This window comes from Chryseobacterium sp. SC28, from assembly GCF_003932955.1.
Lineage (GTDB): Bacteria > Bacteroidota > Bacteroidia > Flavobacteriales > Weeksellaceae > Epilithonimonas.
In genome coordinates, this window is sequence record NZ_QOVY01000002.1 from 173,015 (window position 1) to 230,685 (window position 57,671).

Annotated in this window: 56 protein-coding genes (2 of these 56 running past the window's edge); 35 read left to right on the forward strand and 21 right to left on the reverse strand. The window is 40.3% G+C overall.

Annotation, left to right across the window (positions count from 1 at the left end; translation table 11 throughout):
* The 6 genes from glmM to DTW91_RS02350 all read right to left on the reverse strand — a co-directional run.
* Positions 1–279: the beginning of a phosphoglucosamine mutase gene (gene glmM, locus DTW91_RS02325; protein ID WP_125201802.1), read on the reverse strand. The gene continues 1,104 nt to the left of window position 1, outside the view; the window shows 279 of its 1,383 coding nt (coding positions 1–279); its start codon is at positions 277–279; its stop codon lies beyond the left edge, outside the window.
* Between the two features lie 81 nt (positions 280–360).
* Entirely contained in the window at positions 361–504 is a 144-nt protein-coding gene (locus DTW91_RS02330) for a FeoB-associated Cys-rich membrane protein (protein ID WP_125201803.1), read from the reverse strand.
* A 294-nt stretch (positions 505–798) separates the two neighbouring features.
* The gene (feoB, locus tag DTW91_RS02335; protein WP_125201804.1) at positions 799–2,835 is read right to left on the reverse strand and encodes a ferrous iron transport protein B; all 2,037 of its coding nucleotides are present in this window, start codon (positions 2,833–2,835) and stop codon (positions 799–801) included.
* The gene (locus DTW91_RS02340) at positions 2,835–3,089 is read right to left on the reverse strand and encodes a ferrous iron transport protein A (RefSeq protein WP_228412619.1); all 255 of its coding nucleotides are present in this window, start codon (positions 3,087–3,089) and stop codon (positions 2,835–2,837) included. Before DTW91_RS02340 ends, feoB begins: the two co-directional genes overlap by 1 nt.
* Positions 3,090–3,186: 97 nt before the next feature.
* Positions 3,187–4,083, reverse strand: a complete 897-nt coding sequence (locus DTW91_RS02345) for a GLPGLI family protein (protein ID WP_125201805.1) — start codon at positions 4,081–4,083, stop codon at positions 3,187–3,189.
* Positions 4,084–4,144: 61 nt separating this feature from the next.
* Positions 4,145–4,894 (reverse strand): Rossmann-like and DUF2520 domain-containing protein, encoded by a 750-nt coding sequence (locus tag DTW91_RS02350; RefSeq protein ID WP_125201806.1) that lies wholly within the window; start codon positions 4,892–4,894, stop codon positions 4,145–4,147.
* Between the two features lie 130 nt (positions 4,895–5,024).
* Between DTW91_RS02350 and DTW91_RS02355 the strand changes: the two genes are divergently transcribed.
* The 8 genes from DTW91_RS02355 (at position 5,025) to DTW91_RS02390 (ending at position 12,919) form a co-directional block, all read left to right on the forward strand.
* Complete coding sequence (locus DTW91_RS02355) at positions 5,025–5,582, forward strand: RNA polymerase sigma factor (RefSeq protein WP_125201807.1); 558 nt, start codon at positions 5,025–5,027, stop codon at positions 5,580–5,582.
* A gap of 11 nt (positions 5,583–5,593) precedes the next feature.
* Positions 5,594–6,172: a hypothetical protein gene (locus DTW91_RS02360; protein WP_125201808.1), complete on the forward strand. Its 579-nt coding sequence runs from the start codon at positions 5,594–5,596 to the stop codon at positions 6,170–6,172.
* 15 nt (positions 6,173–6,187) lie between these two features.
* The gene (locus tag DTW91_RS02365) at positions 6,188–6,787 is read left to right on the forward strand and encodes a hypothetical protein (RefSeq protein ID WP_125201809.1); all 600 of its coding nucleotides are present in this window, start codon (positions 6,188–6,190) and stop codon (positions 6,785–6,787) included.
* Between the two features lie 128 nt (positions 6,788–6,915).
* Positions 6,916–9,060, forward strand: a complete 2,145-nt coding sequence (locus DTW91_RS02370; RefSeq protein WP_125201810.1) for a peptidylprolyl isomerase — start codon at positions 6,916–6,918, stop codon at positions 9,058–9,060.
* Between the two features lie 117 nt (positions 9,061–9,177).
* A complete protein-coding gene (locus DTW91_RS02375; protein ID WP_125201811.1) occupies positions 9,178–10,128 on the forward strand; it encodes an MlaD family protein in 951 nt (316 codons plus the stop codon).
* A gap of 5 nt (positions 10,129–10,133) precedes the next feature.
* Positions 10,134–11,450: a (Fe-S)-binding protein gene (locus tag DTW91_RS02380; RefSeq protein WP_125201812.1), complete on the forward strand. Its 1,317-nt coding sequence runs from the start codon at positions 10,134–10,136 to the stop codon at positions 11,448–11,450.
* A gap of 83 nt (positions 11,451–11,533) precedes the next feature.
* The gene (locus tag DTW91_RS02385) at positions 11,534–12,319 is read left to right on the forward strand and encodes a (Fe-S)-binding protein (protein WP_125201813.1); all 786 of its coding nucleotides are present in this window, start codon (positions 11,534–11,536) and stop codon (positions 12,317–12,319) included.
* Positions 12,320–12,430: 111 nt separating this feature from the next.
* A complete protein-coding gene (locus DTW91_RS02390) occupies positions 12,431–12,919 on the forward strand; it encodes a hypothetical protein (protein WP_125201814.1) in 489 nt (162 codons plus the stop codon).
* Between the two features lie 4 nt (positions 12,920–12,923).
* Here DTW91_RS02390 and DTW91_RS02395 read toward each other — a convergent pair whose 3' ends face one another.
* Together DTW91_RS02395 and DTW91_RS02400 are read right to left on the reverse strand one after the other, a co-directional pair.
* On the reverse strand, positions 12,924–14,339 hold the full coding sequence (locus tag DTW91_RS02395) for a hypothetical protein (RefSeq protein ID WP_148096877.1): 1,416 nt from the start codon (positions 14,337–14,339) through the stop codon (positions 12,924–12,926).
* 304 nt (positions 14,340–14,643) lie between these two features.
* Entirely contained in the window at positions 14,644–14,862 is a 219-nt protein-coding gene (locus DTW91_RS02400; protein WP_410493718.1) for a hypothetical protein, read from the reverse strand.
* Between the two features lie 209 nt (positions 14,863–15,071).
* On the opposite strand from DTW91_RS02400, the gene DTW91_RS02405 reads away from it, so the two are divergent.
* The 5 genes from DTW91_RS02405 (at position 15,072) to serS (ending at position 20,969) form a co-directional block, all read left to right on the forward strand.
* Positions 15,072–16,196 (forward strand): glycosyltransferase family 4 protein, encoded by a 1,125-nt coding sequence (locus DTW91_RS02405; RefSeq protein ID WP_125201817.1) that lies wholly within the window; start codon positions 15,072–15,074, stop codon positions 16,194–16,196.
* Positions 16,193–17,836 carry a hypothetical protein gene (locus DTW91_RS02410; protein ID WP_125201818.1) on the forward strand — a complete coding sequence of 548 codons (1,644 nt, stop codon included), beginning with the start codon at positions 16,193–16,195 and terminating at the stop codon, positions 17,834–17,836. Before DTW91_RS02405 ends, DTW91_RS02410 begins: the two co-directional genes overlap by 4 nt.
* Positions 17,836–19,083, forward strand: coding sequence for an oligosaccharide flippase family protein (locus DTW91_RS02415; protein ID WP_185144719.1), 1,248 nt, complete (start codon positions 17,836–17,838; stop codon positions 19,081–19,083). Before DTW91_RS02410 ends, DTW91_RS02415 begins: the two co-directional genes overlap by 1 nt.
* Before the next feature lie 20 nt (positions 19,084–19,103).
* On the forward strand, positions 19,104–19,613 hold the full coding sequence (locus DTW91_RS02420; protein ID WP_125201820.1) for a hypothetical protein: 510 nt from the start codon (positions 19,104–19,106) through the stop codon (positions 19,611–19,613).
* 87 nt (positions 19,614–19,700) lie between these two features.
* Positions 19,701–20,969: a serine--tRNA ligase gene (gene serS / locus DTW91_RS02425; RefSeq protein ID WP_125201821.1), complete on the forward strand. Its 1,269-nt coding sequence runs from the start codon at positions 19,701–19,703 to the stop codon at positions 20,967–20,969.
* Between the two features lie 95 nt (positions 20,970–21,064).
* On the opposite strand, the gene DTW91_RS02430 is transcribed toward serS, so the two are convergent.
* From DTW91_RS02430 to DTW91_RS02450, 5 genes are all read right to left on the reverse strand, one after another.
* On the reverse strand, positions 21,065–23,188 hold the full coding sequence (locus tag DTW91_RS02430) for a helix-turn-helix domain-containing protein (RefSeq protein ID WP_125201822.1): 2,124 nt from the start codon (positions 23,186–23,188) through the stop codon (positions 21,065–21,067).
* A gap of 135 nt (positions 23,189–23,323) precedes the next feature.
* On the reverse strand, positions 23,324–23,878 hold the full coding sequence (gene ruvC / locus DTW91_RS02435; RefSeq protein WP_125201823.1) for a crossover junction endodeoxyribonuclease RuvC: 555 nt from the start codon (positions 23,876–23,878) through the stop codon (positions 23,324–23,326).
* 150 nt (positions 23,879–24,028) lie between these two features.
* On the reverse strand, positions 24,029–24,784 hold the full coding sequence (locus DTW91_RS02440; protein WP_125201824.1) for a dienelactone hydrolase family protein: 756 nt from the start codon (positions 24,782–24,784) through the stop codon (positions 24,029–24,031).
* Between the two features lie 129 nt (positions 24,785–24,913).
* The gene (gene hemH, locus DTW91_RS02445) at positions 24,914–25,963 is read right to left on the reverse strand and encodes a ferrochelatase (RefSeq protein ID WP_125201825.1); all 1,050 of its coding nucleotides are present in this window, start codon (positions 25,961–25,963) and stop codon (positions 24,914–24,916) included.
* Positions 25,964–26,031: 68 nt separating this feature from the next.
* Positions 26,032–26,910: a NifU family protein gene (locus DTW91_RS02450; protein ID WP_125201826.1), complete on the reverse strand. Its 879-nt coding sequence runs from the start codon at positions 26,908–26,910 to the stop codon at positions 26,032–26,034.
* Positions 26,911–27,123: 213 nt separating this feature from the next.
* Here DTW91_RS02450 and DTW91_RS02455 point away from each other — a divergent pair, with 213 nt between their 5' ends.
* The 3 genes from DTW91_RS02455 (at position 27,124) to DTW91_RS02465 (ending at position 29,889) form a co-directional block, all read left to right on the forward strand.
* A complete protein-coding gene (locus DTW91_RS02455; protein ID WP_125201827.1) occupies positions 27,124–27,636 on the forward strand; it encodes a gamma carbonic anhydrase family protein in 513 nt (170 codons plus the stop codon).
* 43 nt (positions 27,637–27,679) lie between these two features.
* Positions 27,680–28,624 (forward strand): YihY/virulence factor BrkB family protein, encoded by a 945-nt coding sequence (locus DTW91_RS02460; RefSeq protein WP_125201828.1) that lies wholly within the window; start codon positions 27,680–27,682, stop codon positions 28,622–28,624.
* Between the two features lie 179 nt (positions 28,625–28,803).
* On the forward strand, positions 28,804–29,889 hold the full coding sequence (locus DTW91_RS02465) for a DUF4407 domain-containing protein (protein WP_125201829.1): 1,086 nt from the start codon (positions 28,804–28,806) through the stop codon (positions 29,887–29,889).
* Between the two features lie 30 nt (positions 29,890–29,919).
* On the opposite strand, the gene DTW91_RS02470 is transcribed toward DTW91_RS02465, so the two are convergent.
* Positions 29,920–30,267 carry a hypothetical protein gene (locus tag DTW91_RS02470; protein ID WP_125201830.1) on the reverse strand — a complete coding sequence of 116 codons (348 nt, stop codon included), beginning with the start codon at positions 30,265–30,267 and terminating at the stop codon, positions 29,920–29,922.
* A gap of 214 nt (positions 30,268–30,481) precedes the next feature.
* Between DTW91_RS02470 and DTW91_RS02475 the strand changes: the two genes are divergently transcribed.
* The 4 genes from DTW91_RS02475 to DTW91_RS02490 are packed head-to-tail and all read left to right on the forward strand — an operon-like array spanning position 30,482 to position 32,975.
* A complete protein-coding gene (locus DTW91_RS02475) occupies positions 30,482–31,075 on the forward strand; it encodes a phage tail protein (protein ID WP_228412620.1) in 594 nt (197 codons plus the stop codon).
* 13 nt (positions 31,076–31,088) lie between these two features.
* Positions 31,089–31,661: a phage tail protein gene (locus DTW91_RS02480; protein WP_125201831.1), complete on the forward strand. Its 573-nt coding sequence runs from the start codon at positions 31,089–31,091 to the stop codon at positions 31,659–31,661.
* Positions 31,662–31,689: 28 nt separating this feature from the next.
* The gene (locus DTW91_RS02485; protein WP_125201832.1) at positions 31,690–32,271 is read left to right on the forward strand and encodes a phage tail protein; all 582 of its coding nucleotides are present in this window, start codon (positions 31,690–31,692) and stop codon (positions 32,269–32,271) included.
* Between the two features lie 11 nt (positions 32,272–32,282).
* The gene (locus DTW91_RS02490; RefSeq protein WP_125201833.1) at positions 32,283–32,975 is read left to right on the forward strand and encodes a T9SS type A sorting domain-containing protein; all 693 of its coding nucleotides are present in this window, start codon (positions 32,283–32,285) and stop codon (positions 32,973–32,975) included.
* 57 nt (positions 32,976–33,032) lie between these two features.
* On the opposite strand, the gene guaB is transcribed toward DTW91_RS02490, so the two are convergent.
* The 7 genes from guaB to DTW91_RS02525 form a co-directional block, all read right to left on the reverse strand.
* Positions 33,033–34,493 (reverse strand): IMP dehydrogenase, encoded by a 1,461-nt coding sequence (gene guaB / locus DTW91_RS02495; RefSeq protein ID WP_125201834.1) that lies wholly within the window; start codon positions 34,491–34,493, stop codon positions 33,033–33,035.
* A gap of 277 nt (positions 34,494–34,770) precedes the next feature.
* Positions 34,771–36,378 (reverse strand): hypothetical protein, encoded by a 1,608-nt coding sequence (locus DTW91_RS02500; protein ID WP_317126004.1) that lies wholly within the window; start codon positions 36,376–36,378, stop codon positions 34,771–34,773.
* A 19-nt stretch (positions 36,379–36,397) separates the two neighbouring features.
* Positions 36,398–36,754 carry a GIY-YIG nuclease family protein gene (locus tag DTW91_RS02505; RefSeq protein WP_125201836.1) on the reverse strand — a complete coding sequence of 119 codons (357 nt, stop codon included), beginning with the start codon at positions 36,752–36,754 and terminating at the stop codon, positions 36,398–36,400.
* A gap of 126 nt (positions 36,755–36,880) precedes the next feature.
* The gene (locus DTW91_RS02510) at positions 36,881–37,675 is read right to left on the reverse strand and encodes an SDR family oxidoreductase (protein WP_125201837.1); all 795 of its coding nucleotides are present in this window, start codon (positions 37,673–37,675) and stop codon (positions 36,881–36,883) included.
* Positions 37,676–37,678: 3 nt separating this feature from the next.
* The gene (locus DTW91_RS02515) at positions 37,679–38,902 is read right to left on the reverse strand and encodes a 3-phosphoshikimate 1-carboxyvinyltransferase (RefSeq protein ID WP_125201838.1); all 1,224 of its coding nucleotides are present in this window, start codon (positions 38,900–38,902) and stop codon (positions 37,679–37,681) included.
* Positions 38,903–38,956: 54 nt separating this feature from the next.
* The gene (locus DTW91_RS02520; RefSeq protein WP_125201839.1) at positions 38,957–39,283 is read right to left on the reverse strand and encodes a nucleotide pyrophosphohydrolase; all 327 of its coding nucleotides are present in this window, start codon (positions 39,281–39,283) and stop codon (positions 38,957–38,959) included.
* Positions 39,283–40,668 (reverse strand): hypothetical protein, encoded by a 1,386-nt coding sequence (locus DTW91_RS02525; protein ID WP_125201840.1) that lies wholly within the window; start codon positions 40,666–40,668, stop codon positions 39,283–39,285. The genes DTW91_RS02520 and DTW91_RS02525 overlap by 1 nt, the downstream gene beginning before the upstream one ends.
* A 441-nt stretch (positions 40,669–41,109) precedes the next feature.
* On the opposite strand from DTW91_RS02525, the gene DTW91_RS02530 reads away from it, so the two are divergent.
* The 15 genes from DTW91_RS02530 to DTW91_RS02600 all read left to right on the forward strand — a co-directional run.
* Positions 41,110–43,116, forward strand: coding sequence for a thiamine pyrophosphate-dependent enzyme (locus DTW91_RS02530; protein ID WP_228412621.1), 2,007 nt, complete (start codon positions 41,110–41,112; stop codon positions 43,114–43,116).
* 143 nt (positions 43,117–43,259) lie between these two features.
* Positions 43,260–43,868, forward strand: a complete 609-nt coding sequence (locus tag DTW91_RS02535) for a TetR/AcrR family transcriptional regulator (RefSeq protein WP_125201842.1) — start codon at positions 43,260–43,262, stop codon at positions 43,866–43,868.
* A gap of 120 nt (positions 43,869–43,988) precedes the next feature.
* Positions 43,989–45,071 (forward strand): 1,2-phenylacetyl-CoA epoxidase subunit PaaE, encoded by a 1,083-nt coding sequence (gene paaE / locus DTW91_RS02540; RefSeq protein WP_125201843.1) that lies wholly within the window; start codon positions 43,989–43,991, stop codon positions 45,069–45,071.
* Positions 45,072–45,467: 396 nt separating this feature from the next.
* The gene (gene paaA / locus DTW91_RS02545) at positions 45,468–46,427 is read left to right on the forward strand and encodes a 1,2-phenylacetyl-CoA epoxidase subunit PaaA (RefSeq protein WP_125201844.1); all 960 of its coding nucleotides are present in this window, start codon (positions 45,468–45,470) and stop codon (positions 46,425–46,427) included.
* A 45-nt stretch (positions 46,428–46,472) separates the two neighbouring features.
* A complete protein-coding gene (gene paaB / locus DTW91_RS02550; protein ID WP_125201845.1) occupies positions 46,473–46,760 on the forward strand; it encodes a 1,2-phenylacetyl-CoA epoxidase subunit PaaB in 288 nt (95 codons plus the stop codon).
* A gap of 246 nt (positions 46,761–47,006) precedes the next feature.
* Positions 47,007–47,771, forward strand: coding sequence for a 1,2-phenylacetyl-CoA epoxidase subunit PaaC (paaC, locus tag DTW91_RS02555; RefSeq protein ID WP_125201846.1), 765 nt, complete (start codon positions 47,007–47,009; stop codon positions 47,769–47,771).
* Positions 47,772–47,899: 128 nt separating this feature from the next.
* Positions 47,900–48,385, forward strand: coding sequence for a 1,2-phenylacetyl-CoA epoxidase subunit PaaD (paaD, locus tag DTW91_RS02560; protein ID WP_125201847.1), 486 nt, complete (start codon positions 47,900–47,902; stop codon positions 48,383–48,385).
* Between the two features lie 146 nt (positions 48,386–48,531).
* Positions 48,532–49,686 (forward strand): 3-hydroxyacyl-CoA dehydrogenase NAD-binding domain-containing protein, encoded by a 1,155-nt coding sequence (locus DTW91_RS02565; protein ID WP_125201848.1) that lies wholly within the window; start codon positions 48,532–48,534, stop codon positions 49,684–49,686.
* Positions 49,687–49,870: 184 nt separating this feature from the next.
* Positions 49,871–51,076: a 3-oxoadipyl-CoA thiolase gene (gene pcaF, locus DTW91_RS02570; protein WP_125201849.1), complete on the forward strand. Its 1,206-nt coding sequence runs from the start codon at positions 49,871–49,873 to the stop codon at positions 51,074–51,076.
* Positions 51,077–51,164: 88 nt separating this feature from the next.
* Positions 51,165–53,210: a phenylacetic acid degradation bifunctional protein PaaZ gene (gene paaZ, locus DTW91_RS02575; protein WP_125201850.1), complete on the forward strand. Its 2,046-nt coding sequence runs from the start codon at positions 51,165–51,167 to the stop codon at positions 53,208–53,210.
* A gap of 50 nt (positions 53,211–53,260) precedes the next feature.
* Entirely contained in the window at positions 53,261–53,764 is a 504-nt protein-coding gene (locus tag DTW91_RS02580; RefSeq protein ID WP_125201851.1) for an SMI1/KNR4 family protein, read from the forward strand.
* A 24-nt stretch (positions 53,765–53,788) separates the two neighbouring features.
* The gene (locus tag DTW91_RS02585) at positions 53,789–54,544 is read left to right on the forward strand and encodes an enoyl-CoA hydratase/isomerase family protein (RefSeq protein WP_125201852.1); all 756 of its coding nucleotides are present in this window, start codon (positions 53,789–53,791) and stop codon (positions 54,542–54,544) included.
* A gap of 169 nt (positions 54,545–54,713) precedes the next feature.
* Entirely contained in the window at positions 54,714–54,965 is a 252-nt protein-coding gene (locus DTW91_RS02590; RefSeq protein WP_125201853.1) for a type B 50S ribosomal protein L31, read from the forward strand.
* A 155-nt stretch (positions 54,966–55,120) separates the two neighbouring features.
* Positions 55,121–56,281, forward strand: a complete 1,161-nt coding sequence (locus DTW91_RS02595; protein ID WP_125201854.1) for a GlmU family protein — start codon at positions 55,121–55,123, stop codon at positions 56,279–56,281.
* Between the two features lie 126 nt (positions 56,282–56,407).
* Positions 56,408–57,671, forward strand: the 5' portion of a protein-coding gene (locus tag DTW91_RS02600; RefSeq protein ID WP_228412622.1) for an Ig-like domain-containing protein. The gene runs 392 nt beyond the window's last position; 1,264 of the gene's 1,656 nt are visible here — the first part of the coding sequence; the start codon lies at positions 56,408–56,410; its stop codon lies beyond the right edge, outside the window.

A 57,671-nucleotide genomic window follows, 5' to 3' on the forward strand; every position in this document is an offset into this window, starting at 1 on the left:
GGGAACCATTATTTCTACCGTCGGCGTTGTGGAAAGCCCCAAATCCACCACATTGATTCCCAAACCTTGCAAAGTTGAAGCCACAAGAGAAGAAACCATTTGACCGGAAATCCTCGCATCGCGACCGATGACGAGCGTTAAATCTTTTTTATTTTTATTGTTCTGAAGCCAGGTTCCGAATGCCGAAGCAAATTTCACGATATCCAGCGGGGTCAAGTTATCATTGACGCGGCCGCCAATCGTTCCGCGAATTCCTGAGATTGATTTTATTAAAGCCATTTATCAGATTTTAAGATGGGGCAAAAATACAACAATCTCACTTTTTGGTAAAAATAAAAACGCCCGAGAATACTTTTTCATTTACGAGCATCCACAATCCGGACCGCAGTTTTTCCCGCCACTCTTCTTAGAAAAAGTCTTGACGATTTTTCGGACACTGAAATAGACCGCCGCTAAAACCATTAGCCCGATGATGATGTATTGTATGATTAATGAATTGTCCATATTTCTATCCGTCAAACCTTCAAGGTTTCAAAAACCTTCAAGGTTTTAAATTACTGAAATAGACCGCCGCCAAAACCATTAGCCCGATGATGATGTATTGTATGATTAATGAATTGTCCATATTTCTATCCGTCAAACCTTCAAGGTTTTGGAAACCTTGAAGGTTTTAAATTACTGAAATAGACCGCCGCCAAAAAACAATAGCCGATAATGATCTATTGTATGATTAATGAGTTGTCCATATTTCTATCCTCAAACCTTCAAGGTTTCCAAAACCTTGAAGGTTTTAATTAATTATTTCAAAATCTGATAAACAATCAATGCCGAAAAGTATGCCAAAAAAGTCATAGAAACTGTTTGTATCAAGGTCCATTTCAGACTTTGAGTTTCTCTGTAAACGACCGCGATGGTGGAGATGCACTGCATCGCAAAGGCATAAAATATTAATATCGAAACGCCTGTGGCAAAACTGAAAACCTTCTCGCCATTGGGATGCCTATCCAACCTCATTTTCTCGATCAATCGGCCTTCCGGCGCCTTTTCGTCCAAGCTGTACAGCGTTGATAATGTTCCCACGAAAACTTCCCGAGCTGCAAAACTGCTTAGGATTCCGATTCCCATTTTCCAGTCGTAGCCCAATGGTGCAATCGCAGGTTCTATGGTGCGACCGATCTTTCCGAGATAGGATTTTTCCAGTTTCACACCGGACTCGATGGTTTTATTTTCATTTTCTGAAGGTCCAAAATAACTTAAAGTCCACAAAATAATACTGACCGTGAAGATGACCTTGCCGGCGCCGGTGATAAAATCCCAAACCTTGCCTAAAACCAATTTGAAATCGTAGCCAAACAGCGGCATTTTGTAAGTCGGGAGATCCATCACAAGGAAACTTTTGATTTTGGTCTTAATTATATTTTTCAGAATTAACGAAGAAAGCAATGACATCGCAAAACCTAGAAAATACATCGCCATCAAAGCAATTGCTCTATATTTTATCCCAAAAAAATTGCCGTTTGGAATGATCAATCCGATGATAATGCTGTAAACCGGAAGTCGCGCAGAGCACGTCATAAAAGGCGTTACGAGAATCGTGATCAGCCTTTCCTTGATATTTTCAATATTTCTCGTAGACATTATCGCAGGAATTGCACAAGCCGTTCCCGAAACCAGCGGAACAATACTTTTCCCATTCAGTCCAAAAGGGCGTAAAAACCTGTCCATCAAGAAAATAACCCTCGCCATATAGCCGGAATCTTCTAATAAATAAAGAAAATAGAGCAAAATCCCGATTTGTGGGGCAAAAATGACGATTCCGCCGATGCCTGGAAGAATTCCGTGCGAAATTAAAGAATTAATAGGACCGTCCGGCAGATGCTCAGCAGAGAATGCGGATAGCCAGCTGAATGCACTTTCGATCCAGCTCATCGGATATTCGGCTAGGAAAAAAACGCTTTGAAAAATCAATAATAGAATTAAAAAGAAAATCAAATAGCCCCAAACCGGATGAACCAAGATTCTGTCGAGTTTCTCCGTCAGCAGCTGTTTTCTTTGTGGGATTTTTTCCGTTGTTTCGGAGATTATTTTATCGATATTCTGGTATCGGCGCACGGTTTCTTGGATTTGCAAGCGTTTCGGTACGCTGCATTTTGCATCTTCTTGGGTGATGATTTCATTGATTCTTTCGATCTTTCCGAGATAAGTGTCGGCGGCCAAAAGTGTCCAGATTTTGTAAAGATTTTCGTCGTTCGTTTTTTGTGCAATTTTATAGACCAAACCCTTGTGCTCCATTGGGATTTCGAAACTGCTGTGTGAAGATTTCCGGAATTGGTTGAGGAAAACCGCTTCCCGCACGTCTTCGATTCCCCAATGTTCTTTGGCATTCGTTCTGAGAATCGTGACATTTAACTTTTGGGAAAGTTTTTCTGTATTGATGATAATGCCTCGCTTTTCCGCTTCATCAATTTGGTTGACAAGCATCAAAATCGGAATACCAAGATCCTGAATTTGCTGAAACAGAAGCAGACTCCGCTTCATATTGAGCGCATCAGCAATGTAGATGACGCCAACGTAGTTGCCTTCTTCCTGTATCAGATATCGGGAAAAAATGGCTTCGTCTTCGGACGTCGGGTAGATGCTATAAGAACCGGGCAGATCGATAATCTCGACTTCTTCGTCTTTGTAAGTATATTTGCCGGAAAGGCTGGCAACGGTGACCCCGGCGTAATTTCCGGTTTTTTGTTTGCTGTTGCAAAGTGTGTTGAAAAGTGTGGACTTGCCGACATTCGGATTTCCGACCAGCAAAACCTGTTTTTGTTTTTTCGGATCTTGCATTATTCCAAGAGTTCTACTTTGATGAATTTTGCTTCCTGTTCCCGCAAAGCCACTTTTGTCTTTTCGGCGCCATATTCTATATAAAGCGGACCGCCGAAGGGTGCTTGAAAGAGGACTTGGAATAAGGTTTCCGGAAGCAGTCCCATTTCCAGAATTTTGGTAGGCATCTGCAGATTTTCGTTGTCATAGCCAATGATTTTTCCGATTTTGTTCTTCGGGAAACAGCAGAGCTTATCAATGTGCTTTTTTTGCAAGACGATTTTTTTTTGGATTACAAAGATAGCTTATTTTAAATAAATCTAAATAAGATATTTGTCACAAAAAAACCGGAAATTTCTTCCGGTTTCGTGTTTATTTTTTCTTTTCGGTGGCGGTTGGCAGCTCTATCGGATTATCATTGGCATTGAAGAAGTCTTTTGCAATTTTTTCTTGATTTTTCAAAAATTCGCCAAAAGTTGTTTCGGAACCCGGCATTTTCCGATTCATAATTTCCGGTGTCATATACGGGCGCGCTTCAGCAAGAGGATCTGCCTTGAATGCGGCATAAGCCTTATCAAATTTTTCTTTGGCAATCACCTTTTTCTCATTGCTTCCCATCCCGGATTGTGCTTGTATCTCCTCTACATAAGAAATTTCTTTCCAGTCTTTTACGGTTTTGTTTCCCGATAGCAGCCACGAGTAGTTTTTGCCCTCATCCTCTATTTTCACGATGAGACCCGGCAATCCGTAGAATTTATAAGGGCCGTCTTGCAAAGGGATGTCGGCGGAGAACCAAGCGATCCACTTTCTGCCGCCAAATTCTGTAGTGGCTTTCTGCGTGTTGTAAGTTCCTATTTTTTCTTTATCGGGCAGGATTTTCCAGTCGAACTTGAGGGTTTCTTCGTAAGCAAAAAGATTTCGACCGATCCGATCCACGTATTGCTCCTTCATATCAGGATACAATTTGTAGATCTTGAAAGAGAATTTTGGCATCCGTATGGACTTCGATAGGTCTTTCCACACTTTATTTTTTTGCATTTCTTCCACGCCAAGTTTTATGATAGAATCTTGCGCGATTATCGTAAAATCCTGATAAATGGATTTGTCTTTCACGATGTCGAGTGTCGTCATCACTTTGTCGATTTTAGCAGAATCTTTTTTCGGTTTGAAGCTTAATTCGTAGAAAAAGCGGTTCGCCGTTTCCTGAGCAAAAATAGCCGTTCCCAATAATAAAATTGAAACAACGAATAATTTTTTGAGAGATTTCATATCTTTTTTTAATTGATGTTTTCCGAGTAATGAGTAAAGGATATTGCGAAATGTTACAGGATTATTGATACATTTTTTTGATGGATTCATTTAGAGTCTTATAAATATGGAGTTGTTCTTCATTTTTAATAAGCTCTTCGTGAAGTTTCAAAATCCTTTCGTCGCCTCGCACGGCCGGTCCTGTTTGGGCAGTTTTTGGATCTAAATATTGGATTTTCTCAACAGTTTCATTAATCAAAGGAAGAAAATAACTGAAATCCAAATCCTGAGAATCCGAAATTTCTTTGGCTCTTGCAAACAGATGATTCACAAAGTTGCAGGCGAAAACGGCGGTCAGATGGATGTATTTCCGTTTTTCGTAAGTTGAAATTTCAACATTTTCGGAAATGATGGACGCTAATTCTAATAATGATTTTTCGTCAATTTGATTCTCCGCTTCTATGAAAAATGGAATTTTGGAATAGTCCAGATTTTTCGTTTTGGAAAAAGTTTGCAGCGGATAAAAACTTGCTTTTCGGTAGTTTCCCTTCAAGATTTCTTTCGGCAATGATCCGGAAGTGTGTGCCACAAGCGCCTTGTCATTTTTTATTAATTCCGAAACCTTTTCCACGGCATCGTCGGACACGGCAATAATGTAAAGATCCGCATCCTCCAGATTTTCAATGGAATAAGGAATGTTAAATTCATTCGAAATCTTGGACAGTTCTTCCGCATTCCTGCCAAAAATCTGCTGTATTTCGATTTTATATTGAGTAAAAGCTTTTGCCAGATGATAAGCCACATTCCCCGAGCCGATAATTACAATTTTCATAATCCAAAGATAAGGATTTGGCGCAGATTTAATTATTAATCGGATGTTAGATTGGGCATTTTTTCAAGAGAAAAGCAAAAAATAATTTAACTTTGACCATATTTTATAATCAAAACCACGATACATCTGAATGAAGCTCAAAGATGAGGAAATTATAACGCTCTTCGCCAAGCCGCAAACGGTAGAGAAGGGGTTGCGCGCGATGATGGATGCTTATCAGAGTCGTCTTTACTGGCATATCCGGCGACTGATTGTGGATCACGACGGCGCTCAGGATGTTTTGCAGGATACATTTATCAAGGCGTATCAGAATATTCATCAGTTCAAAAATGACAGCAAACTGTACACTTGGCTCTACAGAATCGCTACCAACGAGGCTTTGCAAGCGCTCAACAAGATGAACCGGATGAAAAAAACAGATGAAGATGCAGAATATCACATGCAGAACTTGGTAGCCGACAATGCCGGGCAGGATGCGGAAGAGATTCAGGTTTTTTTGCAAAAGGCTATTCAAACCTTGCCGGAGAAGCAGAAACTGGTGTTCAATCTTAGGTATTACGACGATCTGCCTTATGAGGAGATTTCAAAAATACTCGATATGTCTGTTGGCACTTTGAAAACAAATTATCACTACGCCAAGGACAAAGTGGAGCAATATATTAAGGACAATTACTCGCAAGAGTTTTAAATAAAAAGAAAATGAAAATAGATATAGAAAAACTTGAGAGAAAAAACCCATTTCCGGAACCATCGGAGGATTTTTTCAGCGAAATGCAGACCAATGTGATCGCGCAAACTGTTGAGAAAAACGCACCTTTGGTAAAAAAAGAAACGAAAGTTTTCTCGCTCAATTTACGATGGATGGCCGCTGCCGCTGTGATCTTGATCGCAGGAATTACCGTTTTCTTGGGATTCGGTAATGATTCTGAAATTTCTATGGCTGAGCAAACCGCAACGGTGGACAGCGTTTATGAAATTGAAAAACCGAGTCAGCCAACTTCAATGGCATTAAGCACAAACGATACGAGTGCCACAGAAGGCGCCACTGAAATTTCCAGAGCGATGCCTGTGAAAACGGTTCAAAGATCTGAGTCTTCCAATTCCGAAAGCCAAGATTCTTCCGTTACCAATAAAGTTGCCGGACAAGATTACGCTTTCGAACCCCCCAAAAAACCGGAATCAGAAGTCGAAAAAGTGCTTGCCGCTTTCACGCCCGATCAACTGCGCGATCTTGACAAAAACAGTGAACAAGACCTGTATCTCGATCTTTATAATTAATTAAAAATCAGAAAAATGAATAAAGTTTTATTAATTATTTTGATCGCCGGATTGTCTGCAACTCCTACTGCAAAAGGGCAACAGAGAAGTTCCGGAAACCCAAGCGGTAAAACACCCGCAGCACCGACTTACAAAAGCGGATATACGAGTTCGCTGATGCCGTCGGCAGGGTTCACACAAAAACAGGAAACTATTCCCACTACTTCCGACTGGAAAGCGATGGATATACAAGAGAAAAGAGAAGCCGTCCGCAATATGTCTCCGAAAGACCGAGGGATTTTTCTTCAAAAAATGAAAGAAGATATTGTTATCGATAACCTCGGTATTGCGAAAAATCAGGAAGAACAGTTCAAAGCACTCTACACGGAGTATCAAAATAATCAGAAGCAGATCAAAGAGAAATTCTCCGTTGGTAAAAATGTCCAGAATCTGTCCAATGAAGAGGCGCGGAAACGGCTTGATCAAAGCTTCGAGGTGGGGCAAGAATTGCTCAACAACAGGAGAGCGTACGCCGACAAATTTTTGAAATTTCTTACTCCGCAGCAAGTTTTGATGCTATTCCAAACCGAAGGCAAAATGAGAGACAAAGTACTCGAAAAAAAGAATGACAAATAACACTAAACCTCCAAAAATCGGAGGTTTTTTATTTTATGTCGCACATTCACAAATGTTTCCAAATAATTTTTCCTATTCTATCAAATTTATGTATTTTCGCAGACTGATTATAAACATATAATATTCAAATGGCAATTTTAGGCGAAATTAGAAAAAGATCTTGGCTGTTGGTAGGCGTTATCGCCGTAGCGCTTTTGGCTTTCTTGGTAAATCCCGATACCTTAGACCAAGTTTTTGGCAAGAATCCCAACATTCTTGGGAAAGTGAATGGCGACGAAATTACGAGAGAGGAGCTGAATGACCAGCTGTTCATCATGCAACAGCAAGCGGAGCAGCAAGGCCAGCCAACCAAAGGCTTGGAAGAGCAGGCTTGGCAGATTCTTGTGCAGTCCAAATTGATCAAACAACAATTTGACAAAACCGGATTGACGCTGACCGACGAAACCTTCTGGAGCCAATTGCAATATGACCCTATTTTTGCACAGAATCAGCAATACTTCGATGAGAAAGGCAATTTCCGACTCAAGGAAATAAAAACCGAGATAGAAAAGGCACAAGCTACAAACCCGGAAAATTATAACTTCTGGCTCAAAAACCGCAAAGCCATCGAGTACAGAATGATGGCCAGAATGCTTTTCGGAAACATCACTGCAGGAATCACCACCAGCAAAAAAGAAGCGGAATTGATGATGAAATTCCGGGATGAGATGGCAAACATCGATTATGTAAAAGTAGATTACCTGGATTTTGCTAAAAAAAATAATGTAAAAGTGACGACTCAGGATCTTGCAGATTATATCAAATCGCACCCGACAAGATTCAAGGTAGCCGCCAGCAGAAACCTTGCGTTCGTATATTTCCCGGCGACGCCAAGTCCTCAGGACGAGGCAGCCACACTCAATGAACTCAATAAACTTTTTCTCAAAGGAACGGATGCCTCCAACGGAACAGAAAACTTCCGGAATACGAAGAACGATTCTATGTTCGTAGAGCTTAATTCCGACGTGCCTTTCATCCCTCAATATGTGGCGCCCAACCAATTGCCAACAGCTTTGCAGGATAAAATTGGGACTGCCACAATCGGACAGACCTTTGGACCGTACAAAGAGCAAACGCTTTATGTGGTTTCCAAATTATTGGATAAAAAAGCCTCTGACTCTACTTTGTCAAAACATATTTTGATTGCCTACAAAGGAGCAGAAAGAGCCACAGCTACCAGAACCAAAGAAGAAGCAAAGAAAATTGCCGACAGCTTATTGGCGGTCATCAAAAAAGATCCTAAAAAATTCGCAGACGGTCTTAAGCTGTCCGACGAACCCAATGCTGTCGAAAGAAATGGCAGCGTAGGATGGACGACGCCAGCCAGCCAATTTGCACCGGGATATCTCAGCTTTTTGGCAAATAATCCCAAAGGCGCCATAGGATTGCAAGAAACGGCTTTCGGATATCATATCATCAATATTGAAGATAAAAAAAGTGGCGCTATGACTTACAAAGTGGCTCACCTTGCAAAAAACATCAAAGCGTCTGACAAAACTGAAAATCAAGTCTTGACGCAAGCAACCCGATTCATTCAGCAAACCGAGGGCAAGAGTTTTAATCAGTTTAAAAGCTTAGCTGAAAAGAATAAATATAAGTTTAATAACCCCAAAATGGTCAGTCGATTCCAAGGCACCCTTCCCGGACTGGGGACAGACAAGGATGAAGAAATTATTGCCTGGGCTTTTGACAAAAAAAGAGAAATTGGCGATACAGATATCTTCACCGTGGATGGAACGGGCGACAGGATTGTAGCCTACCTCGTGGGAAAACAAGATGAAGGTCTGGCCGATCCGGAAACTGTGAGAGACCAAATTGAGCTTATTGTGAAAAATAAACTCCTTGCTAAGAAGATCATTGAAAAAATCGATGCCGGAAAATATGCGTCTCTGGATCAGGCGGCTAAAGCATTGGGGACAAACAAGGCAAGCGCAGCGGTTAACCTGTTCAATCCATCCGTCAACGGCGCCATGGAGCCTAAAGTCGCCGGAGCAGCCTTCGGAGTTGCAGCCAACAAATTGTCTCAGCCTGTAGAAGGGATGACCGGTGTTTATCTGGTAGTGAAGAAATCCGTTGCCACGAACAAATTGGCGGGAGATATCAAGCAGATCACAACCGCGATCACACAACAGAATTCGCAGCAATTTGTTGGCGCTTTTTTGAAAAGCCTTCAAGATAATGCCGATATTAAAGACTACAGAATTGAAGTTTGGGACAAAAGTCCTCAGCAATAATTGCAAAAATATTTCATATTAAAATAAAAGCGGCATAATTGTCGCTTTTGTTGTTTTTTATTTATGTCGTTATAACTCCATTATCGCTATATTTGCTAATTACAAAAACCAAAAAACGTGAAGTTAAGTAAAGAATTAAAAATAGGATTAATAGCCGTTTTCGCAGTCGTCAGTTTCGTTATTCTTTATCAGTATATGAAGGGTAAAAACCTTTTTACCACAGACAATGTTTTTTATGTCAAATACGATAATGTCGAAGGTCTGGAAGTTTCCAATCCCGTATCTATCAACGGATTAAAAGTCGGCCAAGTCGAAGAAATAAAGCCAATTACACCGAAGAACGGGAAATTACACTTCGTTGTTAAACTGTCGGTCGACGATAATTTTCAATTCTCAAAAAGATCGACAGTCGAGATATTCGAGCCGGGTTTGATGTCCGGTAAAGAAATGAGAATCAACCTGTTTTATGGCGGCGAAACTGCTAAAGACGGCGACACTTTATCGGGCAGTTTCCAGCTTTCAATGCTTAACTCCTTATCTTCCCAAGTGAAGCCGGTAAAAGACCAATTGTCCAATGTATTACTAAAACTCGATTCTACACTTGCCAGCACCAACAAAATTGTAGATGAGCAAAACAGAAGAGAAATCAGACTCCTTCTTGCCAACCTCAACCGAACCATAGAATCGTTCAAAGCCACATCCGACAGAACCAACAGCATTTTGGCAAATAATGAAAAAGATTTGCACGAAGTCGTCACCAATGCCAATGCAACCGTGCTGACCGCCAACAGAACCCTTGAAAAATACGGCTCCGTGGCCGACAGAATCGATATGGATAAATTAAATGGTACCATAGACCAGTTCAACCAGACGGCGGGCAAACTGAATAGTATTATTTCCGGCATACAAAACGGCGAAGGTTCTCTTGGTAAATTGGCTAAAGATGAAGAACTTTACAACAATCTAACCAAAACATCCAATAACCTCAACGAACTCGTGCAAGATTTAAAAACCAATCCCAAGAGATACGTGAACTTCTCGGTTTTTGGGAAAAATGCAGACAAATAGTGGTGATGCAATATATTGATAATACTATATTTCTCATTCTTTTAATAGCGGGTTTCGGACTGTTTTTTAAAAGTCTGAAAGAGATTTATCGCAATATCAAATTAGGAAAAGAAATCCACAGAACCGATAGAAAATCAGAACGCTGGGCTACGATGGCGAGGGTGGCGCTGGGCCAGAGCAAAATGGTGAAACGCCCGATTGCCGGCATTTTGCACATCTTCGTTTATCTCGGCTTTGTCATTATCAATATAGAATTAATAGAAATCATCATCGATGGGCTCTTCGGAACGCATCGGTTTTTACAAGGCATTTTAGGCAATTCGTTCTACGCAATTTTTACATCGGTTCTGGAAGTTTTGGCACTTCTCGTCCTCGTGGCAGTAACCGTTTTTTTCATCAGAAGAAATTTCTACGGCGTCAAAAGACTCACGATGAAAGAACTTTTCGGTTGGCCAAAGCGCGACGCCAATTGGATCCTCATCATCGAATTTGCCCTGATGGTCGCTTTTCTCACGATGAACGGTGCCGATTATTATTCTGATTCCAACAGATTTGCCGGCAACTTTCCGATTTCGCAGCATCTGGTTCCATTTTTTCAGAATTTTAGTTTAGAAACACTTCACATCATTGAGAAATCGGCTTGGTGGTTTCACTTTGTCGGCGTTTTGTTCTTTATGAATTATCTTTATTATTCCAAACATCTACATATCATTTTGGCTTTTCCGAATACTTGGTTTTCAAATCTCGAGAAAAAAGGAAAATTCAATAATTTGGACTCCGTGACCAAAGAGATTAAACTGATGATGGATCCCAACGCAGATCCTTATGCCGCTCCGGCAGCAACTGAAGCAGAAGCTCCTTCAAAATTTGGCGCAGAAGACGTTTTTGATCTGAATCAAGTTCAATTGATGAATGCCTATTCCTGCACAGAATGCGGCAGATGTACGGCGGTTTGCCCGGCCAATATTACTGGTAAGAAATTATCGCCGAGATTAATCATGATGAAAACCCGAGACCGATTGGAAGAAGTTGGCAAAAACATCAATAAAAACGGAAAATTTGTGGACGATGGCAAAAAATTGGTCAACGATTATATCACCAAAGAAGAGCTTTGGGCTTGCACCACTTGCAATGCTTGCGTAGAAGCTTGTCCGGTTCTTATTGATCCTTTGTCCATCATTTTCGAAATGAGAAGATTCTTGGTAATGGAACAATCCGCTGCACCACAAGAATTAAACTTGATGATGACCAATGTTGAAAACAATGCTGCACCTTGGCAATACAATCAGGCAGATCGGCTGAATTGGGCAAAAGATAATTAACATAACAATGTATTAATCTACCAATGTAACAATCATTAAGCTAATTGTTAAACTGTTACATTTTTTAAATTGGTAAACTGAATATGGATTTCACGATAAAAACAATGGCAGATTACGCTGCAGAAGGCAAATCTCCCGAAGTTCTCTTCTGGGTGGGCTGCGCCGGAAGCTTCGATGACAGAGCCAAAAAAATAACCAAAGCATTCTGCAAAATTCTGAACAAAATCGGAGTAGAATTTGCTGTTCTTGGTCAAGAAGAATCCTGCACAGGAGATCCCGCAAAACGTGCCGGAAACGAATTTGTCTTCCAAATGATGGCTTTGACCAACATCGAAGTTCTGAATGCTTACGAAGTCAAAAAAATTGTAACCGCCTGCCCGCATTGCTTCAACACTTTGAAAAATGAATATCCAAGCTTAGGCGGAAATTATGAAGTTCTTCATCACACCCAGTTCTTGAAAGAATTGATGAATGAAGGCCGACTGAAAATCGAAGGTGGAAGTTTCAAAGGAAAAAAAATCACGTTTCACGATCCTTGTTATCTCGGCCGAGGGAATGATGAATACGAAGCGCCAAGAATGCTTCTCGAAAAACTGGATGCAGAATTGGTGGAAATGAAACGCTGCAAAAGCAACGGACTTTGTTGCGGTGCCGGTGGTGCGCAGATGTTCAAAGAACCGGAAAAAGGTATTAAGGATATTAATGTCGAGAGAACGGAAGAAGCTCTTTCCTTGGAGCCGAAAATCATCGCAACGGGCTGTCCTTTTTGCAATACAATGATGACCGATGGCGTGAAGCATTTCAATAAAAATACGGAAGTGGAAGTAAAAGATATCGTGGAACTTCTGGCTGAAGCCGAGGATCTTTAAATTTTTAAATTTCAAAAATAATATAAACCAAAAACTCAGATGATGTCTGGGTTTTTCGTTTTTACGGAATTGAATAAAAATCCGTAATTTTATCTCTTTAAAAATCCCACTATGCAAATCGAGGAATCAAATATTGTAGAAACAAACGACTATCGCGTCATTATCTATCCGGCTTCAAGACCTTTCACGGCGAAAGAAAGCAAAACGATTGCGGAGAAATTATACGATTTTTTAGGAAACTGGGCAGCCCACGGAAAAGAACTGTCTTCTTCTTTCAAAATTGAAAAAAATCAGTTCATCATCATTTGTGTTGATGAGGAAAAAGAAGCCGCTTCCGGCTGTAGCATCGATGCTTTGGGAAAAGTAATGAGGGAGTTGGATTCGGAATTTGACCTTGGATTATTTGACAGAATGAAAGCCAGTTTCGTAGAAAACGGGGAAGTCAAAACTTTAAAACTTTCCGACTTTAAAAATAAAATAAGGAGCGGCGAATTGTCCAAAGACATCGAAGTTTTCGATTTTTCCAAAAATACTTATCTGGATTTTCTCAGCCATTTCTTGCAGCCTTTCAGCAGAAGTTGGGCGTCTTCTATAGAATAAGTTTTTAGTTGTTGGTATATCCTCCATCAAATTTGTAGACGAAAAGATAGAAGCCTTTGTCCATGTTATAGATTTTGTGAGGTTGATATTTTTTTAATCTAAGAGCATTGTAAATAAACTGTTCAGGCTTAGAACGTGCTTTAAAATCGGCCCGGGATATTGAGCAAACAGTTACGAGGTTTATTTTTCGCTCGATAATGTAATTTCTATATGCATTAGGATCATTATTTTTACGTGTAAGCATCAGTGTAGCGTCATTCAGGCCGGCTCCGTCATAACAGGTTGCCTGTGAGAAATATGCCGTATATCCCGCATCGGTTATTGTAATTCTATCATGAATTTTTAAAGTATTAACTAAGTTTTTGTATGCTCCATAATAACCGACATTTTCTATCTCAATCTGCTTCTTTTGCTGATAGAAATTATAAGATAATTTTACCATTCTGAGAATAACGAGAAAAGACAATATTTTTAAAAAAAGAACAGCTTTTTTACTGATTGAGCCGAAGTTTTCAGGATTGAAATCATAAACCATATAGACACACATCAAAGGAAAGTAATATCTTGAAAATATGCCGGAAGAATAACTTTCAACATTATTCGTGTAGTAGAAGATAAGAATATTCAAAGGTATAAAGAGCAAGAAATTCTTTCTATATGCTAATTCTAATAAAATTGGAATAAAAATAAGCAGTAGCCCACAATAAACAGAAATTTTTGAAAAGGTGTAATGTGTGAGACTTGATTTATAAAGTAAGGGTAATAACACATAATAATCAAAAAAGATTAAATAATATGAAACAAAAATAAATATCGCCGTAACTGATATGAGCGTCTTTCTATAAAAATCTTTTGAAAAAAAGCGGCTGTTTAAATTCCAAAATAGGAGAAAGAGAATAAATTCCGGTCTTATTAACGGTAATAATATAGCAAAATAATTTAGAGCCTGATCCCAGTTTTTAATAAATAAATATAAGATGAGTGCTGCAAAAATACTTTCTAAACCATGCGCAGAATTTAAATAAATCCAAAAAGTAAAAAATAAGGCAATTGAAGAATTGAATAGATTTAATAACCAGTCATTCTTATCAAATTTAAGATGCTGTAATAATCTTATAATAAGAAAACTACCTGCCAAAAGATTAATTGCGAGGAAGATATTTTCAGATTTTATTCCCCAAAAATTAAAAAAAGCCAAGATCCACATCCATATCAGGCTGGTTTGCCCGTTTCCCTGAAATGTGGGATCCAAATTATACCAAGGTTTAAAATGCTCTGCAAGATTCTTAGCGTATTTAAAGGTTATAAAAGAGTCATCTATAATTATATTGGCGGAAATAAGAGAAACTACTATGTATAAAATTACGAAAAATGAAATCAGGGGTATTTTATAATTGATACTTCTCATTGCTACATTCATTTTTGGCTTTATAATTTGGATTAGTAATTAAGAGAAATAGTTTAATTGTGAAAAACTTAAGTTTTTGTTGGTTAAATATTTTTTTTAAATCCATTCTGGGCTTTAAAGACTAATTTAATTCCAGGTGTAATAAAATTATTTTTTTAATTGATTTATTTTTTTAATTTCACAAATATAAACAGCCAAAATAAATAACTATGAAAAAAATAAAAATAATTTCTGTTGATTTTCAATAATTTACACTATTTGTTAATGCTTATTCTTTCTTCTGCATCAAGCATATTTTTTCTTTTTTCAAGAGGAATTAAAGCAACTTTTTTTTTAGAAAATCATTCTCTAATGTCAATTGCCCAATCTTGGCAAACAGTTTCTCCGAAGGAATCTCATCCTTTTTAGAAGCCTCTTTTTCTTGCTTGAAAACCGCTGAAATATTTTTAATTGCTTCTGCTTTCCAGGCTGAAATTTGTGTCGGTAAAAGCTCATATTTCTTGGCTAAAACCTCCAATGTTTCTTTTTCTTTCAAAGCTTCTAAAACAACTTTTGCCTTAAAATCTTTCCCAAATACTCTTCTTGTTCTCGACATAATTTTGCTAATTTAAGATTAATAAATATATCTTAAATACTCCAAAAAAATTGTACGGTTTTTGGGAGGCAGCACATTCAAAGTTTTATCTTTGAGAGAGGATTTGTTTTTATATATTTTATCTTTGTCAGGATTTTTAGAACGATACTTTGAAAATACTTTTCCTTTCTTCGTGGTTCCCCAACAAATTGGAACCTACCAATGGCAATTTTATCCAGCGGCATGCAGAAGCGGTTGCTTTGGAGCACGAGGTAGAAATTCTGCACACGATCGGCGATTTTAACCAAACAGAAACTTTTGTTTTCGATGATAAAGTGATAAATGGAATCAGAACACTGATTGTTTATTACAAAAATTCCAAAAACCCGGTTCAGAATTTTCTTAGGAGAATGAAAGCCTACAAAATGGGCTTTGCGAAAATGCAGAAACCGGATTTGGTTCACGCCAACGTGCTTCACAACAATATGCTTTTTGCGGTCTATCTGAAAAGAAAATTTAAAATTCCGTTTGTGGTAAGCGAACATTGGACGGCTTTGCAACATCAAAATCTCGGAAAAACTTCGGGAATTATCAAGTGGATTGCAAAATTCATCGCGAAAAATGCGTCGTATATTCTTCCGGTCAGCGAGAATCTTCTGGAAAGTTTGCGTTCTCTCGGCATCAAAATACCTATGAAAGTGATTTCCAATGTCGTGAATACCGAAGTTTTTGATATTAAAATAAATGATGAAAATCCCACAGTCAAATTTCTCCACATATCCAGTTTGATTCCCAGAAAAAGACCCGATAAAATCATAGAAGCAATTTATAAACTTAAACAAAGTCATTATAATGTTTCTCTGGAGATCGGAGGCGACGGCGATACGGAAACGCTGAGAAATCTTATCAAAAAGCTCAATGCTGAGAACTATATTTCGGTTTTTGACGAAATCAGTTATGCCGAAGTTGCAGAGAAAATGCAGAATTCCGATTGTTTTATTCTTTTCAGTGACAACGAAACGCAAGGCTGTGTCATTCTGGAATCCTACGCCTGCGGCAAACCTGTGATTGCAACGGCCGTCGGTGGCGTTCCAGAATTTGTAAAGCCGGGTTTTGGTATTTTGATAGAAAAAGCAAACGAAACAGAACTTTACGAAGCAATGAAAAGTTTTGCGGATCAAAAAATGAAGTTCGAAAAACCAGAAATTCTACGTCAATATGTGCTTGATAATTTTTCCAAAGAAAGCATCTGCAGACAGTTTACAGCGATTTATAATCAAGTGGTGAAGGGATGAAAGGCTTTCAAATCAATATCGCCGACACGCTTCGTTCCTCGGTATATTTTGCTGATGATTACGATTCTTTTGTCTTAAAAAATGAAAGTCTGGAAATCGCTGTGGAAGGCCTTATTCTCAACAAAGCACCACTTCTGAAGGCCAATAATACTTCGGATTTCCCAACTCTTTTTGAAAAATTTTATAAAGAAAAAAAAATCAATGCGATACAGAAATTAGAAGGCGAATTTCGGGGTTATATCTGGGACAAATCTGAGGAAAAACTATATGTTTTTACCAATCCAACAGCCACGCAGCGCGTTTTTTATTCAAAAGAGAAAGATCGTGTTTTCGTGGATTCGCATTTGGTTCGATTAAATCAAACTTTGAGGGAAACTCAAATTCGCACAACGCCAAATATCACCAATCTATACCAATTATTGGCGTTTGGAAATATGCTGGAGAATGAAACGCCTGTTGAAAATGTTTATAAAATTCTCGATGGTCATTACCTCGAGATCGATTTGAAAACGCAAGTGATCGTCCAGAAAACGTATTTTGATTTGGAGAATATCACTTATTTCCAAGGTTCTAAAGAAGAAGCTATTGAGAATTTGAATTCGATTTTTTCAGAAAATATTGCTTTCGAATATGAAAAAGATAATGAGCTGAATGCTAAGCATTTTACGCTACTAAGCGGCGGTTTGGACAGCCGGATGGGATTGCTGACCGCCGTAGAGCTTGGCTATAAACCCGACGAAGCATTTTGCTTTTCGCAGTCGGGCTATTTGGACGAGACGATTTCCCGAAAAATCGCAGCAGATTACCATATCCCGTACCGATTTCAGTCTTTGGACGGCGGCATTTACCTAAAATACATCGACAAACTTACCGACCTATCCGAAGGTTGCGGCCTTTTTACGGGCGGCATCCACGTTCAATATGCATTTGAAAATTTGAATCCTATTGATTTTAAAATTGTTCACAGCGGCTCGATTGGTGACGGTATTTTAGGTGGCTTCAACACCGCTCCTCGCCGGCAAAAGCCCGGTGAATTCAAAATCGTGGTCAACAAAAGATTTCTGCCGAAAGTGCGCTCAGCATTTGATGAGATTCGAAATCTATACGAGTCGGAAGAATTATTTTATTTACGGAATGTTGCGTACAACAGAACGGTTTTGGGAGCGCAAGTCATCCAGCAATATGCGTATCAAACCTCACCGTTTATGTCCCAAAAAATGCTGGAATTGGCCATCAGCCTGCCGGAAAAATGGAAAATCAATCAGAAACTGTACTTGGAATGGCTCAATCAATATTTGCCAAATGCTGCCAATTACACGTGGGAAAAAACAGGTATGAGACCAGATGCGCAGTGGAAAAGCACTTTCGGACCCAAAGTTTTGAAACGGATTTTCAAAATATGGAATTCCAAAATTACCAGGCAAACCGAGCGCACCAGCATGTATCCTTATGAATTTTATTATTACAATTCTCGAGATATTCAGGATTATTACCAATCATATTTTGCCGGTAATCTGTGGCGCTTGGAAAACTATCCGGAACTGAAAACCGATGTCGAGTTTCTCTTTTCGCAAAAGGATTTTTATCAAAAGAGTCAGGCGGTCAATATTTTAGCTATTTTTAAGTTATTTTTCAATTAGTGGGAAGCCTGTCAGATTTCATTCGCAATTTTTTCAAAAACAAAGGTCATTTTGTCTTTGGGTCTTTGCTTATTGCCAAGATTTGCGGCTTCATCGGCTCCGTGGCAATTATCCGGTTGTTGCCGGCAGACGAGTTTGGGTTGATCAGCATTGTGGCTTCCTTGTCTGCGGTTTTTCTCGCTTTCAGCGGGTTCGGAAGTCAGCAGATTCTCCTGAGATATGGCGCTATCGCGAAAACTACGGAACAAAAAAACGCCCTTTCCGCTTATCTTTGGAAGCAGGGATTTTATTATCAGATGGCGCTTGGCTTGGTATTTCTGCTGACCGCATTTTTTTATCTTGAGAAGTTTGAGAACATTCTTGTATTGTTTTTAGCATTTGCGGTTCGGCTGCTTGGTTTTTTTTTCTACAACCATATCCAGTCGCAGTTGCGGATTAGCGGGAACAATAAAGAATTTGCAAAGCTCAATAATGTGGTCAATATTTTAGGCTTGATTTCAATGCTTGTTTTGACCTATTTTTTTGGACTATTGGGTTATCTCGTTGCCGTTGCATTGATGCCTTTTGTCGCATTATTTTGGTTCAAAAATATGGATTTCACAAAGAAAAATGAATCTTTTGGTTTTTCGAAGAAAGAAATTTGGCGCTACGGATTATTTACCGCCGGAACTGCGGTTTTGAGCGATGCTCTGTTTTCTTTGGACATTATTTTGTTAAGCTTTTTGATGAATGAAGCCGCCGTTGCCCATTACAAAACCGCCATCCTGATTCCCGCCAATTTGACCTTCATTGCGCTCACTTTTATGCAAAGCGATTTCCCCGAATTGGCAAGAAATTATAATCATAAAAGTTATTTAAAATATTATATTTTAAATTATTACAAAATATTTATTCCACTTTGCTTGATCATTTTTATTGTCATTTTTGCTATTCATCCTTTTATTATCAAGCTTTTTTTCGGAGAAAGATACCAGGGAATAGAGAGCGCTTTTTTGATTCTCACGGCTGCATTTTTACTCAATATGCTGCTGCGGAATCTCTACGGAAATCTGTTGTCAGCAGTGGGAAAGATGGCATATAATACCGTGGTTTCGGGTTTTGCATTGGTCGTTTTATTGGTTCTGTCTTTTATTTTTGTTCCGAAATTGGGTTTCTTGGGAATGGCGATTGCCCAATCGATCACTTTGTTGTTCACGGGCTTGTCCTTAATGGGTGGATTCCTCCGCTACTACCGAAAATTGTCTTGAGAATTTTTATCTTTGCAAGGATGAAACCCAAGTTCTCTATTTTTTTATTAGCCATCGTTCTGCTTTTTTCTTGTCAAAATGACGATGGCGATACGCAAAGCATCGATCAGGTTCTCAGACTTTATATGAGGAGCTCTACGACCGGCCAAGATTTGCTGAATCCCAAAATAGAAGGTTCATATTCTACGCCGGTTTTGCTCGATCTCTTGGGAGAGCGCGACTTGCAATCGATCTCGGGCTATTCTTTTCTCAAAGATGCAGATACCGTAGTTTATCTGGAGTATGTTGCAGGTGCGGTCCGGCTGAAAATCGATTCTCTTAGCGATGATACCGAACAGACTTATTATTCCAAATTCATTATCAGACTGCCGAAAACGGTCAATACTCTTGTTGTAAACGATGACGACACCATCAAGATTGAGTACAAAAATTCGCCTTCACTTTTTCAGATTTCAAAACTTTGGTATAATGATGAACTTAAATTCACAAAAGTTCCTGGGCAGCCAAACACTGTGAAAATCGTGAAATAAAATCCCTAAATTTGCGCCGGCAGTCCGATTTTTTTTCATCTAAAATGAATTTCTGACTACCAACAATCATCAATCAACAACCAAACTATGTTACAGGTTAATTTTTTACGCGATAACAAAGAGCGCGTTTTGGAAGGCTTGAAGAAGAGAAACTTCAAGGAATTAGACTTGGTCGATGCAGCCATCAAAGCTGACGACGAGAGGAAAAAACTGCAGTACGAGCTGGATTCGCAACTTTCCGAGATGAACAAAATTTCGAAAGAAATCGGAATTCTGATGAAAGATGGGAAAAAAGAAGAAGCCGAAGCTGCCAAATCCAAAACGGCACAGTTCAAAGAATCGAGCAAAGAATTGCAATCGCAATTGGGCGAAGTGGAGAAAACCTTGATCAACATTCTGTATCAGATTCCGAACATTCCCCACGAGAAAGTGCCTGCGGGAGTTTCTGCCGATGACAACGAGATTGTTTATCAGTCCACTTCGGTAGAAGGACTTGGCGAAGGCGCCATTCCGCATTGGGAATTGGCAAAAAAATACAACCTCATCGATTTTGAATTGGGCGTGAAAATCGCCGGCGCCGGTTTCCCTGTTTATTTTGGGAAAGGTGCAAGATTGCAACGAGCCTTGGTGCAATATTTCTTGGATAAGAACGTGGATGCCGGCTATCTGGAAGTGAATCCGCCGCACGTGGTGAACGAAGCTTCGGGCTACGGAACCGGACAATTGCCCGATAAAGAAGGACAAATGTACTACGTGAATGCTGACGATTTATATTTGATACCAACGGCGGAAGTTCCGGTGACGAATCTCTACCGCGATGTTTTGCTGGATGAGAAAGATCTGCCAATCAAGAATACGGCGTTTTCTCAATGCTACCGGAGAGAAGCGGGAAGTTATGGCGCTCACGTGAGAGGTTTGAACAGACTTCACCAATTCGAAAAAGTGGAAATTGTAAGACTTGAGAAACCTGAAAATTCTTACGCTGTTTTGGAAGAAATGGTAGCGCACATCAAATCTATTTTGGAAGATCTGGAATTGCCTTACAGAATCCTGAGACTTTGCGGAGGCGACACAGGTTTTGCATCTGCAATGACTTACGACTTCGAGGTCTGGAGCGCGGCTCAGGAAAAATGGCTGGAAGTCAGTTCGGTTTCCAATTTCGAAACATTCCAGGCCAATCGATTGAAATGCCGTTTCAAAGCGGATGGAAAAACGCAATTGGTTCACACGCTGAATGGTTCCGCAATGGCCTTACCAAGAATTATGGCGGCGCTTTTGGAAAATAATCAAACCGAAGAAGGCATCAAATTACCAAAGAAAATCGCAGAATATGCAAAGTTTGAATTGATCAATTAATTCTTTATCAGTAATTCATTAAAATAGGAAAGCCACAAAGTTTATTTGTGGTTTTTTGTATTGAATTGAAAACTACTTATGATTTTGCGATAAAATCACTTCAAATTCAAATAATAATTCCAGATCAAGCGGATCTCGCCGTAATCAAAATCTGCAGGCAGAGCGGCTTTCCAATCGTTGATGTTTTCCTTTGGACTTTGCTTGAAAACTTTTTCGAAAGCCTCAATTTTCTCTTTCGGATAGATTCTCAGCAAATCATTTTTGTCAAGCAAATTCTGTTCGGCATATTTGGATAAATGGCCGAAAATCGTGGAATTGACCAAGCCTCTTTCTCTGGCAATCTCAGAAACAGTTTTCCCATTCTGAAACAGTTGATAAGTCAAAACGTGCGTCGGAACTTTATTGACGGACATTGAAATCACCTTATCTTTTTCTTTGTCAAACAAAGGCGTTTCCAAAAGATGAACGGTCTTCAAATCTTTGAGATAGTCTTCCAAATCGTCCAGCCAAATGCGGAAATCTTCGTTAAAAGCTTTCAGACCTTTCACGCCTTTCGTCTCCGAATAAAAATCCTTTAGCGGCAAAAAAAGCTTCTCATTCACATTCGAGAAAAAGAAATTGACCGCACCTTTTGCTTTAAGTTCAATTTCCGACCATTTCTCTTCGCCTTGCAGGAATTTTTTGGTTTTCTGAACCAAAACTCTTTCCAGTTTTTGATAAATAACAGTCAGATTTTCAATCTCCGATTTTAGACTGAGATAAAGTTTTTGGGATTTATTATGGTCAATGAATTTACTCATTTTCGCAGAGATATTCCAGCTTTCCAGAGATGAAAGAAACCAAACACAGTCTATCCTGCGGAGCACTTTTTGGATGCTGTAATCGTATTTTTCGGTACTGAGGATTTCCTCAATTTTGGCGTTGGCATGCGTCTCATCCTGAAACTTAGAAACCCGTTTGTCACTGAAAATGACTTCGGGCGTGATCTTCGATTTTAGAACAATGCCTTCCAAAGTGCGGCATCGAGACAACGCCACATAAACCTGACCCGACGCAAAGCTTTTCCCCGCATCGATGATCAATCGGTCAAAGGTCAGCCCCTGGCTTTTGTGAATGGTGACCGCCCACGCCAGTCGAATCGGGAATTGTTTGAAGCTTCCCAAAACTTCTTCTTTGATATTCTTTTCGGCGTCCAGGGAATAGCGTTTCTGTTCCCAAGTTTCAGGTTTCAGACTGATTTCTTCGCCGGTTCCTTCCAAAATCACGGAGACCTCGTCATCGTCAAGATGAGAAACCTTTGCCAGTTTGCCATTGTAATATTTCTTTTCGGCAGAGCTGTCGTTTCGGATAAACATAATCTGTGTTCCTACTTTCAGTTCAAGAATTTCGTCATTCGGGTACTGCGTCTCCTTGAACTCTCCAACCACATTGGCATTGTAGAAGTAAGATTTTCCGCCGAGTTCTTTCAGTTTTTTCAGGTTGATGGCGTCTGCCATATTGTTGTGCGAGCAGAGATAAACATAGGCTTCGTCTTTGGCTTCAAAATGGGGCAAATATCGTGAATTGAGCAATTCAAAATCAATATCTTCCGGTATGCCGTTGCGGATGGCGTTGAGGATTTCGAGAAAAGTTTCGTCGGTTTGGCGATAGACTTTCGTCAGTTCTATGGTAATCAATTGGACTTCCTCCAAAGCTTTGGCGTGAAAGAAGAAAGGCGATTGGTAATATTGGGAAAGCACAGGCTCGTCTCTCACCACGGGTGGCAACTGATAGAGATCGCCGATAAACAGCATCTGAACGCCACCGAATTTCTGCTGATTTCTGCGCACGTGCCTCAATGAAAAATCCATCATATCCAGAACATCCGCGCGCAACATCGAGACTTCGTCTATGATAACGATTTCGATTTCCCTCAGCAGTTTGATTTTATCTTTTCGATATTTGAAATGTGCCACGAGATCGGATATATTATTTCCCATATTCTCATCGATTCGCTCAGTTGTCGGCAAGAAAGTCCGCAATGGCAGGCCAAACATAGAATGGATCGTCACGCCACCGGCGTTGATGGCGGCAATTCCCGTTGGAGCCACCACGATGTGTTTTTTTTTGGTTTTTTGGACAAAGTCATTTAGGAAAGTTGTCTTTCCCGTGCCGGCTTTTCCGGTAAGAAAGACACTTCGGTTGGTATGTTCGACAAGCTCAAAAAGGGAATCATTCATCGCTTCAAAAATAAGGAAAAAAGATTCAGGAGACAAGAATCAAGAGACAAGGCGAAAGTAAAAGGAATTGGAGTTTAGAGAGTTCGGCAGTAATAAGGAGATTGAACACCAAAACCAACAGGCATCAACTAACAACTACTTTACCCGGTCCGGATTTTGTTTCAGAAAGCTATCCCAGCCGGAATAAGATTTGTCGGTAGAAATTGTCCCTGAATTGAAATGATGACAAACTGCAACGGCCAATCCATCGGACGCATCCAGATATTTCGTGGGGAATTCCTTCAGTTTCAGAAGGTTTTGAAGCATTCCGGCCACTTGCTCTTTGCTGGCATTTCCGTTTCCCGTGATGGCCATTTTCACTTTTTTCGGCGAATACTCGGTGATTGGAATATTTCTGTGAAGGCTTGCAGCGATGGCCACGCCTTGCGCTCGACCCAGCTTCAGCATACTTTGAACATTTTTACCGTAGAATGGCGCTTCAAGCGCGGTTTCGTCGGGGTTATATTCGTCAATTAAGGCTAAGGTTTTATCGAAGATGACTTTGAGTTTGGTTTCGTGATTTTCATATTTCTTGAGGATCAATTCGTGCATAGCGAGCAGTTCCATCTGGCCCGCTTTCACACTGATGATTCCGAATCCCATAATGGAAGTTCCCGGATCGATTCCTAAAATTATTTTTTCAACTTGCATAATGACAAAAATACGGCAAGATTTTCCAAAAGGACTTTATCAAACTCTATTTTTTATAATCGATATCGATTTTTCATCAAAAATAAACCCCTTTTAAAGCATCTTTAAAAGAGGTTTTTGAATTTGGTAAAAACAGTTTATTTAGTATTTTTATTTGAAAATTTCTGCGAAGAAATCCAACATCGCTTGCCACGATCTTTTGGCTGCTTTTTCGTTGTAAGCCATTCCTGTGCTATTGTCGGTTCCTGCATCTTTGTGTGTAAAGCCGTGAACCGAGTTGCCGTAATAGGTCATTTGCCAATCTGCTTTTGCCTTTCTCATTTCATCCTGAAAAGCTTTGATTTCCGCCTCGGGAGCAAATGGATCGTCGGCGCCGTGCAACACGAGAACTTTCGGAGTAATAGGTTCAATGGTTCGGGCGGCATCTCTTCCCAGTCCGCCGTGGAAGGAAACCACGCCTCTTACTTTCATATTGGTTCGGGCAGCTTCTAGTGCGCCTGTTCCTCCAAAACAATAACCAATCACCGCAATTTTATCCGGATTGGCTCCATTTTTTACCAGCTCATTCAGCGCCAAGCGGATTCTGGTTTGGTATTCCTTGACGTTATTTTTATAATATCCGGCCATTTTTGCGGCTTCATTTTGGTCTTTGGGTCTTTTATCGACGCCATAAATATCGGCTACCAACGTTTTATAGCCCAATTTTGCCAATTCAGCTGCATTTTCCTTGGCATTATTGTCGATTCCCAGCCACGCCGGAAGTAGCAAAACGGCATTTCCGTTGGCTTTTTGTGGGCTGTAGAAAACGCCTTCAAGCTTCTGGCTGCCATCGGCATAAGAAACGGTCTTCTGAGCATTAGCCCCGATCATTGTGAAAGTAAATAAAAGAACTAAGATGTTTTTCATAGGAATACTTTTTAGGTTAAACTTTAATTTTTTTTGTGAGGTTAATTTACTAAGAAAAATATTTTTAATAAAAATATTTGTTAAAATTTTTCTTTAATTTTTTTAGGAATATTGAATTTTTCGGTGTCATCAAAACTCTGCCAGTTTCTCTTCACTCAACTGTTTCACGACATTGATCCAATCTGCCTGTTCATTAAGGCAAGGAATATAATCAAATCTCTCGCCACCGTTGTGAAGAAATATTTCTTTGCCTTCGACAGAGATTTCTTCCAAGGTTTCCAAGCAATCTGAAACAAAAGCAGGGCAAACGATGGCTAATTTTTTGATGCCTTTCTTCGCAAGACCTTCGAGGGTCGCATCGGTATAAGGTTCTATCCATTTATCTTTTCCCAATCGGGATTGGAAGGTGACCAGCACTTTTTCTTTGGGCAAACCCAGTTTTTCACGAACCAATTCGGTCACTTTGTAGCATTGATGCCTGTAGCAAAATTTGTGCGAAGGCAGATTGTCTTTCTGGCAGCAGTTGTCCATACTGCAAGTTTTTGTGGGATCGGTTTTGTAAATATGTCTTTCTGGAACGCCGTGGTAAGAGAATTGGAGCAGGTCGAAGTCTGCCGGCAGTTTCTCGGCAATGCTTTTTGCTAAAGCATCAATGTAAATCTCACGGTCGTAAAAAGGCTGAATGTAATTGATTTTGATATCGGGAAAGAATTTCTGGCGCACTTCTTCTGCTTTGTCAATCACGGTTTCCGTGGTGCTCATTGCATATTGCGGATAAAGCGGAAACAGGGTGATTTGCGTAATGCCCAGATCTACCAACTCCTGAATGCCCGTTTTTATCGAGGGTTCCGCATATCGCATCCCCAAACCAACTGGAACATCTACGATCTTTTGAAGTCTTTGCTGAAGATGCTTTGAGATCACGATCAGGGGCGAGCCTTCCTCCGTCCATACGGTTTTGTAGGCTTCCGCAGATTTTTTGGGGCGCGTTTTCAGGATGATGCCTTGAACCAAAAGCGCACGGAAAATCCATCGATAATCAATCACTTTCTCGTCCATCAGGAACTCGTCCAGATAATCTTTTACATCTTCTACAGAAGTGGATTTAGGCGATCCGAGATTGACTAAGAGGATTCCTTTACGGTTTTTGGTTGTCGGTTTTTGGTTTTTGGTTTCCAAATTTGAAATTTAATTTATGTAAGTTTCAGAAAACTGTCCATTGACAGGCTTCAACGATCTATTAAAGATTATCCATTCACTGCTTCTACATTCTCTACCAGTTCGGGAACGAATTGTTTCAGAATGTTTTGGATGCCGTTTTTCAAGGTGGCGGTAGAAGATGGGCAACCGCTGCAAGCACCTTGGAGGAGCATTTTCGCGGTTTTATTTTCTCTGTCATATTCAATCAAGGAGATTTTTCCGCCGTCGTTTTCTACGGCCGGCGCCACATATTCGTTCAGGATATCATTGATTTTCTGCTCATCATCGGTATATTCTCTATTGATGATTTTCAACATCGGGTTTTCGTGTGTGTGTGGCTCTGCGTTGGAAATAGTTTTCCCGGCTTGCAGAAATTCGGCAATGAAAGATCGAACGCTGTTCATAATTTCGTGCCATTCAAATCGGTCGTCTCTGGTGACTGCAACAAAGTTATCGCTAATATAGACTTCTTTCACATAGTCAAACGCATCGAATAATTCTTTGGCTAAGGGAACGTCCTGCGCTTTTTCACGGGATTTGACCTCGATGAACCCGTCCAAAAGCATCTTGTTGGAAATGAATTTCATAACCGCGGGGTTGGGCGTCATTTCCGAGTAAATCAGATAATGCTCTTTTTTCTTTTGAAGATAAAGCCGAGGGTTGGCCAGAAGTTCGTCTTCAATGATGTTTTTCAGACTTTCGGCGACGTATTCCCATTCTACAGTGTCTTCTTTGGCCACCGCAATAAAATTAGCCGTGATGAAAATCCTGTTGACGAATGGATAATTGAAAAGCTCTTGTGCCAGCGGTATTTCCGAAATATCAGATTCTCTGTCAAGTTCCACAGATCCCGGAATGAGGTTGTAGTCTGTGACGAACTTCATTACCTTTGGGTTCTCGGTAGGTTCTATAATGATTTCTCTCATTTTAATCAATTGAAATACAAAAATATCGTAATTTGGTGGAACAAAAAAGCGGAGGAATCCCAACGTTATGTTATGTTTTGATTATGAACAGATTGCGTGTGTTTGATTTTTTCTATTGGATTGATTCTGCTATTTTTAAATTACTTTCTTGCTAAGATTGCTTAGCATTATTTTTATTTCAGCGAGCATTTTAAATTATCAAAAATAAATAATATGGCACTTATTAAAGAACTTTTAGGAAAAACGCCCCAAATGGGTAAAAATGTTTTTGTGGCGGAAACTGCCGTTATCATTGGCGATGTCACGATGGGCGACGACTGCAGCATCTGGTACAACGCCGTTCTCCGAGGCGATGTCAATTCCATAAAAATGGGAAATAAAGTGAATGTTCAGGACAATGTGATGATCCACTGCACGTACCAAAAAAGCACGACAAACATTGGGAATAATGTCTCTATCGGGCACAATGCCATTGTCCACGGCTGCACCATCAAAGATAATGTGCTGATAGGAATGGGCGCTATCGTGATGGACGATACCGTGGTGGAAAGCGATTCTATTGTGGCGGCTGGCGCAGTCGTCACGGCTAATTCAATCATTCGAAAAGGCGAGATCTGGGCTGGCGTTCCTGCAAGAAAGGTGAAGGAGGTTTCACAAATTTTATTGGACGGCGAAATCGAAAGGATCGTAAATAATTATTTGAAATACGCCGACTGGTACAAATAAGGCGCAGATTGGTACAATCATTGAATTTTCCGAAGAAATTTCAATAATGACCAAACTAAAATCTTTTTGGGAAGTTCTGCGAGATACTTTTAAGGAATGGAGTTCGTCTTCTGCGTCCAAAGACAGTGCAAGCATGGCTTACAACGCCATTTTTGCGCTACCCGGATTGCTGATAATTATCATCTGGACAGCCGGACATTTTTATGGTCAAGAGGCCGTGAATGGGGAAATAGTACGGCAGATCCAAGGCGTAATGGGCTACGACACAGCAAAAACCATTCAAGATATTATTGCCAGCGCGATGATCGACAAACAGAATTTTTGGATGAAAGCATTGGGCGTTGCCACCTTGATTTTTGGAGCTACCAGTTTGTTTTTTCAAATGCAAACCACGCTTAACAACCTTTGGGATGTAGAAGCGGCTCCGAAAAAAGCTTGGCAAAAGTTCATTATAGATCGTGCCAATTCCTTGGGAATGATTCTTATTATTGCATTTTTGCTTTTAATCAGTATGGTTTTATCTTCCCTAATTGGGCTCGCCAACCAATTGATTACCAAGTATTTTGGTATGGAGACCTATGTTCTCATCCAAAGCAGTAATTTCATTTTAGGATTTATTGTGATTACCGTTCTCTTCGCCATTATGTTCAAAGTTTTGCCGGACGTGGAGATTCAATGGAAGTCGGTGTGGATTGGCGCAGTGGTAACCGCATTACTGTTTAATATCGGCAAGATGCTGATAAGTTTTTATTTCGATGTTTCAAAGCCTACTTCAGTTTTCGGCGCTGCCGGCACCGTGATTTTATTGATGATGTGGATCAATTATTCCTGCCAGTTGATATTTTTCGGAGCCGAATTTACAAAAGTCTATGCTGCCAAAAAGGGTCATAAAATCGTCCCGTCAAGACATGCCAAATGGAGCGAAGAAAAACTTTACAGAGAAGCCGAAGCTCTGAAACTACGCGGTAATATCCAGAATTTATCATGATCGTTTTGTAGGTTTTCGCAATTGCAATCTCCGCGCAACTACGGTTAAAGTCTTACCGGAGTGCGTTTTTTGTTTTAATTTAATATTTCCAGAACTATAAAAATTTATTATTAGGTTTTGCCTAATACTATTTGTAACAATTTATCGTTTAAGATTACATATTTTCATAATCCCTCAAAATGAAAAAAAACACCCCTTCAATTCGTATAAATTGGTTTCAATATTTTCTAATGCTCTGTTCCGGAGGAAATATTCATTTATTGAAAAGGTCACCCAGCGAATGGAACAAATTTGCGGGCATCGGCGGCATCGTTCTTTTCACGGCTATTTTCGCAACGCTTTCTGCGGGATACGCGATGTTCACGGTTTTTGACAATCTGTGGACGGCTGTCGGATTTGCAATTCTTTGGGGATTGATGATTTTCAACTTGGATAGATACATCGTCTCATCCATCAAAAAAACCGGAACGTGGTGGAATCAAATTCTGATGACCATTCCACGACTAATTCTTGCGACATTTCTGGGCATCATCATTTCCAAACCCTTGGAGCTGAAAATTTTTGAAAAAGAAGTCAACAAACAACTGAATACGATCATTCAGAGAAACAAGAAACAGCTGCAGACAGAAATGAGCGGGCGAATTCTGCAACAAGCAGGTCCGTTTGACCAAGAGAAAAAGCAGATTCAAAATCAAATCAAGAATTATCAGATGGCTTATGATTCGGCATCGGTCGAATTAGAAAAAGAAATTCTTGGGAAGCAATCCGGCTTGACCAGTGGAAAAGTGGGTTTTGGGACCAATGCAAAGCGAAAAGCCGAACTGAAGGAGCAGAAACGCCTCGATCTGGAAAATTATCAGAAGCAACAGCAAGCAAGATTACAATATTTGGATCGCGAAATCTCAAAAGTCTACACCAATCTGGAAACCGAGCGGAAGTCCACCGAAACTTTTGAGGACAAATTCAATGGTTTTGCCGCTCGATTGCAGGCTTTGGACGAGCTGGGAGATAATTCTGCCATCATCGCATTGGCCGCCAGTTTCATAATGGGACTTTTTATCTGTCTGGAGATTTCGCCCGTTTTGATCAAGCTCATCTCAGCCGTGGGTCCTTACGATTATCTTTTGGAAAAAACCGAGAACGATTTCCGATTGTATTCCAAAGAAAAAATTGCCAAAGGAAATCTTCAGACCGATTACCGGATTAGCGATTTTAAAGACGACTTGGAAACCAAGCAAAGAACGAAACACAACAATGATTTATGAAAAAACTTCCAAATTTGGAAGTTTCGTTTTTTATTTCAAATCACCAACCATAAAAGGCTGCTCGGCATCCTCGCTATAATCCCGAACAAATCCTATTTCTTTAGATTGACCAATCTCAGATTTCGAAGAACCGGAAAATCCATCCCCAAAATCGATGCTGAAATCGATATAACTCAGTCGGTTCTTGGTAAATTTGATCTTATTGAAAACCAAAATAATGTTTTTTTCTTTCAGGTTTTTCTGCAAACTCACGAGGTCTTTTTTCGTCATATCTTTATTGAAAACCACGGCTATGACTTTCTTATGGGTTGTAAAAGACATCATCCCAAAAAAGAACAACGATAAGAATATGATGGATAAAATTGAGTGTTTTTTCACTATGTATAACTGAGTGCCAAATTTACGAATTCTTTACCGAATTATAAATAATTTTTTTAATAGAATCTCTTGCCAAAAAGCATACGGGTTGCAGACCAAAATACAGAAGCAAAAATTGTTTAACAAAGAGTTTGATATTGGGGTAATTTATTCAAAATCAAAAAAATAAGTTGTACCGAATTGTTTTTTTATTACATTTGGGAAAAATAAAATCATGAAAAAACCAGGCTTAATGGCAATCGCTATTTTAGGATTTTCTTCCGCCTGTAATCTGAAGGCTCAATCCCAATATGTGGGACAGATTATGTTTGTTCCTTATAGCTACGCACCTGTGGGTTGGCACGACTGTGATGGCGCCCTATTACAGATTTCGGAATACGAAACATTGTTTACTTTAATCGGAACCACGTACGGAGGCGATGGACAAACGACATTTGCCCTCCCAAATGCCAAAGGAAGAGTCATCATCGATGATGGTCTTAGTTCGGGATCAAACAACTATGTACTGGGCCAGACGGGCGGTGTAGAAAGCGTTACGCTCGCAACGAATCAATTGCCGGTACATACTCATCAAGCGATGAGCAGCAATAATGCCGGAAATCGCAATATTCCTACTAACAGTGTGCCGGCAAACACCAAGACTTTGGACAAGGAATATTCCAATTTGGTCTCTGCCGGCGACAAGGTGACGATGAAGCCCGGCATGCTAAGTTCGTCAGGCGGTAACCAAGCGCATAACAATATGATGCCAACCTTGGCACTGAAATGCGTCATTGCCCTCGAAGGCGTATATCCAACTCCTAACTAATAACAATCTAACTATGAAAAAACTTAAAATACCTGCATTAGTTACTTTGCTATTGCTTTCTCTAAAATTGTCGGGACAAGGATCGGAACCTTATATTGGGCAAATTATGTGGGTGCCTTATAACTTTGTTCCCAAAAATTGGGCAGCTTGCAACGGTCAACTACTGGCCATCCAACAAAATCCCGCTCTGTTTTCTCTAATAGGAACACGGTTTGGAGGTAATGGTTCTACTAATTTTGCATTGCCCGATATGCGCGGCAGAACCATTATGGGCGCAAGTGAAAATTACCCGGTGGGAAGCCTCAACGGCAGCGAAACAGTCACCCTACTGCTATCAGAGATGCCGGCTCATACACACCCCGTCACCGCGATCAAAGTTGAAGGCAATCAAAATGTGCCAAGCGGTAATTTCTTTGCAGATACGAAAGCAGGCGATCCCGAATATTCGGATGCTGTTGCTAATACAACGATGAACCCTACTATGCTGACTCCCTCCGGAGGTGGAGTGCCGCATAATAATATGCAACCTTACGGAACTTTGAAGTGCATTATATCCTTGTCCGGAATCTATCCTACAAGACCATAAATAACCTATAAATTAGCAATTGAACCTTATGAAAAAATATACTCTTTTACTGTTTATCGTCATAGGAATGATTCCCAATAAACTAAAATCGCAAGCCTTCGGCGAGGCCTTTATTGGTCAGATATTGTATGTCTCTTTCAATTACGCTCCAAAGAATTGGGCGGAGTGCAACGGACAGCTGATGAGCATCAGCCAAAATCCTGCTTTATTTTCACTCTTGGGAACTACCTATGGTGGCGATGGCATAAACACATTTGCGTTGCCAAAGATTCAAAGCCGTGTGCTGATCAGTGATAATACCACCCATCCGCTCGGGCAATATGGCGGAGAAGAAGCTCACGCGTTGACTATCAGTGAGATGCCAGCGCATACCCATTTCGTAAATGCGACAACAACTCCGGGCAACAAGAATTCTCCCGCCAATAACCTGCCTGCTGACACCAAAGTCTTGGACAAAGAATATGCAGACATAACCATTGGAAATCTTAACACTATGAATGGAGAAATGGTGGGCAACGCCGGAGGCTCCCAGCCACATACCAATATGCAGCCTTACATCACTTTTAAATGCATCATTGCACTTCAAGGAATTTATCCATCAGTAAACTAATAAGATTAAATATGAAAACATTTTACTTACTTCTAATGATCGGATTAGGAATCAACGCAGCTTCTGCTCAGAACATCACCTTCAACGGATGCCATAATTTATTTGATGATCAAAATTATGTGTTAATAAATACAGGTACAGACACATTCAATAAGAAAATCTATATCACAACCCCAGTAGATGGCAACCAAGCTTGCGGAGGTCTGGGAACTTGCGAATTCAAAATCCAGTGGAATAACACACTTACCCGCTGGGAATTCCTCGCCGATTCCGGCAATGGCGATTTTGTAGATCCTTATCTGATTTTTTATAACTCAACCGGCAATAATGCTGCTACCAATCCGCCGAGCAATTCTGTAGGAACTTGGGTAGAGAATACGGCTGTGACTGAAAATGCGTGTGGCGGTAATCTCAGTCCATCCAATTCCACGATGACCGGCGACGTTCACAATTCTACATTGGCGGTAAACGATTTGTCCTCAGGCAAAATCCAGCTGTTCCCGAATCCTGTGGCAGATTTTATCACCATTCAGGGCGTGGAGGAAGCCCGAAATGTGGTCATCACCAATGCAGTGGGACAACAAGTTTTAAAAACAGATTTTAAAAATCAACTCAACGTTTCCCAACTTCAAAAAGGAATTTATTTCTTGAAAATATTTGATTCAAAAGGAAAAACATACAATTTGAAATTCATCAAAAAGTAAAATATCATCCCAAAAAAAGAGAAGGCTACAAATTTTGCAGCCTTTTTTAATTTGATTTTACAATGAATAATTCGGAGCTTCCTGCGTGATGATGACATCGTGCGGATGAGATTCCTTCAAACCATTTCCGGTGATGATGACCATTTTGGTTTCCTTCTGCAACGCTTCTATGTCTTTTGCGCCGCAATAACCCATACCGGCTCGCAATCCGCCCGTCAGTTGAAAAATCACATCTTCCAGTTTCCCTTTGTGCGGCACTCGGCCTTCGATGCCTTCCGGGACAAATTTCTTCGCTTCGCTCTGGAAATATCGTTCTTTGCCGCCACGTTTCATCGCAGACAGGCTTCCCATTCCCTGATACGATTTGAATTTTCTCCCTTGAAAGATAATCTCTTCTCCCGGTGCTTCATCCGTTCCAGCGAGAAGCGACCCCAGCATCACGGCTCCGGCACCGCTCGCTATTGCTTTTACAATATCACCCGAAAGTTTGATGCCGCCATCTGCAATCACGGCAACGTTTTTCTTTTTGGCAAATTCATAGACATTATAGATGGCCGAAAGCTGCGGAACACCTACGCCCGCAACCACTCTCGTGGTGCAGATGGAGCCTGGACCAACGCCCACTTTCAAAACATTGGCGCCGGCTTTGATGAGGTCTCTTGCCGCTTCAGCAGTTACGATATTCCCGCCAACGATGTCCAGATCCGGAAAAGCTGTTCGGATTTCGGCTATTTTTTCCAACACGCCCTTGGAATGGCCGTGCGCCGAATCTATCGCGACAATGTCCACGCCGGATTTCACCAAAGCGGAGATTCTTTCCATCGTTTCCTCGCCCACGCCCACGCCGGCACCCACGATCAGTCTTCCGTTTTTATCTTTGTTGGCATTGGGATATTCGAGTTGATTATCGATGTCTTTAATCGTAATGAGGCCGACCAATCTGTTTTTATTATCGACGATCGGGAGTTTCTCGATTCTGTTTTTAAGCAGAATTTCCTTGGCTGTTTCCAGATTGGTGGTTTTGTCAGATGTGATGAGGTTTTCTTTGGTCATAATGTCCTCTACTTTCACTTCCAGATCTTGTTGGTATTTCACATCCCGGTTGGTAATGATTCCGATGAGATAGTTGTTTTTATCCACCACAGGAAGGCCGGAGATCTTGTATTCGGCCATCAACGCTTTGGCCTCGGCGATGGTGTGGTCTTTGGAAAGCGTTACGGGATCGGCGATCATTCCGTTTTCGGAACGTTTCACGGTATTGACCTGAGCGGCTTGCTCGGCAATGGTCATATTTTTATGAATGAATCCAAGACCACCAACTCTGGCAAGGGCGATAGCCATTGCTGCTTCGGTAACGGTGTCCATCGCTGCGGAAACTATGGGAACGTTGAGCGAAATCTTGTCGGTAAGTCTGGATTTGAGGGAAACTTGGTTGGGTAGAACTTCTGAATAAGAAGGAATTAGAAGCACATCATCGAAAGTGATGGCTGTCTCTACAATTTTGTTATGAATAGACATCTCTACTTTCTTTGCAAAATTAAGCTATTTTTATGAAATCCGAAAATGCTGGTTTTGATTTGATAAATAATTAATATTTGGGCAAATGTTAAGCGGTTGTAGAAACCCATAGCCCTGATGGCAGCGGAAATCCTTTTTTGTGAGAGGCTATGACGAACAAAAAAGATTGCAGCGGACAGCAGGTTCCCGGCTTCTGCAAATTATAAATTATAAATTATAAATTATAAATGATGAATGATGAATGATGAATGATGACTGCGCTACAAGCTGTCATTGATCAGAAACGGCTGAGAATTCCCCAATGGATTTTTATTTCGTTGAATTTGAAGGGGTTACCAAACTGATTCCCGTTAGAAATCTGAAAACTCATCAAACCGATCGGCAGAAAAAAGTTGAAACCCAATCCCAAACTGTAGAGTTTCGGCGAGATTCCCAGAGATTTGTTGGACATTTGACCATATTGCGCAAAAAGGTCGAAAAACGCTTGATCATTCACCAAGTACCGATATTCTGCTCCGGCAAAAGCGTAGAAATTGCTGATGAGACTCTGCTCGTTGAAACCGCGCATCGAGTTCCAGCCGCCAAACCGAAAAAGTTCGTTTGTTGATAGTTCATTCTTTGCACTGAGCAATGCCGACTCTGCTTTGACGTTGAGAAAGTGATTGCCAGATAGGTTGAAATTGTGCTCTGCAAAAAGGAAATAGCGAATTTGGTCAAATTTTTCCTGCGTTGCGTCGTAGGTTGTTTTCAGAAAATCGGCTTCGATGCGGATGTTGCTTTTGTTGATAAACAGCGGAATGTCGGTGCCTTCCTGAAATTGATACCAAAGCCCGATCCCTTTCTTGCTGTAATCGCGCCCGCTGGTGTACAGCGAATCCAAAATGGCAGACGACTCCAAAGTGCCTTTGATACCCAGTTTCTGCTTCGGCGAAAGGTGGTAATAGACGGCCGGTAGAAATTTGACATTTGCGAATGTAGAATCTTGGCGGAAAATATTGACGTTCACATTCAAACCCACATTGCTCCCAAATGTGTAGGGAATATCCGTCTGAAGATCAAAGGTTTGGCCTTTGTCGGGATTTCTCTGCCAATATATGCCAATGCTTTCGAAGCCGTTGAACATATTTTTGAGCTGAACATTCAGCGTTCCGTTGACGGTGAATTTTTCGGTTTTGTCGTTTCCGAAGCCGATGATGCCGTCAAAAGTGTTGGTTTTTTTCTTTTGCATAAAGAGGAAGACCTGAGTCGAATCTCGGGTGAACAAAGTTTGTGGTGGCTTTTCCAGCGTTATGAATTGGTGATTTTGCAAAGCCTGATTCATAGACACCAGATTCTTGTCGTCATAAGTTGTGTGAAGATATTCTTTGTTTAAGTTTTTAACGAATTGTTTCGGCAAGCGCGTGTAACCTTTGTAAACGATGGCGTCTATTTTCCGTTGGGAAGCAGTAATCACCGAGATTTTGACCGTCGGGAATCCATTTTCCATTTTTTGAAATTTGGTTTTCACGCGGTTGAAGGCAAAACCTTTGTCCCGATATTTCTGATTGATGTTTTTCCTGAGAGAATCGAGGTTTTTCGTGAAAATTTCATTTTTTGGAAGTTTCAATTCAGAAACCAAAGAGTCCGAAAATTTGACATGGGCTTTATTGAAATTCGGCCCTTTGTCGTAATAGATTTCGGTGCGGTTTTCTATTTTTTTGACTTCTTTCAGTTGTGTAAAAAAATAGGAATTTTCCGTCAAAGAATCGAGAAACTTGACTGCTTTTGCGGAGTCGGAGACGATTTTTTTCGCATTCGTTTCTTTGTCGATCAGCCAATATTCTTTTTTCTGTGCGCTGGAGAAAAAAGAAATTAAGAAAGCTAATATGAATAGAAAGCGGTACAATTTCAATTTAAATTTAATTTCAGAGTGAATTGTTTGAGTTGTCAGGCTCAGCGGAGTCGTAGCCTTTGTCGATATTATCGGAATGACTGCTATTTTTACAGACAGACAATTCTTTTAGTTTCTCCCAATTATCATTGATGATTGCCTCTTTTTTCTTTCTACTCCAACCTTTTACTTGCTTTTCAAAAGAAATTGCTTGCTCTATTTCATTAAATTCATTGTAAAAAACCAATCGAACGGGTCTTCTATTGTGAGTGTAGCTTTTAGGAAAATGGCCTGAGTGATGTTTTATCAATCGAGATTCCAAGTTGCTTGTAACTCCTGTATAATAAGAGCTGTCGCAACATTTTAATATGTAAACATAGTATTGATTCATCTTGTGGAAAGCACTTCGACTCCGCTCAGTGTGACATCTCTAATACTGAATGTTTTTAATGTTGATGATGTCAGTCTCAGCGGAGTCGAAGACCTTACTCGTTCTTAGTTATAACTAAAACCGAAGTTAATCCATTTTATTATACTTCTTCATCAGATTCTCATAGGTGTTCTGCGGCAGAATCCATTTGAGCGGAACGCCGATTTTCTGCCCGAATTCCCCAAAATAGTAATGTGCTTTCCAATTGGATTTCCTCAAAAGTTTATCAATATAAACGGCAACTTCCCGTGCGTCGGTTCCTTTGTCCACGTGGGAATTCATCAAAGCATAAACTTTGTCGAAAACTTTTTGATAAGCTTCAGAAACTTTGCTTTTGACCCTGTTTTCTGCAATATTGGTTTTGATATCGCCTAAATGGAGCGAGCAAACTTGGATATTCCAAGGATAAACTTCGTAACGCATAGCCTCTGTCACCTTGTCCAAAGCAGCTTTGGATGCAGAATAAAATCCACGAAATGGCAAGCCCATTTCGGATCCGATGCTGGAAATATTAATGATTTTGCCAGATTTCTGTTCTCTCATTTTGGGCAAAACAGCCGTCATCATCTGCACAGAGCCTATGAGATTGAGATTGAACAATTTTGTAATATCTTCTTTAGTAGAATCTTCAACCGCTCCAACCATTCCCATTCCGGCGTTGTTGATGAGGACATCAATTCGTGTTTCTGTTTTCATGATTTCAGAAATCGCGTTATCTATTTGGTCTTTTTCGGTAATATCTGTTGGAATCGAGACGAAAAAACCCGAACTTACAGATTTTCTGCTCAATCCATAAACCTTGTTTCCTTTCTTCCCGAAATATTCTGCGAGCGCAAAGCCGATTCCGGATGAAGTGCCTGTGATGATGATGGTTTTAGACATTTTTTATTCAGTTTCTTGCGTAACGGTTGCAAAATCCTCCCAAAACTCGGGATAAGATTTCTCGACAACATCTTCGTTCTCGATATTCAGTTCTTTGATTAAGGCAAACGGGGCAAAAGCCATCGCCATCCTGTGATCGTTGTAAGTGGAGATCGAAATGTTTTCTTCCGGTTTTACAAATTCAGAAGATTCTATTTTATCTTCCGTGATATTGGTTTTTGCCCCGATTTTCACTAATTCTTTTTGAAGCGCTACCAATCGGTCGGTTTCCTTTACTTTCAACGTATGAAGTCCTGTGATTTCGAAAGGGATTTTCAACGCTGTTGCCGTTACACAAAGTGTTTGAGCGATGTCGGGGCAATCGTTCATGTTCACTGTGATGAATTCTGGAAATTCAAAAGCGGGTTCCGGCAAAAGCGAAATCGAGTTTTCGGCATAGTCCGAGACGGTGTTGATTCCGAAATATTTCCAATACAGTTCCTTGATGACGCTGTCGCCTTGCAAAGAAAGGGTGTGATAGCTTTTCAGCGTTATTGATTTTCTGCCGATTGCGGCCAACGAATAGAAGTACGATGCCGATGACCAGTCGCTTTCCACTTCATAATGCTCGATTCTGAAATTGTCGGAATGTGGTAATATTTCTATTTTATTTTCTGTGAAATGGGATTTGATTCCGATTTCGTTAAGGATTTTCAAAGTCATTTCGAGATAAGGTCGCGATGTGATTTCGCCTTCCAATTCCAAGGTCAGGCCGTTTTCCAATTTTCCTCCGATTAATATTAACGAAGTTAAAAATTGGCTGGAAACCTCGGCTGAGATTTTTACATTGTTTCGTTCCAACTTTTTTCCAATAATTTGCAACGGTGGAAAACCATCTTTTTCAAGATAAGTGATGTCAGCCCCAAGAGATCGAAGTGCATCTACCAAAGGCTTAATCGGCCTGTTTTTCATTCTGTCAGAACCTGTCAAAATGGTTTTTCTGCCTTCGAAAATCGAATAATAGGAAGTCAAAAATCGCATGGCCGTCCCCGCGTGATGAATATCAATAATTTCGGAATCCGATTCCAAGGCTTTTTTGAGCAAAGTGGTGTCTTGGGAATTGGAAAGATTTAGGATGTCGATGTTTCCGAAGAGTTTGCTCAAAATCAAAAGACGGTTCGAAATGCTTTTCGAACCGGTAATTTGGATTTGTTGGTTGTCAATTAATTGCGCTTTTTTTAGATGCATATATTATTTTCCTCACCCTAAATCCCTCTCCCACGGAGAGGGATTTCAAGTATTTTATTTCAATTTTTCGTTATTTTGATGCCGGTCTTTATCTCTGTCTGTTTTCACTTTCATTTTTTTGTCGAAAGCAGTTTGCAGATTGGTTCCGGTTTGGTTGGCCAAGCAAAGTGTTACAAAAAGAACATCGGCCAATTCTTCGCCCAAATCTTTGGATTTATCGGATTCTTTTTCAGATTGTTCGCCGTATCTTCTGGCGATGATTCTGGCCACTTCGCCTACTTCCTCGGTGAGAATTGCCATATTCGTCAGTTCATCGAAATAGCGGACGCCGATGGTTTTGATCCATTCATCAACCTGATTTTGTGATGCTGTGATTTCCATTATTCGTACGCGCCTAACGTTGCAGGATACATTCTTGTAATGCCCGCTATATCCTTGATTGTAAAAATATTACTAGGCAACTGTGTCCCTTTACCCATTGCCGGCGAGCCAGCCTTCACTCTCAAATTCATTTTTTGGGTAAAATAATTTTGGAATTTTGGATCTTCGTTAAAGATGTTCTGCCCGGAAAAAATGATTCCGGCTCTTTCATTTTGTTTTAATAAAACATTCGTGAAATTGCGCACAAACGAGCCACCATCCATACTTTTATAAGAGATCATATCCGTTGTATCGCCGTAGATGATAGAATTATTCACATTGAGAATGGGATTTCCTGTAATGAGTTCCTCTCCGTTTTGATAGAGGTTACTCGCGAAGATTCCCACTGCCGACATCGATGGATTCAGATCCCAGTAGTTGGCAATCGTGGCGTAATTCAGCGTATAAGTTCCGCCTCCGGTTACGGCCAGATCGGCTTCTCCACAGTTATTCATTACCAAATTATTCGCGGTAAGATTTGCCGCAATGCCGTAGATTCCCACGTTTTGAAAAGTATGGATGATGGTATTGTTAATGGTTGCCGAATTTTTTTTCAGTTGAAGACCAACATTTCCACCGTAAATTTTGGCATAATTCATATTGAGAACTGTCGCCTCATCCATAGTAATGCCGTTCCAATTGGCGGGCAAAGTGTCGTATTTGGTATCGCTTCTGTCGCCTCGGAAGATGACTTCTTCTCCCAATTCGCCGTACACAGTCAGTTTAGAATTTTTCTCAAAATTCATTCCGCTGTTTTTTCGGAAATAGACTTTCGTCCCTTTTTCCATCGTCAAAGTTTTTCCTTCTGCAATATTCAGGTTACCGAAAATCACTTTCACTTTGTCTTTTGTCCAAGTGGTGTTATCATTAATGGATACAGGGTTTTCTCCCGTTTGGATAAAATATTCGGCATCCTGAACAACCGAAAAGAGCGTCACTTTTTGTTCGCCGGCCGGGGTGTTGAAAACCACTTTATCTTCGGCAATCGCTTCCGGAGCATTGGCCACAGGTGAGATTTCTACAAAAACGAACAGGCTGTCTTTGCTTCTCAGCGGCACATTTTCGAAGCTGATTCCTGCTTTTCCATCCACATTGATTCTGTAAAGCGAACTGCTTCCACCTTCCAATGCAATTCTTGGAATCAAAACATCTTTATCTTCATTGTTATAAACCTTCACGGCGTAAGTTTCGCTGCGCATTTGGTTGTAAACGGTGTCGCAAAAAACGGTGTCTGTGGAGAATCTCAATAATTGAGTGGGCGATTCAAACGATATATCATCGCGATTACAGCCTGCTAAAAGCAAAAGTGACCAAAATGCAATGCCAAAGAATATTTTAATTTTCATCTGTTTTTCATTTAATTTTTTAAGTCAGATGGAACACCAATTTTATTTCTGCATCCAAGAGATTTGCAGCTAAGGTGTTTCATTTATCTTGTTTAATCTTCAAAACTACAAAATTTAAATTTTTATTTTGTGATGAAGCGGATATTTCAACATATATTTTATTTTGAATAGCTATTATCCGATTTCAGCTTCCGATCTTTATATATTTTCAGCTGCCTCAATTGTACTTTTCCGATAAACATGCCTTCTTAATACTTTGAAAAACTAACGAACATTTGTTAGTTAAATAAAAATGCGTAAGTTTGTTTAAATCACATTCATCGTATTAATTTTAGAATTAAGTGATTGATTGTCAAATGTTTAAATATGAATATTACGGAAAAACATTTTTTAAACAAAGAAATTTCTCAGACTGACTTACTCAAATCAGCCTATCGTCTGATGTTTACAGCAAAAACGATGACCGATTTGTTCGAGCAGGAAAAAAAAATCACTTCCAAATACGTTCACGCCACTTCCCGCGGTCACGAGGCAATTCAGCTCGCTTTGGGACTGCAGTTGTTGCCACAGGATTTCGTGAGTCCTTATTATAGAGACGATTCTATTTTACTCGGAATGGGCATCACGCCTTACGAATTGATGCTTCAGCTTTTAGCAAAACGAGACGACCCATTTTCGGGCGGAAGAACTTATTATTCTCACCCAAGTCTGAGACGCGACGATTTCCCGAAAATCATTCATCAAAGTTCCGCAACAGGAATGCAGGCAATTCCGACAACAGGAATTGCCATGGGAATGAAATACAAAGAAGAAATCGGAATCGCTGAAAACATAGACGAAAAACCAATTGCAGTCTGCTCTCTCGGTGACGCAAGTTGCACGGAAGGCGAAGTTTCGGAAGCGTTCCAAATGGCAGCTTTGAAACAACTTCCGATTCTTTATTTGGTTCAGGACAACGAATGGGATATTTCTGCCAGCGCAGAAGAAATCCGAGCACAAAATATTACTGAATATATGCGCGGTTTCAACGGCATCGAAACCAGAACAATCGACGGAACAGATTTTATGAAATCCTACGAAACCGTCAAAGAATGCATCAAAATAATCCGTGAAGAACGCCGACCGATGCTGATTCACGCCAAAGTTCCTTTACTCAATCATCACACCTCCGGTGTACGAAAAGAATGGTATCGAGATGATTTGGAAAAATGCGCGAAGAATGACCCATTAATCAAACTTAGAAATCAACTTTCAGACATCAGCATAGAAGATTCCGAAATTGAAACCATTGAAAAAGAAGTTGCAGAACTCGTAAGAACCGATTTCGAAAATGCCATTTTAGCAGAAGACCCAAAACCGGAAGATGCTTACCAACACGATTTCGCTCCAACGCCAATCACCGAAGAAAAAGGAGAACGTTGCCCAAGTGGGAAAATCCCGACGGTAATGGTAGATTGCGCGCTATTTGCCATCAGAGAATTGATGGCAAAACATCCGGAAGCCTTATTATATGGAGAAGATGTGGGATTGAGGTTGGGCGGCGTTTTCCGCGAAGCGATTACTTTGGCGGCACAATTTGGAGAGAAACGGGTTTTCAACACACCGATTCAGGAAGCGTTTATCATAGGTTCAACAGTCGGAATGAGTGCAGTCGGGCTGAAGCCGATTGTCGAAGTCCAGTTCGCAGATTACATTTGGCCGGGCTTGAATCAATTATTTAGCGAAGTTTCCAGAAGTTGCTATTTATCCAATGGCAAATGGCCGGTTTCAATGATTCTTCGGGTGCCGATTGGTGCTTACGGAAGCGGTGGGCCTTATCATTCCAGTTCCGTGGAAAGTGTTTTGACGAATATCAAAGGAATCAAAATTGCGTATCCATCAACTGGCGCAGATTTGAAGGGCCTGATGAAAGCCGCTTTCTACGACCCAAATCCCGTTATAATGTTGGAACACAAAGGATTGTATTGGTCAAAAATCGAAGGCACAGAGAAAGCAAAAACCATAGAACCCGACGAAAATTACATCATTCCGTTTGGGAAAGCCCGAGAAGTTTTGCTTTGCGAAAATCGCCGGGACAAAGCAACTTTGACCATCATCACTTACGGAATGGGTGTTTATTGGGCATCCAATGCAGCGAAGGAATTTGATGATCAAATCGAAATCATTGATTTGAGAACGCTCGCACCGTTAGATGAAGACCGCGTTTTCGAAAGTGTGAAAAAACACAACCGTTGCATCGTTTTGACGGAAGAACCTGTCAATAATAGTTTTGCCCAAAGCTTGGCAGCAAGAATCAATGAAAACTGTTTCAGACACTTGGACGCTCCGGTAAAAGTCGTTGGAGCGAAAAATTTGCCGGCAATTCCTATCAATTCTATATTGGAACAGGAAATGCTGCCGAACACACAGAAATTAATTAGAGAAATAGAACAACTTTTGAAGTATTAGTTGATAGTTGTTGGTTGTCAGTTGATAGATTGATTATAAATCTTAGTTGAGCGTCAGCGCCTTTGTGAACCTTAAAATTTTTTCAATAATGTGAAAAAAAAATCTTTGTGGACTTTGTGTTCAATAAACAAGATTAATTTAAAATGGAATTAGATTTAATTACAGATAAAAAAATTAAAATCAATAAAAAAGAATTGATTTTATCCGAAGCCGCAACGCTTTTCAAAGAGAAAGGTTTCGGCCGAACCAGCATGCGCGACCTTGCCGAAAAAGTGGGAATGGAAGCCGCAAGTATGTACAACCACATCAAATCCAAAGACGAAATTCTCGAATTGATTTGCTTCAAAATCGCCCATCAATACATTTCCCAACTTCAGGAAATAGAAAATACAAACCAGACTTTTCAGGAAAAACTGAACGCTATTATCGGACTGCACGTCCAGTTGATTATCGAAGATGCAGCATCAGTTTCTGTAGCGAACAACGATTGGAAATATTTAAGCGAAGAAAAAAAGAATCAATACAAAAAAGCAAGAAAATCCTATGAAAAAAGCTTTGCCAACATCATAGAACAAGGAATGCAAAACGGCGAATTCCAAAAAATGAACGTGTCCGTCGCACTTTTCACAATTTTATCTTCTTTAAGGTGGATAGAGCTTTGGTACAAACCAAGCCGCGAAATCACGCCACAAGAATTGGAAGATGATTTGAAAACATTATTAATGAAAGGAATGCTGAAAGAAGATAGATAATAGATAGTAGATTGCTGAATAAACATTTAGCTTAGTTAAGTTTTACGCCTTTGTGAGCCTTAAAATATTTTCAATAATGTAAAAAAAATCTTTGTGCACTTTGTGTTCAAAAAAAATACAATGTCAGTAAATTTTCACCCTTTAATCGTCAAAAAAGTCAAGAAAGAAACGCAGGATTGTGTTTCCGTAAGTTTTGATGTGCCTGCAGAATTGGCAGAACAGTTCAGATTCACGCAAGGCCAATACCTGACTTTCCGACAAATCAATGGCAATGAGGAACTTCGCCGGTCCTACTCAATCTGTGCAAGTCCACACGAAAACGAGTTGAAAGTCGCTGTGAAAAAAGTTCCCGAAGGTCTCTTCTCTTCTTTTATGAATGAAAATCTGAAAGAAGGCGACATTTTGGAAGTAATGCCTCCAATGGGAAAATTCTACACAGAACTGAATCCCGAAAACAAAAAAACTTACGTTGCTTTTGCTGCAGGAAGTGGAATCACACCAATTATTTCCATCATCAAATCAGTTTTGAAAAACGAGCCTCAAAGCCAGTTCATTCTGATTTACGGAAACAAAAACAAAGCGAGCATCATTTTCAAAGAAGAAATCGAAGCTTTGAAAAACCGTTTTATGGAACGCCTCAGCATTTATCATATTCTCAGCCGTGAGGTTGCAGATGCCGATTTGTTGAGTGGCAGAATTAATTCAGAGAAAGCAAAATCATTCCTTAATAATATCATTCCCGCAGAAAAAATCGATGAGGTTTTCCTTTGCGGACCGGAAGAAATGATTCTCAGCGTGCGAGACACTTTGGTCACTTCCGGCGTGGATGCCAAGAAGATTCACTTCGAATTGTTCTTCAGCGCAGCCTCGGCCGAAAAGAAAAAAGAACACGAGGCGGCAATCAATAAATCGGATGACGTTTTTAGCAAAGTCACCGTCAAGTTGGATGCCACCGCTCTGAAATTAGATTTAGCCTACCACGGGCCAACTATTTTGGACGCCGCTTTGCAAAACGGAGCCGACTTGCCATACGCCTGCAAAGGCGGTGTTTGCGCCACTTGCAAATGCAAACTGGAAAAAGGCGAAGTCGTGATGGACATCAATTATTCCTTGGAACCGGACGAGATTGCCGCAGGATTTATCCTGTCTTGCCAAGCGCATCCGAGGTCGGAGGAAGTGGTTGTGAATTTTGATATAAAGTAAACCAACAAGCCACAAAGTGGCGATATAAACCAGCATGGGTGAAGCTTTATGAAATTGTGAATTTTGATATTAAATAAAATAAAAAATTATGGCAGCTTAATCCGCCTTCCGCTCCCAATCTTTTTTGCAGACAATTTGTCTTCAATAGAAAACGAAGTAAAAGCAAAAAAGGATTTCCGCTCAAGTCGGGCTGCAGATCCAGCATAAAAGGAGAGTAAGTCATAACCAATAACGTTAAAATTAATTCTTATATAAGTTCACGCCTTTGTGAGCCTTAAAACAATTAGTAATAAAAAAACTTTGCTGAGTTTACGCCTTTGCGAACTTAAAACAGTAGAATAAATAAAAAACTTTGCGCGCTTTGCGTTTAAATAAATTCCATTAAACCAAAACATTATGGAAACAACAGAAATCAATTTAGAAGAACATTTTCAGAATAAAATAGACAGCGAAATCCGCATCGAACCAAAAGACTGGATGCCGGACGCGTACAGAAAAACCCTGATTCGTCAGATTTCTCAGCACGCCCATTCCGAAATTGTAGGAATGCTGCCGGAAGCCAACTGGATTACGCGCGCCCCAACTTTGAACCGAAAGAAAATCCTTTTGGCAAAAGTTCAGGACGAGGCCGGTCACGGTTTGTATCTCTATTGTGCAGCAGAAACTTTGGGCGTAACAAGGGACGAAACCATCAACGACTTACATTCCGGAAAAGCCAAATATTCCAGCATTTTCAACTATCCAACGTTGACCTGGGCAGATATGGGCGCAATCGGCTGGCTTGTAGACGGTGCTGCGATTCTTAATCAGGTGCCACTTTGCCGCGCTTCTTACGGGCCTTACGCCAGAGCGATGGTTCGGATTTGCAAGGAAGAAAGTTTCCACCAGAGACAAGGCTACGAGCTGATGATGAAACTCGCGCAGGGTTCGCCGGAGCAGAAGGCAATGGCTCAGGATGCGCTCAACCGTTGGTGGTGGCCGACTTTGATGATGTTCGGACCCAAAGATGCCGAATCCGGAAACACAGAACTCTCGATGAAATGGCGCATCAAACGCTTCACGAATGACGAACTGAGACAGCGTTTCGTAGATGTAACGGTTCCTCAGGCAGAATATCTGGGCTTGACGATTCCCGACCCGGACTTGAAATTCAATGAAGAAACCGGACATTACGAATTCGGAGAAATCGATTGGGCCGAGTTCTGGAATGTCGTGAAAGGCAACGGGCTTTGCAACAAAGAAAGAATCGAAACCCGCAAAAAAGCTTTCGATGACGGCGCTTGGGTACGAGAAGCCGCAACTGCTTACCACGAAAAAAGAAAATTAAAAGAAGAACAAAACAGAAAAACAGTTTAATATAAGCCGGAAGATTAAAATCTATTATCTCTAATCTGAAATATTATGCAAAATACAGAATGGCCGCTTTGGGAGGTCTTCATCAGAAGCAGACAAGGCCTCGACCACAAGCACGTGGGCAGTCTCCACGCGGCAGATGCCGAAATGGCAATCCAAAACGCACGCGATGTTTACACCAGAAGGATGGAAGGCGTCAGTATTTGGGTGGTAGAATCCAAGCACATCCACGCCAGCAATCCCGATGATTCCGAGGCTTTTTACGAACCTTCCGAGGACAAAGTTTACCGCCACCCGACGTTTTACCACGTTCCGGAAGAGGTGAAAAATATGTAATCTAATTATGCGGGCAGCTATTTCCGCCTGTAGTTTGTCCTGAGCGAAGGCGAAAGGATCCCAATCTTTTTGTCCAGCTTTTTCAGCCACAAAAAAGGATTTACACTCAAGTAGGGCTGCAGATTCAACATAAAAAAACTATTGATATTCGAGATGTCATCCTGAGCGGAGTCGAAGGATTTGGCGAACTTTAAAACATTGTAATAAATAAAAACTTTGCACGCTTTGCGTTCAAATTCAAAACAAATGGAAAACAATAAAAACAAATGGCTCAATTATCTCCTGCACCTCGCAGACACAAGCCTGATTCTCGGACAACGTTTATGCGAATGGTGCGGAAAAGGTCCGGTATTGGAACAGGATATTGCCTTGTCGAACATCGCGTTAGATTTGCTGGGAGAATCTTCCAACTACTATCAATATGCTGCTGAGATTCAGAATGGGGGCAAAACCGAAGACGATTTGGCTTTCCTCAGAAACGAACGTGAGTTCAAGAATCTGTTGTTGGTGGAAAAGGAAAACGGCCATTTCGGAGACACCATTGCCAGACAGTTTTTCTTCGATGCTTATCATCATTTGTTATTGACAGAACTGAAACACAATTCCGATTTGAAACTCGCTTCCATCGCAGAAAAATCTTTGAAAGAAGTAACTTATCACTTGAAATGGAGCAGCGAATGGATGATTCGTCTCGGCGACGGTACAGAAGAAAGTCACAGCAAAATCCAGAAGTCGGTCAACGATCTGGTGGATTTTACGGACGAAATGTTCATTCCGACAAACTGGGAATTAGAATTAATCGAGCAGAACATCATCCCCGACATCAGAACCTTCCAAACCAAATGGGAAACCAAAGTTCGGGAAATCCTGAACGAAGCTACTTTGACAATCGATTTCGAAAAATCAAGAAAACTAAAAGGCGGAAAAGACGGTAAACACACCGAGAAAATGGGTTACATCTTAGCAGAAATGCAAATAATGCAACGCACATATCCTAATATGGAATGGTAAGATAAAGGAGTAAAGTAAAATTATCTTTGAGTTCTTTGATAAGTTTTACGCTTGCGAACTTAAAAATGTTTTCAATATTGATAAAAAATCTTTGCGGACTTTGCGTTCAAAAGGAATTACAATAAAAAATGACAATCACAGAAAACGACTTATGGCAAATCTTAAAGGAAATTCCCGACCCGGAAGTTCCCGTTCTCAATCTTTTGGATTTGGGAATCATACGCGATGTGAGAATCAATGGCGAGGAAATCGAAGTGGTAGTGACGCCAACTTACTCCGGTTGTCCCGCTACATCGATGATTAATATGTCGATTAAACTGAAACTGATTGAAAAAGGTTTCAAAAATATCAAAATCACAAACCAATTGAGTCCGGCCTGGACCACCGACTGGATGACCGAAGAAGGAAAACAAAAACTGAAAGCTTACGGCATTGCGCCACCTGTTTATTCAAAAAATAATGAAGAATTATTTTCAAAAACAGATGAGGTCGAGTGTCCGCTTTGCAGTTCAAAACATACCCATTTGGTCAGTCAGTTTGGTTCCACAGCCTGCAAAGCATTATACCAATGTGACGATTGCAAAGAACCTTTTGATTATTTTAAATGCCATTAATTGGTTGTCAGTTGATAGTTTATAGTTGTCAGATTTAATAGTAAACCTTTGAGTTCCCGGCTAAGCTTTACGCCTTTGCGAACTTAAAAATGTTTTCAATAATGGATAAAAAAACTTTGCGCACTTTGCGTTAAAAATATTAGGAGATGAAAATAGGAATAGTCGGCAGCGGTGCGATGGGAAGCGGAATAGCACAGGTTTTGGTAACAGCCGGAAACGAGGTTTTGTTGTACGACAGCAATCCAATTGCCATAGAAAAAGCCGGTCAAATTCTTGAAGCTCAGTTTCAGAAACTGGCTGAGAAAGGCAAAGTGACATTCGAAGAAGCGGAAACTTATTTTGATAAGATCCGACTGAGCGACAAAATATCAGAACTAAAAGATTCAGAATTAATCATCGAAGCTATTGTTGAAGATTTGGAAACCAAGAAAGACTTATTCCAAAAATTGGAAAGTCTCGTTTCCGAAGATTGCATTTTGGCGACCAATACTTCATCTTTATCCATTGCGTCCATTGCATCGGCTTGTCAGAAACCGGAACGTGTGATTGGCATTCACTTTTTCAATCCGGCGCCGCTGATGGCTTTGGTGGAGCTTATTCCTGCGGTTCAGACGGATCCAGATTTGGTTTCAAAAGTAAAAAGCCTTGTCGAAAACTGGAAAAAACTTCCGGTTATTGCAAAAGATACACCCGGATTTATTGTAAACCGCGTCGCAAGACCATTTTACGGAGAAGCGATTCGGATTTTGGAAGAAGGAGTCGCCGACTGTGCAACGATTGATTTTGCAATGACAAGTTTGGGTGGATTCAAAATGGGACCGTTTCAGCTGATGGATTTCATTGGCCACGATGTGAATTACCGAGTGACGGAAACGGTCTTCAAAGAATTTTTCTACGACCCGAAATTCAAACCGTCATTTACCCAAAAACGATTATTCGAAGCTGGCTATTTTGGAAGAAAATCCGGAAAGGGATTTTATGATTATGCTCAAAATGCCGAACAGCTAAAACCCAATGAAAATCCTGAATTATTGCAAATAATCTTCAAAAGAATCTTGATAATGCTAATGAATGAAGCCGCAGATGCACTTTTCTTAAATATTGCTTCAGCAGAAGACATCGATTTGGCTATGGCAAAAGGCGTGAATTATCCAAAAGGTTTATTGAAATGGGCAGACGAATTCGGCTTGGAAAATCTTCAAAACGAACTCGACGAAATGTATCATTTCTACCACGAAGACCGCTACCGATGCAGTCCGATTATCAGAAACTTAGTAAAACAAAATAAAAAATTTTATTAATTATTTGAACACGAACTACACAAGAAATTCTTGTGATGAGGTTGTAAATTTACAAAAGCACAAAATATAAGAGAAACTATTTTCATTAGCCTTTATAAGCGAAGCGGCTTTGTGAAACTTTGAAATCAATAATCTTTGTGAGCTTCGTCGTCAAAAAACAATCACGCATCATCAATCATAAAAAATGAACAATGCATATATAATAGATGGCATCCGAACGCCGATTGGAAAATTGAAAGGGAGTTTATCCACCGTTCGTCCCGATGATATGGCGGCTTTTGTCATCAAAAATTTATTGGAAAGAAACCCGAATATCGACCAAAGTAAAATCTACGACGTCGTTTTAGGTTGTGCCAACCAGGCCGGCGAGGACAACCGAAATATCGCAAGAATGTCGGCTTTGCTTTCGGGTTTGGACTATCACGTTCCCGGCGAAACGGTCAACAGGCTTTGCGCTTCTGGTTTGTCGGCAGCGATTAATGCAGCGAGAGCCATTCAGGTTGGCGATGCCGATTTGATGATTTCCGGCGGCGTCGAGAATATGACGCGCGGACCACTGGTCATTTCAAAATCGGAAAGTCCTTTTGGTGGCGATGCACAAATCTACGATACCACTTTCGGCTGGCGATTCATCAATCCGAAAATGAAAGAAATGTACGGCGCAGAGGCGATGGGCCAAACGGCAGAAAATCTGGCTGAGCGCGATCATATTTCCCGTGCAGACCAGGATTTATTTGCCTTCAATTCTCAACAAAAAGCTAAATTGGCTCAGGACAATGGAAGATTGTCTCAAGAAATTGTGGCAATTAATATTCCTCAAAAAAAAGGCAACGATTTGATTTTCGATAAAGATGAATTCCCAAAAAATAATACAACTTTGGAAGGCTTATCAAAATTAAGAGCCGCTTTCAAAAAAGATGGAACAGTTACGGCGGGAAATTCTTCGGGATTGAACGATGGCGCAGCAGTTAATTTGTTAGCTTCAGAAAATGCGATTAAAGAATTTGGATTAACGCCAAAAGCAAGAATTGTAAGCAGTGCAGTTGTCGGTGTAGAACCCAGATTTATGGGAATTGGTCCTGTGAAAGCAGCAGAATTAGCTTTGCAAAAAGCAGGATTGACTTTCAATGATCTTGATATTATTGAATTGAATGAAGCGTTCGCTGCACAAAGTTTAGCCTGCATCCGAGCTTGGGGATTGGATGACAACGATTCCAGAATCAATCCGAACGGCGGCGCGATTGCATTTGGTCATCCACTTGGAATGAGCGGTGCCAGAATCCTAAATTCGGCAATGTATGAGCTTCAAAACCAAAATAAAAAATATGCTTTAGTCACTATGTGTGTTGGCTTGGGACAAGGTTTTGCGGTGATTATTGAGAAAGTTTAGTGAATCGTAAAATGTATTTACGATTGACATTGAACTTATTTTAGGTCATTAATACATTTTACATCATACATCAATACAAAAAAATATTATGCAACTAGAAAATTACGCGCTCGGCAGATGGACAAAAGGTGAGGGAGAAGGGCAGGCTCTGTACAATTCCATCAACGGCGATTTGGTGGCAACGGCAACTTCCAAAGGTTTGGATTTTGCTGAAATGATGGATTACGCCAGAAAAATTGGCGGTCCGGCTCTGCGAAAACTGACTTTTCAGGAACGAGGATTGATGTTGAAGAAACTCGCTTTTCATCTTTTGGAAAAGAAAGAAACCTTCTACAAAGTGAGCTGGGCAACCGGCGCAACCCGAGCGGACAGCTGGGTAGATATCGAAGGTGGCATCGGAAATCTTTTTGCGAATGCATCACTTCGAAGACAATTTCCCGACTTACCTTATTATATAGATGGCGAATCGGTAAAACTTTCCAAGGAAGGAACGTTCATTGGTCACCACATTTGCACGCCGAAACGTGGGGTTGCGATTCATATCAATGCGTTTAATTTTCCGGTTTGGGGAATGTTGGAAAAAATTGCGGTCAATCTTCTCGCTGGCGTTCCGGCAATCGTGAAACCTGCAACAGCAACAAGTTTTTTGACAGAAGTTGTGGTTAAAGAAATTATCGCTTCCCAAATTTTACCAGAAGGAAGTTTGCAATTGATTTGCGGCTCGGCCAACGGAATTCTGGAAAGTGTGACCAGTGAAGATGTTGTGACCTTTACAGGTTCCGCTTCCACTGGGAAAATGCTGAAATCTCATCCAAAAATTATCGAAGAATCGGTGCCTTTCAATTTGGAAGCCGATTCTTTAAACGCAATGGTTTTGGGCGAAGATGCAAAACCCGGAACTACGGAATTTGATCTGTTCATCAAAGAAGCAGTTCGTGAAATGACGACCAAGGCCGGGCAAAAATGTACGGCGGTCAGAAGGATTTTAGTGCCTGTCAATTTGGTAGAGGATGTTCAGATTGCGCTCGGACAAATACTTTCCACCGTTGTCATCGGCGATCCGAATGTCGAAGGCGTACGGATGGGCGCTTTGGCGAATAAAGACCAAGTGAAAGAAGTTTCCGGAAAAATTCACGAATTATCCAAAACTCAGGAAATTGTTTTCGGAAATTTGGACGATTTTGATGTGAAAGGTGCGGATAAAAACAAAGGCGCATTCATTCCCCCGATTTTATTCCTTAATTCAGACCCTTTTAAATATACAGATTGCCATAATATTGAAGCTTTCGGGCCAGTCAGTACGATTATTCCTTATCATAATATTGATGAAGCGATTGAGTTGGCAAGAATGGGAAAAGGTTCGCTTTGCTGTTCTGTTGTGACTGCGGATGACGATTTTGCAAGAGAATTTGTCCTCGGAGCTGCATCGATGCACGGGCGGATTTTAGTTCTCAATTCCGATTGCGCGAAAGAAAGTACAGGTCACGGTTCGCCTTTGCCAATGCTGGTTCACGGCGGTCCGGGAAGAGCAGGCGGTGGCGAGGAAATGGGCGGAAAACGTGGCGTTCTTCATTATATGCAACGCACGGCGATTCAGGGTTCGCCAACGACTTTGACGCATATCACGCAGCAATATCAATATGGCGGAAAACAGTTTGAGGACAATATTCATCCATTCAGGAAACATTTTGAAGAACTGAGGATCGGCGAGACTTACATCACGGCAAAACATACGGTTACCGAAGCAGATATTACTAATTTCGCCAATGTTTCCGGTGACAATTTCTATGCGCATATGGACGCCACATCTTTGGAAGGAACTATTTTCGAAGGCCGGGTAGCGCACGGCTATTTTGTTCTGAGCAAAGCAGCGGGATTATTTGTGGATCCGAGAAAAGGTCCGGTTTTACTCAATTACGGGCTGGACGATTGCCGATTTGTAAAACCCGTTTATCCCGGCACAACGATTGGCGTTCGGTTTACCTGCAAAGAAAAAATCAGTCAGGAAAAACGCGACGAAGATGATATTGCCAAAGGAATCGTACGCTGGCTCGTGGATGTTTATGACGAAACCGGAGAAACTGTCGCGATTGCTACGATTTTGACGATGGTGAAAAAGCTTAATCAAGAGTAAAAACTAGAACAAACAAACAACGCAACAATTCAATTTAAAATGAAATATTAATGAAAGAATTATTACTTGCGATTTCATTTTTATCTATTGGACTTGGAGAAGTAAAAGAATCTGTAACAAAAAATCAGATTCAGAATCAATGGCTGGGATTTGAACCTGTTTCATCGGAACAGATTATTAACACAGAGAAAAGATTAAATATTAAACTTCCGGAAGATTATAAAATGTTTCTTCAAATTACTAATGGTTTCATAGCTCCTAATTCAGTTGAACCAAGTTTTATGAAGGTTGAAGAAATTGATTATTTAAAGAACATTGATAAATTTACTATTGAAGCATATAATTTACCAGAACTTGAAAATAGCATTTTAGTTGCTGGAAAAGATGAGGAACAATATTTTTTATTAATTCCACCAAAAAATGAAAATGAGAAATGGAAATATTGGAAATTTGCGAATTGGATGGCAGGAGAACAAGAATTTGTGAATCTGGAAACATATTTCAAAAATGTTTTAGAGTTTACTGAGAAACAATATAAAATTAAAAATGAATAAAACTTTACTTTCAAAAATAAAATAATGGAAGCTTACGTAAAATCAACCATAGAAAACGGAATCGGAGCCATCGAGTTTTTCCATCCGCAAAGCAACTCGATGCCGAGTGCGCAGCTTAAAAATCTTGTAGAAGAAATTGAAAAAATTGGAAAGAATGACGACGCAAAAGTTATCATTTTGAAAAGCGGTGGCGAAAAAGCCTTTTGTGCAGGCGCATCTTTCGACGAACTGATTTCCATTCAAGACTTTGAAACCGGGAAAACATTTTTCTCAGGATTTGCTAATGTTATCAATGCGATGCGAAAATCCCCTAAACTCATTATTGCAAGAATTCACGGAAAAGCTGTTGGAGGCGGCGTTGGAATTGCGTGTGCGGCGGATTATACTTTCGCTACAGAAAATGCTTCTGTTAAATTGAGTGAATTGGCTATCGGAATCGGGCCTTTCGTGATCGGGCCGGTTGTTGAAAAAAAGATTGGAACTTCGGCTTTTGCTCAATTGGCTATTAATTCGACCGAATTTTACTCTGCAGAATGGGCGAGAGAGAAAAATATGTTCCAGGATATGTACGAAACCACCGAGGAAATGGATGCAGAAATCCAAATTCTGGCAGAAAAATTAGCAAATTCCAACCCCGAAGCAATGCGAAAACTGAAAGAGATGTTTTGGAAAGGAACCGAAGATTGGGACAAACTTCTAAGTGAACGTGCTGAAATCAGCGGAAAATTGGTTCTGTCGGATTTTACGGTGAATGCAATCCACCGTTTCAAGAAAAAATAATGAAAATGGATTAAAAAATTTGGAAACTAAGAAAAAATTCCTATTTTTGCATCCTCAAAACCAGAGTCGTAGGATCCATTAGTCCACTACTCACGAACGATAACGAATATTATAACATCTGAAAAATGAAACCGCAAGGTTCATTTGATAATTGAAAAAATAAATCCAAATGAAACAAGGCATACACCCGGAAAATTATAGATTGGTAGTTTTCAAAGATATGAGTAACGACGAAATGTTCCTTTGCAAATCTACCGCCGAAACGAGAGACACTATCGAGTTCGAAGGTGCAGAATACCCTTTGGTAAAAATGGAAATCTCTTCTAGCTCGCACCCTTTCTACACAGGTAAAACCAAATTGGTGGACACCGCTGGTAGAGTAGACAAGTTTATGAACAAATACAAAAAATTCGCTAAATAATCTTTGGCAGATTTTATAAAATATCAAACCTTTCGGATTTTCCGGGAGGTTTTTTTGTTAATTTTGCTAAAGATAGAAATTAGACTTTAGAAGTTGGAAATTAGATTTCAAACACTTTTTGTCTAAGTTATAAGATTAAATCTAACATCTAAAAAATGCAGCTCGTTTTTTCAGACGCTCAATATTGGGAAGATTTTCTCCCACTTACTTTTACAAGACCCGTCGCAGAAATGCGGATGGGAATCCTGACTTTCTCGGAAAGATGGCAAAAACTTCTCGAGATCGACGAGGTTTTCTACATCACAGAAAATTATCTTCAGGAGAAATTCCCGAAACCGGAACCAGCGCAAAGTCTTTTCATCGTCCCGAATTTCTTCCCGTCGGAAGCAGTTTTGCAGCAAATCAAAGCGTTGAAGCCTGGCGAAGCCTTGGTTTATGACAACGAAGTTTTGGTGGCGAATGTCAATATGGAAAATTTTTCTCTTAATCAAATCAATAAAATGACCGATATTACAGAGAAATTATTATTCATAGAACAACCAACCGATATCTTTTTCCACAACGATTTTGCGATTAATTTTGATTTTGAATTAATGACAAATGGAAAAACTTCTCAAGAATTATCAGCAACCAACGGATTCATTGGCGAAAAAGAAAATCTTTTTATAGAAGAAGGCGCCGTTGTAGAATTTTGCACGCTTAATTGCAAAACCGGAAAAATCTACATCGGAAAGAATGCCGAAATGATGGAAGGATCCAACATCCGAGGATCTCTTGCGCTTTGCGAAGGCTCAAAAATAAATCTCGGAACCAAACTCTATGGCGGCACTACGATTGGCCCGCATTCCAAAGTTGGTGGCGAGGTCAATAATGTCGTCATTTTCGGATATTCCAACAAAGGTCACGACGGTTTTTTAGGAAATTCCGTGCTCGGCGAATGGTGCAATCTGGGCGCAGACACCAACTCCTCGAACCTGAAAAATAATTATGCGTCTGTCAAACTTTGGAATTACAGAAAGAAGCGATTCCTCGATACCGGCTTGCAATTTTGTGGATTGATAATGGGCGATCATTCCAAAACCGCGATTAATACGCAACTCAATACAGGAACGGTGATTGGCGTTGCGGCCAATATTTTCAAATCGGGATTTCCTCCCAATCTGGTGGACAGCTTCTCGTGGGGCGGGATGAAAGGCGATGAGAAATTTCGGCTGGACAAAGCCTACGACGTGGCCGAAAAAGCAATGGAACGCAGAAACATCGCCCTTACCGAAACGGACAAAGATATTTTGAAATATATTTACAATGAGTTCTGATTTTGGAACTCTTTTTTTTGTTTCTAAAAATGATTAGCTTTTAAGGTGGAGGATCAAAGTTTGCTTATTTTTGCTGATTAAGATTTTAGTCAGACATCTGATCTCCAAATTCTAACCTCATATATAATGATGAAGCAGTATCTCTTGTGGCTTTTTGCATCGATTGTTTTGGTAAGTTGTGCCCGAGTGGGCTCTCCGGTGGGCGGCGCCAAAGACTCGATTCCGCCGAAAATGATCGGTTCTAATATTGATACCACGAGAGTCAATGTGTCCAGAAACATCAAAGAACTGAGAATAGATTTTGATGAATATATTAGCCTGAAAGATATCAGTAAAAATCTGATTATATCGCCACCCATCCAATATACCAAGATTATTCCTTCATCCATCGGCAACAAATATTTGCAAATCCAATGGAAAGATACCTTGCAGGCAAACACCACTTATAATTTTAATTTCGGAAATTCTGTGGTGGATCTTAATGAAGGCAATGTTTTGCCGTATTTCAATTTTGCATTTTCCACCGGAGAAAAGTTGGACGATCTTTACATCAGCGGCACAATTGTAGATGCATTGGGAAATGAGAAAAATGACGACGGAAAGGAGAAAAACCTCGTTGTTGGACTCTATCAAGTGAAAGACACGATGAATTATCGGCAAAAGCCTTATTATATTTCAAAAGCCGATCCCGATGGATATTTTGAATTGAATTATTTGACACCCGGGAAATATCGAATCATCGGTTTCGATGACCAAAACTCGAATTCCATCTACGATAACGGGAAGGAAAATGTGGCTTTCTTAAAAGAAGAAATCAACCTCGAAACCAGCATTTCCGGGCTGAAATTGAAATCTTTCCCATCAAAAAAAGAAGTAACATACAAAGAAGCAACGGTTTCCACCGGTGGCGTCACAATGATATTTGATGGCAATCCCGAAAAAGTAGTTGTGAAAACGGTTGGCGAGAAGCCGGCAGATTACAAAATCACGCACAGATCGCGATCCGATTCCGTCAAAATTTGGTTTGATGCCGCCAAAGAAAATATCGGAACCTCAGTAAGCGAAAACTTAAAATTCTCCTACGATACGGGCTCAAAGCAAGATACCATTTCGATTTTTTACAAGAAACCAACGAAAGAAGATATGACTATCGCCAATCCTTTTTCTAATAAATTAGCCCCGGAAACAGATTTTAAATTCTCTTCCAATTATATTATTAATAAAATCCAGCCCGAAAACTGGAAACTGGAGGCCGATAGCTTATCTCAAAATTTCACGGCCAAGATTTCCGAGCGAGATTCTACACAAGTGATCATCAAATCCGATTTCATTGCCGGGAAAAAATACCATTTGACTGTCCCGAAAAACACCTTGAGCTCGTTTTACAACC

Excerpts from the sequence above, each read along its gene's own strand:
- DTW91_RS02330 (WP_125201803.1), bottom strand. The coding sequence starts at position 504 with ATGGACAATTCATTAATCATACAATACATCATCATCGGGCTAATGGTT.
- feoB (WP_125201804.1), bottom strand. The coding sequence starts at position 2,835 with ATGCAAGATCCGAAAAAACAAAAACAGGTTTTGCTGGTCGGAAATCCG.
- DTW91_RS02345 (WP_125201805.1), bottom strand. The coding sequence starts at position 4,083 with ATGAAATCTCTCAAAAAATTATTCGTTGTTTCAATTTTATTATTGGGA.
- DTW91_RS02350 (WP_125201806.1), bottom strand. The coding sequence starts at position 4,894 with ATGAAAATTGTAATTATCGGCTCGGGGAATGTGGCTTATCATCTGGCA.
- DTW91_RS02355 (WP_125201807.1), top strand. The coding sequence starts at position 5,025 with ATGAAGCTCAAAGATGAGGAAATTATAACGCTCTTCGCCAAGCCGCAA.
- DTW91_RS02360 (WP_125201808.1), top strand. The coding sequence starts at position 5,594 with ATGAAAATAGATATAGAAAAACTTGAGAGAAAAAACCCATTTCCGGAA.
- DTW91_RS02365 (WP_125201809.1), top strand. The coding sequence starts at position 6,188 with ATGAATAAAGTTTTATTAATTATTTTGATCGCCGGATTGTCTGCAACT.
- DTW91_RS02370 (WP_125201810.1), top strand. The coding sequence starts at position 6,916 with ATGGCAATTTTAGGCGAAATTAGAAAAAGATCTTGGCTGTTGGTAGGC.
- DTW91_RS02380 (WP_125201812.1), top strand. The coding sequence starts at position 10,134 with ATGCAATATATTGATAATACTATATTTCTCATTCTTTTAATAGCGGGT.
- DTW91_RS02385 (WP_125201813.1), top strand. The coding sequence starts at position 11,534 with ATGGATTTCACGATAAAAACAATGGCAGATTACGCTGCAGAAGGCAAA.
- DTW91_RS02390 (WP_125201814.1), top strand. The coding sequence starts at position 12,431 with ATGCAAATCGAGGAATCAAATATTGTAGAAACAAACGACTATCGCGTC.
- DTW91_RS02395 (WP_148096877.1), bottom strand. The coding sequence starts at position 14,339 with ATGAATGTAGCAATGAGAAGTATCAATTATAAAATACCCCTGATTTCA.
- DTW91_RS02410 (WP_125201818.1), top strand. The coding sequence starts at position 16,193 with ATGAAAGGCTTTCAAATCAATATCGCCGACACGCTTCGTTCCTCGGTA.
- DTW91_RS02420 (WP_125201820.1), top strand. The coding sequence starts at position 19,104 with ATGAAACCCAAGTTCTCTATTTTTTTATTAGCCATCGTTCTGCTTTTT.
- serS (WP_125201821.1), top strand. The coding sequence starts at position 19,701 with ATGTTACAGGTTAATTTTTTACGCGATAACAAAGAGCGCGTTTTGGAA.
- DTW91_RS02430 (WP_125201822.1), bottom strand. The coding sequence starts at position 23,188 with ATGAATGATTCCCTTTTTGAGCTTGTCGAACATACCAACCGAAGTGTC.
- ruvC (WP_125201823.1), bottom strand. The coding sequence starts at position 23,878 with ATGCAAGTTGAAAAAATAATTTTAGGAATCGATCCGGGAACTTCCATT.
- DTW91_RS02440 (WP_125201824.1), bottom strand. The coding sequence starts at position 24,784 with ATGAAAAACATCTTAGTTCTTTTATTTACTTTCACAATGATCGGGGCT.
- DTW91_RS02450 (WP_125201826.1), bottom strand. The coding sequence starts at position 26,910 with ATGAGAGAAATCATTATAGAACCTACCGAGAACCCAAAGGTAATGAAG.
- DTW91_RS02455 (WP_125201827.1), top strand. The coding sequence starts at position 27,124 with ATGGCACTTATTAAAGAACTTTTAGGAAAAACGCCCCAAATGGGTAAA.
- DTW91_RS02465 (WP_125201829.1), top strand. The coding sequence starts at position 28,804 with ATGAAAAAAAACACCCCTTCAATTCGTATAAATTGGTTTCAATATTTT.
- DTW91_RS02475 (WP_228412620.1), top strand. The coding sequence starts at position 30,482 with ATGAAAAAACCAGGCTTAATGGCAATCGCTATTTTAGGATTTTCTTCC.
- DTW91_RS02480 (WP_125201831.1), top strand. The coding sequence starts at position 31,089 with ATGAAAAAACTTAAAATACCTGCATTAGTTACTTTGCTATTGCTTTCT.
- DTW91_RS02485 (WP_125201832.1), top strand. The coding sequence starts at position 31,690 with ATGAAAAAATATACTCTTTTACTGTTTATCGTCATAGGAATGATTCCC.
- DTW91_RS02490 (WP_125201833.1), top strand. The coding sequence starts at position 32,283 with ATGAAAACATTTTACTTACTTCTAATGATCGGATTAGGAATCAACGCA.
- guaB (WP_125201834.1), bottom strand. The coding sequence starts at position 34,493 with ATGTCTATTCATAACAAAATTGTAGAGACAGCCATCACTTTCGATGAT.
- DTW91_RS02505 (WP_125201836.1), bottom strand. The coding sequence starts at position 36,754 with ATGAATCAATACTATGTTTACATATTAAAATGTTGCGACAGCTCTTAT.
- DTW91_RS02510 (WP_125201837.1), bottom strand. The coding sequence starts at position 37,675 with ATGTCTAAAACCATCATCATCACAGGCACTTCATCCGGAATCGGCTTT.
- DTW91_RS02515 (WP_125201838.1), bottom strand. The coding sequence starts at position 38,902 with ATGCATCTAAAAAAAGCGCAATTAATTGACAACCAACAAATCCAAATT.
- DTW91_RS02520 (WP_125201839.1), bottom strand. The coding sequence starts at position 39,283 with ATGGAAATCACAGCATCACAAAATCAGGTTGATGAATGGATCAAAACC.
- DTW91_RS02525 (WP_125201840.1), bottom strand. The coding sequence starts at position 40,668 with ATGAAAATTAAAATATTCTTTGGCATTGCATTTTGGTCACTTTTGCTT.
- DTW91_RS02530 (WP_228412621.1), top strand. The coding sequence starts at position 41,110 with ATGTTTACAGCAAAAACGATGACCGATTTGTTCGAGCAGGAAAAAAAA.
- DTW91_RS02535 (WP_125201842.1), top strand. The coding sequence starts at position 43,260 with ATGGAATTAGATTTAATTACAGATAAAAAAATTAAAATCAATAAAAAA.
- paaE (WP_125201843.1), top strand. The coding sequence starts at position 43,989 with ATGTCAGTAAATTTTCACCCTTTAATCGTCAAAAAAGTCAAGAAAGAA.
- paaA (WP_125201844.1), top strand. The coding sequence starts at position 45,468 with ATGGAAACAACAGAAATCAATTTAGAAGAACATTTTCAGAATAAAATA.
- paaB (WP_125201845.1), top strand. The coding sequence starts at position 46,473 with ATGCAAAATACAGAATGGCCGCTTTGGGAGGTCTTCATCAGAAGCAGA.
- paaC (WP_125201846.1), top strand. The coding sequence starts at position 47,007 with ATGGAAAACAATAAAAACAAATGGCTCAATTATCTCCTGCACCTCGCA.
- paaD (WP_125201847.1), top strand. The coding sequence starts at position 47,900 with ATGACAATCACAGAAAACGACTTATGGCAAATCTTAAAGGAAATTCCC.
- DTW91_RS02565 (WP_125201848.1), top strand. The coding sequence starts at position 48,532 with ATGAAAATAGGAATAGTCGGCAGCGGTGCGATGGGAAGCGGAATAGCA.
- pcaF (WP_125201849.1), top strand. The coding sequence starts at position 49,871 with ATGAACAATGCATATATAATAGATGGCATCCGAACGCCGATTGGAAAA.
- paaZ (WP_125201850.1), top strand. The coding sequence starts at position 51,165 with ATGCAACTAGAAAATTACGCGCTCGGCAGATGGACAAAAGGTGAGGGA.
- DTW91_RS02580 (WP_125201851.1), top strand. The coding sequence starts at position 53,261 with ATGAAAGAATTATTACTTGCGATTTCATTTTTATCTATTGGACTTGGA.
- DTW91_RS02585 (WP_125201852.1), top strand. The coding sequence starts at position 53,789 with ATGGAAGCTTACGTAAAATCAACCATAGAAAACGGAATCGGAGCCATC.
- DTW91_RS02590 (WP_125201853.1), top strand. The coding sequence starts at position 54,714 with ATGAAACAAGGCATACACCCGGAAAATTATAGATTGGTAGTTTTCAAA.
- DTW91_RS02595 (WP_125201854.1), top strand. The coding sequence starts at position 55,121 with ATGCAGCTCGTTTTTTCAGACGCTCAATATTGGGAAGATTTTCTCCCA.